This is a genomic window from Pseudomonas sp. AC242 (assembly GCF_979258655.1).
This window is the reverse complement of the sequence record NZ_OZ409873.1, coordinates 1,497,207-1,548,508: the sequence shown is the minus strand read 5'-3', so window position 1 is coordinate 1,548,508 and position 51,302 is coordinate 1,497,207. Positions and strand designations below refer to the sequence as shown.

Here is a 51,302-nt window from a genome sequence, read left to right as displayed (position 1 = left end):
TGATACAGAACGCCATAAGATCACTCAGGTGAGCATTGATAGCCGAGCGGCGAATGCCAGGCTGAACGCCGATCACGGAAAACGTGAGCTTGGTGGCCGGTGTAGTTTTCAACAGCTGAGTAACGTCGGCTCTGTTGCCGCGAACAAAGTAGGAGGGTGATGTGTGCCTTGGAAGCATCCTATCTTCCATGTGCTGAACAATCGTCGGCACGTTGCAGTAATAGACCGACTTGACCAACTGTCCTGCCACCTCGTAGACATCACCCACACGGCCTCCACTTGGTGGCCCACCCGCACCTTTGCAGTGGTAGAAGCTGACGTTGACCTCATCCTCAGCATTCTTGGTGACGCAGATATAATCCGCGGCCTCCCCCGCCCTGTGGTCGTAGAAGAGTCCTTGAACATCCGGCAGGTTGACCAAGTGTCGCTCCAGGTGCTCCTGCACGGTCAGGTTTCCCGCGAGCAGGGCTCGCTTTCGCAACGTCTCGGGGGATTGATCCTGAGGTAGAAATTCGATGTGTATGCCACAGCCCCTCCAATCGATGATCTCTGCATCGCCAGGAGCCAAACGTTCGGTTTGCAGCAACGGTGCAGCCATCAAATTCATCCCCTCAAAGGATGATTTGTCGGCGGCATAGAACACTGGACTGTGCTCGCAGAGCCAGTCCGCCATTGCAACCCAGGAATCGTGGGCAGATTCGATTTCGATGGAGACGTCAGGATCCAGACACGTCACCATCCGTGCGTTTGCCAAGTGAAATCGCATTGGCACCACGCCGAAGGCGCTAACCAGCGAAAAGGCTAATTGCCCCGCCTGTAGGTCGCACTGAAAGTTCTGGATGTCCCACTCAACCAATCTCGAATATTGAACGCGCTGCTGGGTGGCAGCCCGAAAGCGGACTTTCGGGTTGTTTTTGAATCCGCTTTTAGGCCAGTTCGCCGCTATGACCACATCTGGTAACCGACTCAAAGGCTTGCTAGAGCGCACGATGTCTAACTGGGTTGCGCTAAAAGGCGCATTACCGGAGAGGCGTCCGTTCAGGGTTTGCACCCACTCAACGAAATCAAGGATCGAGAGGCGCTGATTGCTCCATATCCGGGAACTGCTGCTTGCGCCAATCGTTTCCTTGACCTGTCCATTCATACCGCTGCCGAAGAAGTGTCCTTGAGAGAAGACTCGACTGTCGCCAGCTGTCACCGCCCTCTCTGCCTGGGGGCCAGTGAGGGTTCGATAAGTCTCTCCCTGCGAGTTGAACGTCGTGTTCTTCAGCCCAACGTTGTAAAACTTGACCTCCTCCAAGCCCGCGCGCGCCCTGCTGGTCTGTTGGTAGCTAAGCGGTCTGCAGCCACCGGGAGAAATCGTGTCCATGATGCTGAGGTAAAGCTTTTCTGTTCGACGAGTCGACCCTATGTAGCAGAGTTTTGCCGCCTCGAAAAACATCAAGAGAAACACGTCGTGACGCACATCGATCAGAGCATCAGAGATGGCCCAATTAGGAGACGTCTCGTCTGCCGTCAAAACCAACGAGATTGTCCCGTCTTGCGTTCCCCACTGCTTCACAATCCGCAAATGCCGCCCAATCGTGGAGTCAAGGAGCCCAAAATTCGGTGGCTCGTCACACTCGAAAACACGTACATGGGCATATAAATTAAAAGACAGCGGCGAGACAGATTCGTAGTCAGATTCGGCAATCTTCCTCACGGGGAGCCTTTCCATAAACTCCTGCTCCTCCAGAGACCCCGCGAGTTGAGCGATCGCAGCCTCATCAATCATCTGCGCAAGATTTACGCCTTCCTTAAGAAGAGACGCTGTTGCCTCCTTGATACGGAAAGTTGGTGCAATCAGCGTTGGCGGGCCTGTGGTTTCGTCCACACGGGCGAAGCGTCCAATGAATTGAATTGTGGGCACCAGAGACTGGTGGGGAGCATGGAGCGCCGCCACCTTGAGTTTCGGAAAGTCATAACCCTCCCCGAACATATCCACGCAAACGATCGCGTCCAGCGCACCGGTGATTAGCCTTTCCTCAATCGCCTCCTGCTGACGTTTCGTAAGTTTGCTGCTAATGGCCTCGACCGCTATGCCCTGGCCTTGATAGAGCGGCACTAGATCCTGTGCGGCCTTGATAGTCCCTGCGCGCACAAACAGCCTATGATCGAACCCGTTTGCCCTGTCCTCGTTAAGCTGCTGAACAGCCGCCCGAGCTATGGCTTGATCAACGTGTTCATCATCGAGTTCGTCCTCGATCGGTGCCGCACAGAAGTTAATTGGCTCAAAGGCCCCCTCATCGACAGCCCGCATTACGGGATATCGATAAACGAGCTTCCCTGGAATCACGCGCCCATCTCGTCGAAAGGGCGTTGCCGTGAGAAACAAGAACCGAGCTTTTGTGAAGTGTTCTACGTAGGCCATCCAGGAATCGGCCAGGGCATGATGGGCTTCATCGAAGATCACAAGATCGAAGAGATCCGACGGCACACCAGGGGCTAGGTCGGGTGATGAGCTTGAAGGTGTAGAAACGACGACGTCGTAGGTTTGAAGCAATTGCCATTCTTCAAGGGATTGAGGACGGCCGATATGCAGGTGCACGTCGGGAAGCGGACAATCATCAGCCAGCGCACCAATCCGGCGGAGCGTGGACATGACCGAAATATGTGAATGCACCTGTTTTCTCAAGGCGCTTGAAGGCTCCACTATCAATACACGCGCCGGCCCCAGCAGCATGGGAAGTGCCATCATCAAGGAGGTCTTTCCATAGCCAGTGGGCAAACAGACGATGGCTGGGTCGTCCTGCACAGAAAAATGCGCCAAAACAGCGTGCAACGCACCCAACTGTCCAGGTCTGAATCCATGATTGGGAGTACGCTGCTGTTGAAACAGATTCAGCGTCCCCGCTTGCTCAACAAAAAAATTCGGCACCGCAATCCCTCCTTTGGATCCGATTGAAGCGTACTCCGGTGCCGTTTTTGTGCAAGTGGTAAGGGTGTGGTTTGGTTGCGGGGGCATATGAATTCAGCACCGACGACGGATAACCACCGGCCTGCAGAGATCATTTGTAGTGATCTAATAAACATGCGTCAGTTTATTCAGTGATCAAAAATAAAACGGCATTGAATGTCCCCCCTCCAACAAGCGCAAGAGAGTGAGTTAGATGGAATTAATGACAAAAAATCTTCCTATGAGAACGAAGTCCCATATAGTTGACGATCAAGCAACCGCTTTAGTAAAAAAGGCCGTTGCAAAAAAAGGCTGGATTTATAGAGACTTACCAAAAGACTACGGCCTGGATGCGGAAATCGAGATCGTCAAGAAACGAGGTTCAGTTACCGGCGCGCTTATACGATTGCAGATCAAAGGAACCGGGACGGATAGAAATAAAATCCGCCTGAAGTCTACGACCGCGCGTTATTTGTCTGTTTCGTTAATTCCCGTGCTACTGATCGACGTAAATGTCACTACCAGGGTCATTCGGGCGCTACCTGTCGAACAGGATCATTTGACCCCGAGTAAACCCACCGCAAAAACAATCTCTGTAAGTATGAAAGGATCCTTCCAGCTCAGTGAGGGATGGAAGGACATCAAGAAGATCGCCGTCGAACATCAAACGTCCACCTTAGACATCAACAGATATACACTTTATAACACTTCGGCCCAGCTGATTCGCTACATCGACCTGCTGATAAATTTCGGAGGGGACGCAGATATCATGCTGAAGTGGATGCGGGCATTTGCGCCCGACGATGCCTTAACATCCAACTACGGTTACGCAGTCCACTTACGAGGCCAGCTTAAAAATGATCCTAAACTTCTAGATCGGTTACGGCTCCTCGTAATGGATTTTTATCCGGAACTTGAGAAAAAAATCGACAAATCAATTGCATTGCAACGCTCTGGAGGCCTTTCAGAGCGAGCGAGGCAAGTAGTCGCCTTCAGCTACCCCCACAGCAAAAACTGAAGACTGCCTGACGAGCCGTCAACTAGGTCCATCCCTGCCCTCCATCGCCGAAATTACTGCGGGGGGACATTGGCACCCAGAAATCTTGCGCCCATATCCTCCGCAAGAGGTGAGGATTCCACCCAAAGCCAGTAGTTTTGTAGGGGTAAAAATGATCAGAAATAAAAAAGGGTCGCGAGATAAAATCTCGCAACCCCTTGATTTATATGGTCGGGACGGAGTGATTCGAACACTCGACCCCTAGCACCCCATGCAAGCGGACTGCTCTACAGCCCGCCAAACCAGAGGCTTCGCGCCGGGCGCTCGCTGCAACGATGCCCAACCGTGCGCAACCGTGTTTTACAAAGTCACTCGGAAAGTCACTGAGCCTTTTTGGCACCATCCCCGGCGCTCTGCCGATCTAACAATTCCCCTGCTACTCTGGTTTCTTCCACGGAGGAAACCAAAATGCCGAACTCAGATCTACTCCCTTCCCTGCTCGTCAAGATCAACGAAAATCAACTCGCGCTCGAAGCCGCCATTATGGAACTCACCCTTTGGGTCGAGCAGCGGGGATCCGCCGATGTCGCCGAAAATGTCCGAAGCTCTCTGGCCGCGCTCGATCGGAATGAAGAATTCATCAGAATGACCTTGGCTGTTTTGATGACGCCCGACTGACAGCTCGTCGCCTCAATCTCGCCCGCTGGCACGGCCTCGATTACTGTATATGCAAACAGTATTCAGTAAGGCGTGCCCGTGGAACCCCTCTATATAGAAGATACAGACGATTGGCTCGGCAACCCGACCCCGCTCGAAACCTGCCGACACCAGCTCAGGATGTACGAGAACGAATTCGAAGCGCTCACTCTCAAGCTTGATCGAGCGTTGGTGAATATCGAAGGCCTGGTCAGAGACAATGACGCGCTCACCCAGGAGAGAAATTCTCTCAGGGCAAAGCTTCAGTACGCCGAGGGGGATTTACTGAGCGAAAAGCGCAGATTTGCGGACGTCGAGCACAACAGGAACCATCTGTTCAATGAAAACCAGCGCCTGCTCAGGGAGATTCGCGACCGCGACGAGGAGGAATGAGCCATATCCTGGCTACGGCACGTCCTTGAAGAAGACGTGGTGACCGAGCTTTAGTGTCTGCTTGGCCTTCGCCGCCCAGGCCGGGGCCTTGATGCTGGTGGCGTAGTAGTGCGTGGCACCGCCGGTAGGATCGGGCACTTTCCCATCGATCACTTGGTCAGCCGCGATCCGGCACTGCGCCAGCTCGCGGAACGGAATCTGCTTCACGCCAATCAGGAACTGGTAGTTCGGGTCAGTCTTGTTCCAACAGCTGAACTGGTACTTCGCTTGGCACACGCCGGCGTAACCCTCACCCCACCACGATTTTTCCCTCCCATCAAACACGCGGTTGCGAATCGTCCAGGCCACGGCGATCTGGCCGGCAGTTCCTTCGCCGCGAGCCTCCCCCCACAGCGTGCGCGCCAGGATGTCTCGATCTTTTTCGGTTGCAGTCATCACTATCTCCAGGCACAAAAAAACCGCCTCATGGGCGGCCGGGTGCTCGTCATTGATCAGTTTGAAGTCGGTAACGGGTATCGCGCTTTGATCGCCGCAACCGATGTCACCCAAGGCGTAAAGTCAGGCTCAAGGCCTTGGCTCAATGCGTCGTAAGCGATCTCCAGACGCACCGGATCAGACTCCGCTTGATAGGCGGCGCGGCGCAGCGCGTAGACCGCGTCAAGTTCGGCCTTGAGCTGATCCGCTTTGCGCTGCTCGGCGGTGATGACTTTGCTGAAATCGATATTCATCGAGGCAGACTCACTTCGCCGTCAGGCGGGTTGGCAATATCAGCGGGGAAACATGCGGCTTCACTGGCGTCCGTGGTGATCGGTAGCGACAGGGTGATGATCAGTTGGCCGCCGACGCGCTCAACCGGCTGAGCGACGCGCGGGCAGCCGACCGCATCCGCAGGCAATGTTGCCCCGTCTGGCAAAGCCGTGAAATCGAACGTTTCGCCATCAATGGTGAGGGCATCCCCGAATTTGGACACCGTCATAACTCCATCCATGCGAATGGGTGAAAGTTTGATGATCATTTATTACTCCCGATTAAAACCATCGACCAACAGCCTGGAGGCGAGAAGCGCGTGCCGTCGCATCGCTGTAAAAGGCCACGCGCACCCAAGAAACATTTGTGGGGGTCGGAGGAGAGTTGAGACCGATTACACCGTTACCAGTGTTGGGCGTTCCCGTCACAACCGGCTCAGACCCGGCAACGAAAGCCGCCGGAAACGTCCACGTCGCAGGAACGCTGGTCCAACTGTTGCCTACAACCGTGCCAGCACCGATAGAACCGGTCGTGAACGTGCACAGCTGAGTTCCATCTGCAAATCGAACCCAGTTGCCGTTGGCATTGGAGCCGCTCTCGACGACATTACGACCGGCAAGCTGAAGTCCGACAGGAACGTTCAGTACGCCTGCATATGAGTAAGTCATGAACGGGCCGCCGGCGGTGTTGCCGGCATTCACTGAGCGCCAGCTGAAACCACCCGTCCCGCCACCCTGATTGCAGGTGAAGGACACAGCGCCCGACATGCCACTGCCATTTCCAATCTCGTTCCATCCAAGGAAGCCGCCGCCTGCTGAAGGCACCGCGCCGGCGGTAACGCGCAGCGAGTTGAAAGCGGGCGCGTACGAGCCGCCCGCAGAGGGCATTGCGCCGATACCGGCCAACAGCTCGGAATTGTTGTTCGCGGCGATCCCGGTTCCGCCCTTGCTCAACGGCAGAATGTCGTAGTTTCCGGTTGTGCCGAGGGCGGCCATTTTCGGGCCATAAGCGTTGACCCAGCTTCGCACCTCGTCACTCAAGGCTTTTTGGTAGCCTTGCACCGGAGCGACTGCATAGGTCGCATTCGACGCGGTTGGCCCAAGGTAAGGCGGGCTGATTGAAATCACCGTATCGCTCGCGACATTCGCAAGCTCATACAGACGCCCATCAGGGCCAATGAAGGCATCCCCAATCCGAGTATTTGCCGCGAAGGCAGTGTTTACGCCGGTCACGGTGCTTGAATTTTGGGTGACAGAAACCGTACCCAATCTGTGCCAGGGCATGGAAGCATCCTTTAAATTGATTAAGCGGCTTGTTTTGCGAAAACTGCCGGAAGGAAAAAAGCGAACGGATTTGATGCAGCAACAGTGATCGCGTAGAGCTTGTTGTTGGGAAAGTCCCACCAGCAGTAGAGGTTTCGGGGAATCCCACTGCCCGAAGTCATCGGCATGCCGAACGTGTTCAGGAGCATGAATTCGTTTTGTGGGAAGTCGAACGGAACCGAGTAATAGATGCGGGTGAGCCCTTGCGCATCGAGGTCATAGGTGACGTAGTTCCAGTTTTGGAAAGCCCGGGTGAACGTGGCATTTGGTGTTCCTGAATCGAACAGCAGTTTCCCAGCACCGTCCCACAAGCGCATTCCGTATTGAGCAACGGCCTGCGCAGCGAAGGCAGACACAAAATATCTTCCGTTGGGCTGAGCTGTGAGCGCGTTGTAGGCCCGAACATAGAACCCGGTCCAGTTGCCAGCCGATCCGATCAGCCTCATCTGACACAAGCCCGCAACCGCATTGACAGTATCAGGACGCACAAATACCAGCGGAGGCTCCTGCGAAGTCACTGGCTGTGCGAAATACGTCGTTGAGCCGAGCCCTCCCTCCTCCGTTGGTGCAAACCTCCCCGAAGAGATCACCATCAACCGAGAAAACTCGGAATCGAGCGTGACCACATTGTTGTTATTGCTGAACTCGAGACCATAACCCATCAGCCCCACCTCATTACAATAAGGCGCATTGTTCCAGACGAAACGTTGCTGGCCGCATAGGTGCGCGTGTGGTTGTAAACCCGAGCTACACCGTCGAGCATTTCAGTCTCAAACTGCATTTGGTTGACGTTGTACGTACCGTTCGGAATCACGATGGCTGTTCCGTTGCCGGGCCCAACACCAGGGACAGAGAAGTCCTGACTGCTTTTTGGCCCGACCGGAAAAGTTACCAGTGTCGACAGCACAACTCGAATCGTGAAAGAGTTTTCGTCTAGCTGGAGCGCCCCGTCGGCGCCCCAGATTCTCACGCCATAAGCACTCATGCGTTCAAATTCCCCCACTGATAACGCTTGACGCCGTTCTCATCAAACACCTTGCCGCCGTTGTTGTTGATGGTTTGACGAGCGCCGCCGCCAAGAGGGCTGTTCAACTCGAAGTTGCCAGCCTTGTCGATGCGCCATCCCTGTACGCCGGCGATGTAATTATCCGACTGAATGAAGAAGCCAATCTTGGCGTTTCCAATCGAAGCGTCTTGGATGAAAGCAGCATTCATGAACACCTGTCCGCCCTGCACCGCAAACGGAACCGAGATGGCGCCGCCGGCAATGGTGTTGACGATGGCGAATCGATCCGCAGCAACCAGAAACTGGCTTTGCAAGCCTGCGCCAGTGTTCTCGATCCCAAGGCCAATGCCAGCGGCGACGTACTGGCCGTTTGCCGTGACCTGCATCTTCACCGACCACATAGTCGTCAGCTTGCCGGCCGTATCCGCGTAGGCGGTGGACGTCTGCTGAATGGCCGCTGAGTTCTGATCAACCGAAACATTCAGCTGGTCAATTTTCGTCGCCGTTGCCGAAGCGTTGGTGGCCACCACCTGTTCAAGCTGGGTGATGTTGGCTTCGTTCGCGGCGATCTTTGCATCGAACGTGGTGATGCGCTGGGCGGTGGCTTCGTTTTCAGACGCCCTGACCTTGCTTTCAGTCGCTATCGACGCCGTGCTCGTCCAGCCCTTCATTGCGTCGGTAAGATCGCCAACCCCGTCATCCTCTCGATACGCCGCACGCAGAGTCTGCGTAGCCGCTGCCTGCGCGGTGACAACCCCATCGAGCTCGATAATCTCGGCGGTGTTGATCGCCACCTGCTGAGCCAAGCCATTGGCTGTCTCTACCGACTGCCCGACGTCGATCCAATATGTCGGATTCGGTGGCGGAGTCTGCACCGGTACCGCCTTCGCAGCCTGATAGACCCTGCCGTCAACGACGATCATCTGCCCCTTGAGATAGGTCTGCTCTGGCTCATAGCCCTTCAGCCCGTCGAGCGCATCGATTTGATCCTGTAGTCCCGGGATTTTGTCGATTTCGTCAGCGAGATCCTGCCCGAGCTCTGTCTTCGTGATTTTCCCGGCGAGTGCAGCCAGGTACGCCGAGACATCGTTCGATGTCTGCGCAGGCACGTAGAGGAACGAGCTTTTCCCATAGGCGTTCGATGAGCGGACGAAGTAGTAGTAGTTCGTCCAAAAACCCAGCCCCGTATGAGTAAAGGACAGCCCCTGCCCCAGATATTCGGCATCAGCAGAGGTGGCAGTCGGCGACGTGCTGAAGAAGTACTCGTAGGTGCCTCCGTTCAGTCCGTTTTGCGAGTTGCTCGGAATCAGCACGATGCTGTCGATAGAGGACTGCACCACGCAGCTTTCCGGGATTGGTGGGCCATTGATGCTGACGGTGATCGTCACCTCTCCCGATCGCGCCATCGGACCTACAGCGGCGACACTCATGGTGTAATTACCAGACGGCAAGCCGTTGATGGCGCACTCAGTCGAAGTCGACGGGACGTTGTGCGACTGAACCGCTGTCGTGCCTTGTCGCACGATCACGATATATTCCTTCACGATGCCGCTCGGCGGCAGCCAGGACAGTACGCCCTGAATTACTTCCGCAGTGGTGTCCTGAGTCCACGTCAGATTGGTCGGAGTTCCAAGCCCGCCAGAAGGCAGGTTGATGAATCCGATCGGGTTGTACGGCTGCCCCACCGCATCATCGAAGATTGCCGGCTCGTACTGTTTGACCTGAACAGTGCAGCCTTCGCGGTCGCCCATTGACCAATCAGAGACGATGAACTCGCCGAGAATATTCAAAGAAGGCAGGTTCACGCGCACAACTCGGCCAGGCCGGCAGTTGTACCCTGCAAAGTTCATCGGAATGCTGATGGCACCACCAGCGCGGCGCCGGCGCAGCTCCATGTTCGCCAGGCGCTGCGCTTGATAGGGGTCGTTTACATAGGAATAGGTCAACGTTTCCGCCGCCTCTCCGCCGTCTTCAACAATCCATTCGGCAACACTAACTTCCGGGTAGTCCGTCTCTGTCCACGACTGTGACGGGTCGATGAACGTACCGCGAACGGTGTTGATTGCTGAGTCGTTGGTTGGCTCAGTGCTACCAGTCACGGTGCCGATCACCATGTCTTCAGTTATTTCGAAGTCATACGGACCGTAGTAGGCGCCGGCCTGGAACATCCAGCGACCGCCCACGCGGATCAGGTGGCCACCAGCAGCAGCTTCGAGTTTCTGCAAAACGCCAGTGCGCTGCTCGTCCGCACCAATGACGCAGCCACTGCGGTAGCGCTGGCTGGTCGAGCCGTCCGCATTGGTGACGGCCTCGTCGCACACGTTAGCGGCGCTTGCGAAGGTCTCAAAAACGATTTCGTCGTCAGGTACACCGCACCGGGCGCGGAGGTACCACAGCAGATGCAGCGCAGTGTTTGCGCTGTAGCCCGCCGTGTTGCTCCGGGGATCGTAAATGTCCTTGCGGCCGCGCACGACAAAGCGAGTGTCCGGAATGCCGGACGGGAATTTTTCGGCGCTGTAAAAAAGAGAGATGCGTACAAAGGACAAACCACGACCGATCTGTGAGTCTTTCCAGTCCGGGCAGTTGGCCTTGAGGAATGCATTCACCTGCGTCGGCTCGACGACGAGCTCGTAGGTGGCGAACGGACCGAACGAACCAATTTCCTCTTCGCCAAGGTAGATGTTTTCGAGGGCATCGATCGCCCCTTCGCAAAGCACGTACACCAGGTGCAGCCATTCGCCCTCCCCTTGATCGCCAGCCTGCTCCTGCGCCCACACCAGCACGCCACCGGTGGAAACGCGTCCAAGGATGTAGCGCACCGGCGCCTTCGAGGAGCGTACGGTCTGGGCGGACGGCTCGTTGTCGCGCAGCGGCGACTTGGTGTTGAGCTTTTCCTGCTGCTCTGCTGCGTAAAAGGCAAGCGCCGCGCCAGCCACAGCACCCCATGGGCCGCCCTGAGCAAAGCCAACCACCGCGCCGATGACGACTGAAGCGAGTTTCTTAACGCCGCCGCTCATTCAATTCTCCACGCGGCCAATGGCTCGCACTCAACCCGGGCCGCGCCGTCGTCGGTCGCCGCCCAGTAATCTCCCGCCCAGAACACGGCCATGCTTCGGCCGCCGGGCGCGTCGTACAGCACGACGTCACCGCGCTGGATGAATGGCAGTGGCACCCGGGCAAAGTGGGTATCCCACGCCGCCTCAAGGCTGCCGTGCTGCTTCTTCAGCTGCCGCTTGGCCCCGGTTTCCGTCGTGTACTTGCCCCGGTAGTTCTCCGCCGGGTCCACGCCACACACCGAGGCGGCGCAGTCGGCGGCGAACAGGCAGCAGTCAAATTCACCCCATGAAAAAGGCCGCTCTTGGGCGGCCTTGATCGTTTCGTTCAGACGGGTTGTCCAGTCTCGGTAGCGCATGGCTAGCTTCCATAGGTGAATGTCGGCGCGTCCTTCTTCGAGCCCCAGTAAATGGGCCACTCGGACATCTGGGCGATGGCGTAGAAGAACCGGTCGCCCTGATGGCGCGCGCGGTGGTTCTCATCGGTGAATCGTTCGGTACCGGTGCGGCTCCACTCGGCCATGCGGTCGATAACCGGGACAGTGATGCTGTTGCCGTCCTCGCCATTGCCGGCAAAGGAGAACTTCGCCGCGTCCATGCGACCAGAGAACAGAATGTCCGCCGCGTAGTTGCCGGCCTCGTCGAACACCACGAACATGACTTTTGCCATTCGCCCGCGACAGCCCCGGACGTTGGTTTCGGAAAGGATGTAGGCATCCAGGCCGCTCAGGGTCAGTTCCACCGACATGGGCGAACCTGAGTTGTCGCTCTCCTGCGACTGGCTTACCTGGCCGAAATTGCCCACGCCAAGGTAGGTGATGCCGTCGATCACCAGATCACCGGTACCGGTATGCGCGAAGACTATGCCATCGACGAAGTGGAGCTGCACGGCGTACACCGGCATGAAGCGGCCGGTCGCAATGATGTTCACCACGCTCTGGCTGAATGGGAATGCTGATGGCATCAGAACGCCTCCCTGAATTGGTAGCTGCCGTTTGCGATCACCGGCTTTACGGACATCGCCCAGGTGTCGGTGGTCATGCGCATTTCGGAATATGGGTTGAGGTACTCGACGGCGGTACCGGCCGTGAGCGTCCTGCGGATCCGCTTGTTGAGCGACACCGTCACCCTGCCCTGCGCGTTCGCCGACGCTGCATCGGTTATCTCGAACATCTCGCCCGCGATGGTGATGTAGTCGCCGGCAGCAAACACAGCAGCGTTCGCCGGCGCGCCGCCGATGACCATCGACCGCGCTTGCGCGTTGCCGGTGACCACTGAGAGCGCGCCGACGCTGTTGGTGCGCCGGCGCGTGAAGGCCGGCAGATTGAATGTGCCGAACATCCCATCCAGTCGCCCGAGAAACGCCGACAGCTCGCGCTCTTGGGCTCTGGTCAGTAGTCCGAAGGTCAAGGTGCACTGCCAGTAAGCGCCCGGGTAGCCGACAATCTGCTGGGCATTCGAGAGCGTCGAGGTGAACGCCCTGCTGTTGTTGACGATGCCCCACGTCATTTCTGACGGGCGCAGCGAAGCCGGCCACGTGAGAGCCATGCAGTACTCCTTAGATTGCTTAGCGCCGTGCGATGAGCTGGCGGATGGTTCCGTTCATTTTCAGGTCGCGCACGACCAGCTCGTAGCCGCCCTTCGCACCCTGCATTGCCGCCTCGCGCACCATGTTGACGGTGGCGTCATCTGGCGTGCCTTGAAAGCTGAAACTCTGCTGAATGACCGGAGCAGTAGACGAGCCCGACGAGATCGGGACGACATTGGAGGTCGATGCCGCAGCGGTAGCGCCAACGTAGCCGCCATCTGCATACCCTTTAGCGTTCGCGTTCATGCGCTCGAGGAATTCCCGTGCACCTGGCTGGCTCACCGCTTCCTTGCGGACAACGAACTCACCGCCGTGCACCACGCCTTTCGGCTCGAACTTGCCGCCGTCGCCCGTGTAGCCGCCGTCTGAGAAACCGAACTTCGAGCCGTATCCGGCGGCAGATGCGCCCAGAGTGGAGGAAGTTGCGCCGGCGGATCCGGCTGCGAGGCCGTTGCCGGCAGCAGCGCCACCAGCGGTCAGCCCGCTGAAGATCGTGCCGAAGATGCCCACCGCCGCCTGGCGTACCTGAATGCGGATCAGGTCGGCAATGATGCCGTCAGCCAGATCCTTGAACGACAGCTTCCCTGTCTTCACGAACTGGATGATGCCGTCTTCCATGTTGCTGAAGGCGTTGGTGAACAGGTTGCGGGTCTGGCCGGCGACGTCGCGCGCCTGCTCCGAATAGGTCTGAAATGCCGACGAAGCACCGAGCGCCCAGTCCGACTGGGCCTTGTCCACATCCGTGTAGTACTGCTGCTGCATGGCGAGACGGGTTTGCAGGGCCGAACGCAATGCTTCGGTCTGCTGGTTGTACAGCTCGGCGCTGCCTGAGGACTTATCGCCTTTGTTGTAGTCATAGGTCAGCCGATCCATCTGTGACTGGTACGACTGCTGGATGCTCAGCTGTTCCTTCAATCGCTGACGCTGCTGATCGCCCATGCCGAGGCCTGCCAAATCGTTGTCCAATCCGGTCTGGGCGGTCTTCAGCTGCGATTGCAGGTTTTCCTGAAACGCTGCGAGCTTTTGTCGCTGCTCGGCAGCAGTGGACAACAGCTCAGTCTGCTTTTCCAGTGAAGCGTTTTGCTTCTGCTGCGCCAGATTTAGGTCCGCCATGGCGAGGATCTGCTTCTGTGCAGCAGTCAGCGTTTTCTTATCTTTGAGGTCGGCGATTTGCTGTTCCAGTTCGAGCAGCTTTTTGGCTTCGGTGCCGAGTGATTTTGTGCCGTCGGCTTGGCTGCCGATGAGCGCGTTTTGCTGCTGGAGAACTGCGTAGCGCTGCCTTGCCTCGTCGAGCATCCGCTGACCAGCATCCTCATTCACTGCCTTCGGCTTCGGCTGGCTTTTGTCGAAACGTGCTTGAATGGCAGCGACCTCCTTGTCGATTTCAGCCTGAGATTTTCCCGCCTCTAGGCCAACCTTTCTCGCCTCGGCAATGTCCAGAGCGAGCTTTTTCTGCTCAGACATGTTCTTGTTGGTGATGGAGAACCATTTCTCATCGGCCGAAATTGTTGTCCTTCGCTCCTGAAGCTCATGAGATGCCGCTTCCGTGCGCTGAACCTGCGCATCAACCGCTTTTTGGGCGAGCTCTACCTGCTTCTCCAGGCCGGTGATCAAGGCCTTGTCGCCAATTTCCCGCGCGCTTTCCAACTGACCCTGAAGATGCTGCAACTTGAACAGCTCTGGGCTAGCGGAAAGGCCGGTTTTCAGTTCGTTCCATGCAGAGGAAACGCTGGTCTTTACGTCATCCCAGGCTTTTGCCAGCCCCCTCGTTGACTCAACCATTTCCCTGTTTCGGGCGCCCATCTCGTCAGCCACCGCGCCTGCCAACACCTTGATGGCCTCCATGCGGTTGCCCTGCTGTTCCAGCGATCGAATCTGTTCGTAAACTGCTTGAGTGATTACGCCATATTTGTCGCTGTACTCCGCAGCGAGATCTGTGACACTTCCTTTCGTTCGCGACAGCTGATCAGCAATTTCACCGGCGTTTTTGCCGGTGGCTACGGAAAGCTCCGTCGAAGCTCTGGCGACCTCCGTAAACGCATCACCCACCAGTCGGCCGCTGCCGGCCAGCGCCAACACAGCCTGAGTAGCCTCAGTGAAATTACGACCCTTTGCGAGGCTGTTAGAGAGAGCGATCAGATCATCCGCTGTTCGCCCGGCCGCGTCCCCGGTGATGACAAGAGCCTTTCGGTACTGCTCGGCCTGTTCGTAGCCTTTGTAGGCAGCGAGAGCAAATGCTGCGATAGCCGCGCCCGCAATCGTAAATGGATTGACCAAGCCAGCGACATAACCACCCAAAGCCTTTGCGGCAGGGCCGATGCCACCAAACATATCCTTGAGTTGACCTCCTTGTTGCAGCAAGACGGTGAGCGGAGCCTGACCTGCTTGCAATGAGACCGCGATGTCGGTGAATTGCGCCGGTACACCGCGCAATGCTGCGGCAGTCGCTTTTGCTGTCATCCCAGTCTTGCCAAGATCGCCATTGAGGCTGCCGAGCGCGGCACGCTGAGCCGCAATTGCAGTCGACTGATCTCGAATAATGCTGGAAAACTCTTTGTACCCGGCGTCCCCGATATCGCCTCGCTTGAAGGCTGCAGCGAGCTCCGCCTGGCTCTTGGCAAGCTCTTGCTGTTTCTTCCGCAGAGGATCAAGTCGACCTAAGAGCTGTTCAACTTCTTCCCGGTAGTAGCCATAAGACTTTCGCGCACCATCAGCGCTTTTGCCAGACTCACTGAGCCCTGCTCCAACTTTAGCCATCGATCGCTGAGTGGGAATCCCCAAAGACTCCAGCTCTTCAAGCGCCTTGCGTGTGTCCGCAGCCTTTTGCTCAGCGTCTCTGCTATCGATTTCCAAGACCAGTCGTGAGGTCTGAGCCATAAGTTTCTCCGGGCGAAAAAAAGCCCGCTCGATGGCGGGCTCAAATAATCTGAAGGGTAATCAGCTGTAGTCTCCGCTGATCTTGTCGCGGAACATTACGGTGGTCGAATATCCCAGCCGTTGCTCAATAACGTCCGCAGCTTTTTCGGCGTCAGACTTGCTTTCGAAAGCGCCGGCGCCGACGCCGCCAACCTTGATCATTTCGACAACCGGCAATCCAGCCTCGGCAATGGCGTCAGAGACCTTTATCCGGTCTTCCTCGCTGGCGCAGATCACCCTCGCAACCCAGCCGAATCGCAGCGCTGGCACTGCTTGAGAGGCAGATCTGCCGACATCGCCGCCACAGTGCTTGCATTTCACTGCTGCGTTTTTGATGATCTCTGCGCACAGCGGGCAAGGCCTTGTATCGAGCGTTAACGCAGCAGGTGCCTGGGGTTTCCTGCCGAAAATAACCATCAGCAAACCAGCTATCAGAACAACCCCGCCGATCAGGGTGTAATTCTGTCGGTCAGCCATCAACCCAAGGTTGTTAACCCGCCCGAGCCCAGACGGGACAGATACGTCCATCGTTGTCGCGGCAATCAACACGATTATTCCAACGGCGACGATCAGAAAGCCAAGGCCTCTCATATGGCACCCTTGCTATCTTGAGAGCCAATGTTGCCTGACTCCCTGATTACCCATACAAAGAATTCAGCGTTGCCTTTTAGTAGATGTGCGGCCCAATTTGGGCTGTAGGAAACCTCGCGACCATTTACGCCGGTGACACCTTCATCCCAGTCGAGCACAACAAACTTACCCAGCATCAGGCATTGCAACTGATGCTCTTCCTCATCGCTAATGCTGCGCTCGGTTAGCTCCATCAACATACGAGCGCCGTACAAAGCAGCTTGATAATTCTCATTCTGATGAGAAGCCAGTTTAAACCTGCCCCCACCTTCGAACTCTTTCCACTGAGCGATATCTGCCACGCGAAAATCTCCCTGTAATAATGGCAGCAATCTACCACCATCCGCAGGAAGCACCAAAACCCCGCAGGTGCGGGGTCGTGGCTCAATTGAGATCAAGCAACAATTGCATAACCACCGGGTGAGCAGCCATTTGCACGGTAGATGCTATAAATTTCCGACCTCCGAGCATCGAGCGCAGCGAACGAGCTTCGCCCCTCGTTGATCTGGTCGAACACCCTCATCAGCACTCGCGAATCGAGAGTGCGCGCCGAAGCCAGAATCGCCTCGCGATCATCCATGAGACAGAAGTGGCGACTCATCAGCAGGTAGATGTGCGCGACTTCCTGATTGTTGAAGAACAGGCCGTCGATGTCGGGCCGACCGATCCACTCGCCTTCCAGCGCGTAGGCTGCGACGAAGTTACACGCGTCGGCCAAGCACTCAGCCGGGATGAGCGCGGTGCGGTGCACATTGAAGCGCGAGCGCAAACGGCTTTTCATAGTCTGTTTGAAGCTGCGCTGGAGTGAATGAGGGACTGGCGAGGCCTTCTGATCAATCACGCGATCAAGTACGTTCTCGCCGCTGGTGCCGATGACGGCTCCGACGAGATCACCCATGGTTCCGTGGTGATCGACGTAATGTCCGTGCTTGCGGATTGCAGGAAGAACCTCTGACGTGATCCATTTTTTAAAGCGGCGTGCATCATCTTTCCGGCTGGTCAGGATCAGAGAATAGAGTCCCGACTCATTGACGACGTTGAGTTCCTGCATGTTGCGGGAGCCCTTCATACTGTGAAGGGCTTTCTCGTCGTCATCCAGACGGCTCAATGCACGCGTCGTATTCACAATACTCAGCGAATTGCAGACATCGGCTGCGACAAACCATGGCTGGTCATCAATCAGCAAAGTGCGCACCTCTTTCTTGTCAAACCTGAACGGGATGACATTAGATACCGCTGTGCTATGATTCGACATGACGATTTCTTCTCCGAAGTTGATCTCGTTTTCCGAAGCCCTGACGACTCTCACCTCGTCGGGGCTTCTTCGTTTTAGGCTAGCGCCTGCTTGCTCTGCAATTCTCGCCACTTCAAACCCTCCTCTATGAGAAGGCCAAGCTCAGCGTTCAGGCTTCGCCGGTTTTTCTTTGCCTCATCTTCTGCTTGACCCTTTACTGATAATTCCAGGCTAAGCGGATATCGCGATTTCCCAGTCTGCTTCATAAAAACCTCCTTACTCATCACTTGCCATCATTAGGCATCATTTGCGATGTACCGTCAACATCATTTGCCATCATTCTCTTGCGCGAAATATATTTCCCGAACATCATGCTTCCTATACGAATCCATGGAATTACCATGCACCACCCAAAAGGTTTCCCTTCTAGGCTCGTACGCCTGCGAGCAGATGCAGGAATGACGCAACGAGACCTGGCCCAAGCGAGCGGCCTGAGCGTCCCACAGATTGGCCGGTATGAAATGGGCACCTCAAAACCTCGCATGACCGCGCTGGTTAAGCTGGCTAAAGCACTCAATCGAGATGTGTCAGAGCTTGCGGATGCTGACGACCAACCTGAAATTACTGAGGTGAGCTTGGTTTCGGAAGATGATTCATCTATTCCGATTGCCTTGCCAAAGGAATCGTACGAGCGGCTACAAGAGCAGGCGGACGAATACGGCGTCTCTCTCGAAGTAATGCTCAGCGCCGTGGTGATTTGGCACCATTGGCTCCGCAGTGATCCTACAGCCACTTTCGAGGACGCTATAAAACAGTCAATTGAGGGTTTCGAAAATTGGCCGCACTAAGACTCGCCTGTACGAATCCTCAGTAACGCCATTCCGCTCACAGATAGTAGCCTCTCGCCTCACGCACCGGATAACCCCAGTCCTTTGCCTGCAAGCCCAAGGACTGGGATAGCGCCAATCTCGGCGTGCTTGACCTGGAGGGATGTCGAGTTTCGCTACAGCCTTTTAGAGCGCCCCTAACGATCGCTCTATGTTGAGCATAGGGCGTGCAAACGTCTTGCACCCCCAGTTATCACCATCATGGCGACAACTGAATCGAATGACCAAGCCCTGCCCGCCGGACCTAAATATGGAATTAATGCGATGAGCGAACCTATGACTGCCGATGATCTCAATCTCCTCCTAGACAATATTCGAATAGAGATCGGCTACCAAGGCGACGTTACGACCGTCACCTTGAAATCGCACGAAGCAGAGGAATTTGACGCTATCAAGAACGGACTCGACGTTGAAGGGCGCACCGTTCATTTGGATCCGAAGACCAACGAGCTCACGATTGACTCCTCGAATTGCCCAACCTACGAATAATCGGAATCAAGCCTAGCTAAGCGCCAAGCCTCTTCAACTCAAGGTGGTAACCACCTACCTCAACAATAGGGGAAGCAGATGTCAGCTGTTGAAATGGACAACGAAGAGACCATCACCCGAGCTCATGCAAAAATTCACGACTCCGCGATGATGGTCAGCAGGTTAGCCGGTAATGAGCAGCGGCAGCATGGCTACGACTCATACGTTCTTGGTTACCTTGAGGCGCTCAAGGCCGAAAACTTATTAAGCCAAGACTCGTACATGCAATTGGTCGCGGAGCACAAACGAGCATTCAAGGTAGCAAGCCAGCTACACCCAGATGCAGGCAAGCCAGGCGCTTTGCTGCAATAACGCCACCCATGCAGTAACCAGTGTCGGATACCCATTAAGACCCGAAGCAACAAACGGAGCGGCGCAGCATGAGAGATATGACTGATTTACAGCCCAACCCTGACAAACCAGGCTGGTATCGTGGATTTGTCGTAGTCAACACGACGACTAACGAGGTTCACGACATCTATCCTGGGCATCTTGAAGCAATCCAAGAGTCAAAGCGCCTCGGGCCGGATTTCCAGGCACTTGGAGGAGGTTACAGCCCTGAGCATGATCTGTATGAGTATTTCCAGGCAGTAGTTCAGCGATAGTCACAACCGCATAGCGATGTATTGCTAGCATGACTGAGGCTCTCCCCTTCATGATCGCAGATACATAAAGCCCGGCGTGCCCGGGCTTTTTTCCGCCTATACGAATGCCCAGTAGCTCGAAAGCGAACTGCGTAGTAGCGTTCTGCCGGCGATCAACATACGAACTTTTCAAGGAGATAAAATTGAGCGCTTATGCCATACCGGATGGAGCCAAATTCGCGACGATCAAATTTGCGAGGAGAGACGGGAATGTTTACACACTCCCTCCAGGCAGCCCGGTCATCGTGGCGGCGCTTAGGCACGACCCAGAACATGGCGCCGGGGCGCGAGAACTTACCGGACTCAAGCCGGTTTACGCGCTCTTAGATACCGGGGCTGATTTCAATTTTGCGACTCCGGAGTTGATCGCCGAATCCGGGTGCCCTCAGATAGGTTCAGCCAGGGTACGTAGCGCAACGGGCTGGATAGATTCGACTAAACATCTGGCCCACATCTTCCTTCCCGAAACCGGAACTCAGTACGAGACTGATGTATTTTCATCTCCCCTCATTGACGAGGGAGGGACAGGCCAGAGTTTCATTATCGGAATTCTTGTCATTAAATCAGGAAGGCTCGTCATGGATTACAAGAGCAACATCTTCCGTTTCTATGTCAACTGAATCCGCTCTGGCGTAGCACTCCTGAAAAATATACCCCTGTCGATAATCGGGGATATCCAGCGCGACCTCTCCAAGGGCACTGCTCTCCTCAGCAGGGGTCGCGACTCTGATACAACGAGCGCGAGCCAAGCTTTCACTTTCCATAGCGCCCTCCTCAAGCGTTCACTCGTCATTAGCGGCTATGCACACCGCGTCCAGCGCAAACATCACATCGTCAATCTCATCACGCGGCAGTGGCGACGGGTGCGACTCCAGCCAGTCGGAGATCTCCCGCGCCGATAGAGGAAGCGGGAATGCCCCGGCCATGCCGGTGATGTACCGGCGCCCACGGCAGATATTGCGGTACAGGTTCAGCAGATACGCGGTGATCGGGTCTCGTTCTGGTTCATCCGGTACCGCCATCTTCAGGCGCGAGTAGACCGCCCGGCGCTTTTCGCTTTCGCCGCCCCACTCTTGCTCCCACTCGAAGCGGGCAAGGGCTTTCCCACCGACTCGGCTCGCTCCTCGGCGGCATCGTTGGCAGCCAGCGCGCCTTCGCGCAGCACGAAGATAAAGAACTCGATGTTGTTTTCCAGCAGCTCAGCAGCCACTGACGGGCTGTACTTGATCGGGTTGCCCTCGGCATCCAACACGCCTTCCCAGTCCTTCACAATGAAGTGGCTGAGCAGCATCGAGTGATTCTGGTGCTCAGTCTTCTCGCCGGCGACCACGCCTACCTGCCCCTCTTCAAACCGCGCATCGTTGCGCTGAATACGACGGCGCATGCGCTCCAGCGCAACTTGGTACTCAGGGTTGTCGATGCTGGCCAGCAGCACCTTGGTGTCCTTGTCGAAGCTCGCCCAGCGTTCGCCGGTGATTGCCGGCTTCTTTTTGCCAAGTTGAAGTGCCATGGTAATTCCTCAACGCCGCGCCAATAAAAGGGCCACCCCGGCCGGCGTGAATGCCGGGGCAGCCAAAGGTCGAGCAGGTTTATGCAGTGATGGTGATCGACGCCGTGCTGGTTTTGGTGACGTCCGAAGCGCTGGTAGCGGTGATCGTCGCGGAGCCAGCGGAAACGCCGGTTACCAGACCGGAAGAGCTAACGGTGGCAACGCTCGGCGCCGAACTGGACCAGGTGACGTTTTGCGCGGCTTCGGCCGGCAACGCCGACGCAGTGAGCTGACGAGTCGCGGCTACCGCAATGGATGCGGTCGTAGGCGCCACCGAGACGCTGGTCACCGGCACGAACGGAACGCGGGTGATGGTCGGGCTGACCTTGGCAACGGTGTAGTTCAGCGTCACCTCGATCAGGTCGCGCTTGCCGCCATTCGGCAGTTCGCCATCCACTTCCACTGATGGAAAGTTGAAGGTGTACTTGTTGCCCAGGCTGTCGGTGATCGGGAACACGACGCCGATTGGCGCGCGGGTGAAGGTGTTCTTCCAGATCTCCCAGGCCCGCTTCGACCAGGCCAGCGTGATGCTGCCGGTGATGGCCGCCTCGGTCGCAATGTGTGCACCCGGGCCGAGACTGTCAGAGCCGAGGCAGCGCTGCGTTTGCAGGCTGTTGTCGAGGTTGACGGTCATGGCCGACACACAGGCCACACCTTCCAGCGACTGGCCATTCACCAGGATCGTGCCGACGTTGTTGTTCGACAGGAACGGCGTGGTGGTCGGCGCATTCGGCGAGACGACAATCGGCGTGTCGCCATCGGTGTAGTCCAGGCACGCCATGTTGAACGTGGCGGTCACCTTGCCTTCCGACGGGATGTCGAGTGCGAAGGTCGAGACGTGCGCACCCTTGAACACGCCATAGACGCCGACGTCGTTGTAGCCCTTGGCGATGCTGAAGGTGTGGCGGGTATCGCCTACGCGCAGCACGTCAGCCGTCCATACGCCGTAGAAGGCGGCTTCGAGCAACTGATCGAAGGAGCCGAACGAGAACTCCGCCGTCAAATCGCCGCCGATATCGATGCTGGTGGCCACCGAGCCTTGGCTCAGGCGGGTGTCGGTGATTTCGTCGCTGACTTCGGTATTGACGGTCGGGGTCAGCGCGTTGCCGGTGAGGCGCAGCGTGTCCCAGGTGCCGACGGGAGTAACGCCTGGCGTCACCTCCGCAATGATGTGGCTTACAACTTTTGCGCCAGAGCTCATTGGAGCCTCCTATTCGCGGGCATAAAAAAACCCGCTCATGGCGGGGCTGGCTGTAGAACAGATGAACTTTCATCGCTTAGGATCGAGCCCTTACTTACGGAATAAGGGATAGCGCTGATGGATGCCGATACCTGGAAGCTTGTTGTCGATATCTCACAAGCCTCTGCAGCAATCGCTGGCGGACTGTCAGCAGTCTTCGCAGGATGGGCAATTCGGAAGGCTTCGAAAGATCGCAAGAACACCCATCTTTTGAATCATGCGAAGTCAAGCTTGGAGCGAGCATTTTCGGCCTTATGCGAGGGAACACCCGCTGGAAGGCCGCCGGCTCCTGATCGACTTGCTTGGCTGACATGCGCTCGACTGATTGAGGAGTACAAATCAACAAAATGCTTAATTAAAGAAAAGCTGACTCTGAGAGAGTGTGAAAGTCATGAGGAGCATTGGAGGCACCAGTTTTTCCTCCGGCTCGAACCACTTGGGCAAATGACTCAGGAGTATTACAGCAACGGTTTGAACGGTGTCGAACTCCACAAGGCATCAGCAATAATCGTTCATGCCTTCTCTGAGTGGCCAGAAGGAAAAGCGGACACACTGGATAAATATCGCGGTGGCGCAGACGCTGCAAAGAAACTGGGAGTATCACCTCGCTGGTTTGCGCTTCGCCAATATTGCGGACTGCCTTAGCCGGCGCGAAACCGGATGTTGACGTTGATTTGGTAGAAGCCCTCGAACTCGCCGGCGACCACTTGGCTGGCCTCCATGCATTCAAGGTCGCCGGACATCCAGTAGGCGAAGTGCGCTTCGAGCGCGTCGGCGAGTTCGTTGATGGCCTTGGTACCGGTGCGCTCGCGGGCAAAGCATTGAATGCTGATCTGCCCGGGCTTGCGGGTGTGTGGTCGGTCGGCCATGCCGGCCATGAATGCCGAGGCGTACTGGATATTCAGCCGGCACCAGAGGCCGGCCGCCGGTGGCGTGAACACTGCCGGCTGGTTCGGGTAATCGATCCGCGCCTGGTCAATGCCAGTGAAGGCGACCATGCGTCCGGTGATGAGCGCCCTGATCTGCTCGAAGGTCATTTGTAGGCCTCGGATACGCCGATGAACGCGAGGTCATAAACCCCGCCGGGCGCCTGCGTGGAATGCCCCAGTTCCAGCATCTCGCCGTAGGGGCTGTTCGTTTGGATGTAGATGACAGGAAACTGGCCTGATGCCTTGATGAGCATGCTGCCCTTGCTGATCGTTTCGCGGCCGGACGGGTCGATATTGTCGGTCACGGTCATATCGGGCGCGCCGATCGATACCAGATGACTGCCTCGGAACGTGCCGCCGATGTAGCCCTTCCCCGCTGCCTGCGCTTTGACGAAGTAGTTTTCTTCGCGCTCGCGCTTGGTCAGCTTCTTGAAGGCTCGGCCACCGGTGCGCGCAGCGTTGCGGGCGTCGACGTTCGCGTCATACGCATCCGCCAACGCCACGTTCTTCGTGCGCAACGCCACGTTGGCCTGCCACAGGTCAGGGTTGCCCACAGGTGAGCGATTCACCACCTCCGTGAGCATGGCGGTCGCGATGACGCGCGCCATCTGGGTGATGTCCTCGCCAGCCTGATCGGCGAAGTCCGTGAGGCTATGGCTCCAGCCCGCCTTGTTCGTCATCAGACTTTCCTCAGCTGGATCTCGTAATGGGCGCCGGCCGGGTCAGTCTGGACGTTGACCACATCGAAATCGTTGATCTTGTGGCCGATGTCCGGAACCCCGCCGATGGTTTCGTTGGTAAGCGCGATCAGCAGTTGGTCGGTGGCGCGGATGTTCACGCCATCGACCTGAGCAATCTTGAACGCGTCGAACACGCCCCGACCGGTGTAGGCGATCACAACAGGGTCGCCCGCCGCCTCAGTGACCGGATCCCACGTTCCCGGCAGCGTCACGCCACCGCTGAATAGCTTCACGGCGTCCGCCAGATCAGTGTCGAAGGCCTCGGCCAGATCCGCCTGGATCTCTTCACGTAGGCCCATGGGTCACCTGTATACGTTGAAGCTGAAGCCGCTGGCACGCCATGGTGCGAGCAGCCCCAGTGCGAACTGGACGCCATCGGGCAGCGCGGTAGATTTGGTGGTGTCGATCGAGGCGAACGTCTTGCTGGTGGTCACCGATCCGGCCTTCACCGTCTTGGCCTCCAGCGATCCCTCGGTCTGCTGTTGGTACAGCTTCCCCTCGGAGGCGACAACCGCCAGCTCGGCGCCGGCCTGCTTCACCTCTTCCGGAATGGCATCCATGTCGATGCCGACCAGGTTGAGCGAGGTCAGATAGGCATTCGCCTGCAACACCGCCCGGGCCTTTTTGTCATCTTGAGCCCATGAAGGCCCAAGGATGGCGTCAACGTCCGCCACGGTGATGTAGGTAGCCATCAGGCCTCCGCTTGAATGAGTGGGGCCGAAGCCCCGAGTGTTACTGGTTGGCCTTCAGCAGCGCGAGCAGCTCAGGCTTCGAGTCGTTGACCTTGTAGCCAAAACCCTTGGCGTCGAGCTGTTCCTTGATCTGCGCGACGGTCAGTTCATCGAGAGCTGAGCCGTTGCTCTGCGATGCAGGAGTCAACCGCGCGACGTCTGCACGGAGCAATTCAACTTCACCCAACAGTTCATCACGCTTGCTCTTCAGCGAGGCGATGCCGTCGTGAATGGAGGTCAAGGCATCGAACAGACGAATCGGCAATTCGCCGGCGCCAGGATGTTCCAGCGGAGCGAGACCTTCGGCTGCTTCGATCAAAAGCACGATGCCGTCGCGCTCTGCATTCAACTTGTCGATCAGCTCCTGCAGCGCTGCGACATCAACACCGCCTTGGCCGTCGATCACCAGTACCGGCACCGGAGCAGCCTGTCGCAGTGTCACTTTAGGAACATCGACAGCTTCACCCTCGCGGTCTTCAGTGACGTTGGCATCAACAATTCGCAAGCCTCGTTCTTTAGCCAGCGCCTTTACGTTTTCCCGGTACTGGTGGAACGGGCCGGGCAGATACCAGATTTTGTTGCTCATGATCATGTCCTCGCGGAGCCGGGCACAAAGCCCGGCTCCGCAGTCAGGGTTACTTGGAGGCGTCACCGATTAGAGCCACACCGGCGGTGTGCTTGATGCTGGTGGCGGTCTTGTCCCAGTTGGTGCCGGTCGCCAGCTCGGCATCAGTCGGAGACTTGCCGCCGGCGGTGGTATCCCAGGTGTAACCCTTCAGGCCCAGGCCGAAGGTGTAGTCGGTCTGCAGCGTGGTCTCGATGCGCTCCTTTCCGTTGGTGGTCTGGACGTTGCTGATGATGTCCCGACCGTCGTGCACCATCGCCGCGCCCTGCACCAGCGACAGGACGATTTCCTTGTTCGGCGTACCGGTCTGCATCAGCGCCGGGGCGTCGGTCACTACCGAGATCTTGCCGAGGATGTCCACCACACGAACGTTGCCTGCTTGGAACAGTTGCTCGCTGTTAGTGAGCGCTTGGCCGACCAGCTTGTGGTAGGTGGTGCCCTGCATAATCTGGGTGACCAGCGACTGACTCGCATCGCCGAACTTCGCATGGGCGTTATTCAGTGCGGCCTGGCTGATGCCGGCGGTTGCAGACACGTCGTTGACGGCTGCCGCCTGAGCGGTGATCGCGGCCACCAGCGCAGCGATGGCAGTGTTCAACTGATCCTTCAGCAGGATCTCGGCGAACGCACGCGATGCCACTTCGATGCCCTGCGCGGTTGGGCGCTCCAGCCAGGTCATCTGCGATGGCTCGTAGCGGATCGGGCCGAAGCCACCAGCCACCTTCACCGAGGAGTTCTTCAGCTCGGTCAGGTCGGTGATCGGTGCGGCGCCGTTGGCGGCATAGCGATCGACGCGGCGCTGGGCGGCAGCCAGGGTCTGGAAGAACGACTCCTGGAGGAAGTCGCCAGTGAAACCGTCAGGCGACAGCAGGATGGCGCCACGGCTGGCTGCGTTGAACGCGACCAGCATCTGATCCAGCGTCTCGATGGTCGCCGGCATTACGTATTCGTTGAAGACCTGCATTTGCGACAGGGACATGAGTGATTTTCCTTATTTCTGAGGGAGGTCTGGGAACCGGCTCGCGATTGCGGCCTGTCGTTCCTCTTTGGTGCCGCCGATGTTTCCTTTTGCGGCCCCGCCGCCTTTGCCAGCACCGCCGGCCCCGCCGCCCGATGCCTTGCTGCCAGCGATCAGCGGACCAAAGGCCGGATCGTTGGTGAATTCTGCTTTCAGCTCGTCCAGCGTTGCCGCCGAGAGCTTGCCGGCAGCGTCCAGCACGACGACGGTTGGTTTGCCGTCGCGCTGCTCAACGCTGAGCCGGCGTTCGATGTGGGGAAGCAATGCCTTGGAGCTGCCAGGAATGGCCAGAGTGGTCGCGATCTCGGTAGCAGTACGGCCCACAGTCAGATCCCGGATCTGGCCTTGCAATGTGCTATTCGTGCTTTCGAGTTGGCCGGTCAGCTCAGCTTCGCGGCGTGCGTACTTCTCAGACCAGGATTTTTCGAGCTCTTCGACGTTGCCGGACTTGCGCAGCGCCTCTTCACGATCCAGGCGTGCCTGGTCCTCGGCGGCTTTACGTTTTTCGGCCTCTGCCTTCTTTTCGTCCAGCAGCTCTTGGACTTTGGATTTCAGGCCGGAAACATCTTCCGGCTGTGGCAGCCCTTCGATGCCAAGGACGAACTTGCCGTCTTTCTCGACGTACAGGGCCTGGATGGATTCGTCGACGCCTTCGAGGCTGTCCAGTTGGAATTTCAAGGTCATTGCTGTCTCCCAGAGACGTAGTGCAGGCCCTGCCTGCGGGCATAAAAAAACCCAGCACGAGCTGGGTTCACAAAAACAAAAGCCGCCTAAAAAGGCGGCTCACTGATACTTAGTTACGGTCAATCTTGGAGAAGCACAACCACGGAGACAGGCGCGCCATCAGGAGACAAATCATGACCCACCGGCAAAAAATTACATTGTTGATTGCCTTCGGCGTCCTTGTAGCCATGCGTAACTTCTCGCCTAACAGTTCCCGATACCCGCTCGTATCCATCGCGCGTCGCGCTCTGAGAAACAACAAGTGCATTCGGATCATACGTCTGAAGCTTAGAAATCAACTGTCCAACTGTGAGCGACATTTCCTATTTCTCCCTGATAAATGGATGCAGCGGCAGATAGCCACCATCTATCGAACGCTAACTCATTTGTTCAGCAACTCAAAGGCCATAGGCTCACGGTCGCGAAGTTCTTTCAGGGTCAATGTTTTGCCGTTATCGTCGATGAACTTGTCGAGGGTCAGTTCACCTTTGCTGAACAGCGCATACCGGTTCGGCCCGAGAATGTCGCGCTGAAACGATGCAGGTTGCCGACCCAGCCATTCCTGATAGCTGGTCTTGCTGGACACCAGCGTCACCCCGTCAGGGCCGATTGAGGGCCGCGTCGAACCTTTGATCTCGCGGGCAAACTCGTCTTTCAACACAGGAATGAGCGTTGTGCGGCAGCCCCAGTGATACGGCGGCTTCGGCCCATCCAGCGGGATCACCGTCTGGTCTACGCTCATGCAGAACAGCGTGGTCTTCGAGTCCAGAGTCGCCACCCTGCGCATTCCCGCGAGGATGTCGTCGTTCGCCTTCAGCGTCTCCACTCGCGCCGTGCTGGCGATGTGGTTGGTCATGGTGCGAACCAGTGCGCCGGCCTGATCTTGCTGCAGCTGGTGAACGCTGGTCAGGCGCCGACTGATCTGCTGGCTAGTCTCGCCCAAGCTCGAACCGATCTGAATCTCGCCGATGATCTCGGCGGCCTTCTTGGTTCCGAACTGGTCGAGTGCGCCGCTGATGCTGATGCGCTGAATGCCCTTGCGCGCTTCGAGTTGCAGCGGATCAGCCAGTGCCGCGGCAGAGATCATCTCGGCCGATGGCGCATTGAGTTGAACCACCGCCCGCACCACCTTGCCCAGCATCGTCGCGTTGAACTGGGCCTCGTAGGTGGCGAACTCGCCGAGATCCAGCTGAGCGCGCCCTTTGAGGTCGTCGTAGATGCCCCGCAAGTCGCCCTGAAGCGTTTCGATCTGAGAGTTGTACCGGCGCGTACCGTAAGCGCTTAGGCCGTCCGAAACGCGCTGCTTGGCGGTCTTGATTGCTTTGCTGATGAACGACGCCACGCGCTTCAGGTTTCCGCCTGCATACCGCTGAACGTAAATCTGGTGACGCGTGGCGGCGTCCTCAAGAAAGCCTTCATTACTCATCGTTTCCGCCTACCGGTGGCGCCCTGGCCAGCTCTTCGTCAATCTTCTCGTCGGTGCGATCTGCCTCAAGCACGCCGCCCTGACGCAGGTTCACCCGGACGTCAGACTTCGCAATGAAGCCCTGCTGCCACAGTTGCACCTGGGCCAGGATGTCTTGCGCGGTCATGGTTTCGTCGAAGAACGACTGGTTGAGCCAGAACACCGTGCCCTTCTCGTCCTGCGCGTCCATCATGAAGCGCTCGGCGTCGAGGATGGCTCGCTTCAGGGCCTCGGATACGTTGCCGGCGATTGTGCCCAGCACGCTGTTGTCCGAGCTGTACCGGATTCGAACAGCCTCTGCCGTCTCGGCGCCGCTGCCCTTCTGGACGACACGGGCGCCGATCATCAGCATCTGCTCTTCCTTGTCCTTCATCAGGGTTCGGGCGAGCTGGGTTTCGGTGGCCTGCAGCATGACTGCGGATCCGGACTTCCCGAGGTTGTGGCCCCGGCGCGAGCCAATGTGCAGACCGTTCGGGTTCAGCTTCGCGAACTCGTCGGCTTCGATGCTGGTGGTGATGAACAGCGTCGGCTGGCTACTGATGAAGCCACTCTCCTCCACCGTGGCGCTGTTGCCGTAGTGCAGGATGTTGACGTCGGCCAGGTCTTCGAGAGGCGACTTGTCGATACTGGCGTCGTTGTTCTGGGCGCCGTAGAAGCTGAACGGGATGTGATCGAAGGGCTGGCCAGCCTTGTCAGTAGGCTGCGCCTCCTCGACGCTTGCTTCGCCTTCCTTGTAGACCCGCTGTATGTATTTCCCATCGACCAGCAGCAGGACTCGGTTCTGTGTGTATGTGTCGCGGGACAGATCGGTAGCGTTGAACTCGGAAACGCATTCCCGCAGGTTCACATACACCAGGCGCTTTACGCCGTTGATCACCTGCTCATCCCAGTCGATGATCGACAGAGCGTCGTAGTGATGGATCAAGGCGCGCTTGGTGGCGAGATCAGCCATCGAGCTGACACCGCTTTCAGTGGCAACTGTCGGGAAGTCGACCAGAAAGCCACCTCGCCCGCTGTCCAGGCACTCGCCAACCGATTCCTTCGACAACTGCTCAAGGCTGGTGCCGTCGCCGCTGGCGTTCTCCTTCAGATACTCAACCGCGGTCGGCAGGGATAGTTCGGCAGTCTTGCGAAACACCGCACCCATCAAGCCGGTGCGAGTGCGACCGGTGATGTTGAGGAACATCGCCCGCTTCTTGTACTGCTTGTAACGAGCCAGATTCTCCGGTGATTTGTTTTCCGGATCTGGCATCGGCAAGTATTCGTCGTGCTTGCGCACCTCTCGCGCACCGGCTACGCAGCGTTTCACCAACTGCCAGCCAGGCAGGGCTTGTGCGTACTCTGCCCGGGGAGTACTGAAATTCGCCATGGATGGCCTCAGAAGCTGAATGTGACAGGTATGTGAGTCATGGTGACGCGCTTGGTCTTGGCCACAGCGAAGTAGCGGAAAGCGTCAGCAGGGTGAGACGCCCAGTCATGCAGCGGCCGGTCTTTCCAGCAGCCCTTCTTGTCGTCCCACTCTTTGCGGTAGTTCTCCAGCGCCGTGATGCCCTCCTCGCACTTCGCCTCGTCAAAGGCGCAGTGGGCGAGGATTTCCCGTGCTTGATCGATGCCATCGTCCACGCCGATCTTCGGCACGACCTGGAACGTCATGCGGTAGTGCTGGCCGTCGATCTCGTAGCCTTCGCGCGCCATTTCCCGGCGGGTCTTGGCATCGCTGCCGAACTCGCGGTTGTCGATGTCGTGCGGCCCCCAGTGCTCGGAGTAGGTGTACCCCTTGTCTTTCAGCACCTTCATGTAGTGCCGCAGGCCTTCCCCGCTGTTCTGGTAGAAGTCGATGACGTGGTACTCGTTGCCGACCTGACGCACGAACCAGATGGCCGTGGAGTCTCCGACGCCGATGTCCCAAAAGGTCATCACCGGCAGGTGGCTGTTGTTTGGCAGCGTGCCGATGCGCTGAGCGGCATACAGCTTGGTGAACTGCTGGGCGTAGTAGGCGCCCTCGATCGACTGCTGAAAGGCTTCGGCCGGGATCGACGGGTATTCCCGCTTCATGTCGTCGCCGAGGGTCTTCTCCTTGGCGGCGTACCAGGCGCGCTGGCCGGGGTTGGTGTCGATGCCGTGCTTGGCGAAAAGCTCGTTGAAGTAGTCGGTCAGGCGCTGCGGGATGACCGCTTCGGCTGGATCGAGCCAGTAGGCCTTGTTTTTCCACCAGCTGAAGAAGAAGAACTTCCAGTCCAGCTTGCCGAGAGGCGTACCGGACAGCAGTTGCTTCTCTGCGCTCTGCGAGTAGTCGAAGAAGTAGCCCGCCCGCCCCTCCGCCGTCGATTCAATCGTGACAAAGCAGTCAGTGGCCACCGCCTCGAAGGCACCGGTTACGATCTCTCTGGCCTTGTGGGGAAACTTGGCGCATATCTTCCCGAACTCGGACACGTGCAGGTAACGCAGCGTGCCGCCCCGGAACGAGGTGCTGACGTAGAGCGAGCCGCCCTTGCTGAATACCAGCTCACCGGCGGCGTCGTTGCTCGCAGGGTTCGCAGCGCGGATCTCTTTCGGCAGGTTGTCGTAGGCGTACTTCACCTTCTCCCGGAACAGGCGCTTGGCGTCGTTCAGGGTGTGGGCGATCAGCGCGCATTTGGCCGACTCAAACAGAGCGGCGTCCAGCTGGATGATGCAGCACTCGGTGGTAAAGCCGAGCTGCCGAGCCTTCAGGATGATGTTGCGGGTATGCATCCCGTCGAAGTATTCAATCTGCTCGTCCGTCATCCGGAAGCGGACTTTCTTGCCCTGTTTGTCGGTAATGAAGTAGAGATTGTTCAACCGCCAACGCTTATCCCGGAGCAGCTTCATGTGCTCGGGCTTCATGTCAGGCGTCCTTCGATAGTTCGTCCATCATCTTCGAGAGTTCGTCGGCTTCGTCCGTCTTCTCCTTCTCGTCCAGGCTGTATGCCTGACGCTCCAGAACCTGCAGGTTCTTCATTGCAGAGGAAAGCTGGAACAGTGTTTTGGAATTGCTGGGCAGCGAGACCGCGGCGAGCATTGAGGCGCGGCGCATACCGTTGTTGTCTTCGGATGTCTCGGCCTCGATGTCTTCTTCGATCTCTTCGCGGCGCTGGATGGTCGACAGCAGATCGTCCATCAACAGGTTCGCAAGATTCGTCGCCTTGCGAATGTCACGCCGGTGGCTGCGAACCACCCGGGCGCCTTCCTCGGCGGCCTCTTCGATGATCTCAGCATCGAGTTCGCAGTTCGCGCCTTGGTCGTTGCGAACCTCGCCGCGAACCAACTTGCTGCGAACCTCTTTACGTACCTGGTCAGAAAGGTCTCTTGCCCATCCGAGGGCTTTGGCTTTCTTCCTGATAGCGGTGTCGCTCACGCCCTGGCGCTCAGCGATGGTTCTGATGGAAAGCGACCCGGCCCGGTAGGCTCGTTCGATCGCCTCCCAGTCGGGTTGCTTGGTTGTCATGTCGCCTCTCTGGTGCTTGAAATAGTGGCGCGTAGCCGGTATTGGTGAGGCTCAACTCATCAGCAAGGACAGCAATATGTCAGTAACACTGAACGCTTCGACCCTTAATGCAGCGAATGCCAGTCTCGACGCAAAGGTCAACCGGGCCCATGCCGTCGCCGCAGCTTTGGAGGTGATCGCGGCAAAAGCTGGTGGCGCAGATGCCACTGGGCTTTCTCGCGAATTCCATAACCTTTCAGCCTATGCCGATCAGATTCAGGAAGCTTTGAAGGTTAAGTGATCCATCCGTGCCGCACTCACCTGCGGCACACCTACCTCGCGTCACCACTCATCAGCAGAAGGAATGGCAGACGATGCCTATCGAAGAGTTTGGCGGCAAGAACAACTACAAAATTGCTCCGCCGCTACCACAGCACCTTGAGCACCAACCGATTTACGCAATGCCATACCAACCATTCGATGGCATCTATCGCAAAAACACTGACGCACGATATCTATCAGTTGGATTGTCGCAATGGGGGCACGAGGATCTATCCCTGAAAATCATGCGCTACAGGGACCAATGGTCACGTCAGTCTGAGGAGATCCCCCTCCATAGAGTTATCGATTCGACTGTTTTTCTTGCGAAGGTTTTGCTGGATAGAGACCAGCAAAGCGTAGAGATAGAACGAAATCTTTTTGTAGATCAGCCAGAAGGGTTTCGAGTACAAGAGGAATCCGTAACGGCTACTGACATCCAGAAGTTTGAGGCTTTTTTAGAGACTCACAATGACGAACTGAAAGAACGCTTCAACAAGCTTTTTCAGCTGCTCAGTAGCCTCAAAACACAGGGTAAGCTCTAACTATCAAGTCTCAGATCGCGACACAATTTTCTCGTTTGCGAAACGTGTCGCGACCTACTTGCTCTGACTGCGCTTGATCTGTGCGTCCACTTGATCTGCACAGGTGTCGAGCAGGTTGATGGCTTGGTTCTTCAATTCCCACAGCTGGCCGTTGTCGGCGAGGTCCTCATCAGCTACACGCTCACACGGCACCAGCTCAGGGGGTTCGACTCTTACTGCCGCTGTCTTTGTTACCACCGCCGGCTTTCCCGCGCAGGCCGTCAGGCAGAGGCTGAGCAGCCCAATCACGAACAGGCTTGCTGTTGCGCTTGAGTTCTTCAAAGTTCTTCTCCGCCTTTTTGGCTTTGGCCTGGCTTGCCTGTAACCGCTTGTTCAGGTCTTTCTGGTAATCGGCGTTGCGTTGGGCTTCGGCGCGTAGCGTGGTGATCGCGGCCTGGCTTTCGAGGTTGGCGTCGACCGCCTTCTTCTTCTCGCTGGCTTCGAATGCCACCTCCCCGCGAAGAGCGACGACGCGCGACTGCTGAATCCCAATGAGGAGCAGGCCGACCAGGGCGATGATGATTGCAGCAGCGAACGTCTTCATGCGACATCCGCCTTGCGACCGAGGAAGCGGGTCACCAGCTCGCGAATGGCTGTCACGCCGAGGAAGCCGATCGTGCCACCGGCAGCGACCGACAAACTGGAAGGCCAGGCCATCCACTCGATAATGCTGGATGCGACCAAGCTCAGCGATCCACAGATCAGCGCCTCGAACACAATCCGGCGCTTACTGGTTTCCTTCGCGTCGTACATGACTCGAAGCAACGATACGGTGATGGACATGATCACGCCCTGCCAGAGCGGATTGCTCAACGCCAGCCAGATCTTGGCCCATGTGTCTGGCTTGTCAGGCATGTTTGGCATCCGGGTTGCCTCCCCCTTGGGGAGATTGATAAATCCGGCGTCCGCTGCACTCCCAGCTCGGGGCTATGGGTGTGGGGAGCCGAAAACGAAAAAGCCCCGCACAGTGGCGAGGCTTTGGAAGAGAAAATTTGTTAAGTTTTAGCTAACTGGAAATACGCGACCAGCACCGCGCCCACAACCGCGACTATCGTTGTGAGGGTCGAAGCAATTAAATGTTCTAGGAACCAATCACGAACCTTCCGCAGTAAAGGGGGATTTTCTTCAGTTTTCGTCTGAGGTGGTTTAACTCCTGCATGACAGTTTTCAGCGGTTATGTCTTTCACTTTATCACCTGAAAAAAACTCCTCAGCGGACGTAGAACTATCTCTGATTTTGATATTTTCAGAGTCTTTAAACTCAAACATAGCCATGGGCAGCCATCCTCACCATGTAGGCGATTGAGTTGCGCTGAGACACGTCAAGCGTAGGCAGAGGCTTGGGAGCACTAGTGCTCGCAACGAAAGGAGTTACCCCAAGGTTGTGGCTGACGCGCTCCGCCAGCAGCCCTCGCACATTGGAACCGCGAACAGCAGTTTCAACATGATCGAACTGGACGTCCGACATATGGATATCTGATGATCCACTAATGTCCATGCCGCACTCATAGCCGACCACAACTACGTTAGAAAGGATCGCCCCCTCCCCTTCAAGCCGAATAGCAGTTCTCATAAGCCCAGCCCCTAGCAGGATGAGACTCAAAGCTACCACGGAATCGAGGTGGCATTTGCCATGCTAAGTAGCGCGATCAAGACCCAAACGAAAAATACTTCGCAAACGCAGAGGCCCTGAATAGGTGCGCTCGTCTTTCCGAGCTGTCGGCCAAAAACCATCACAGCGTCGACGCCCCTTTGCATCGATCTCGCTGTTCCTGTCTCGCGCCACCCTGAAAGCATTGTGAGGTCAGAGTGCGGGGCTGCCGGTGTTGATTCCGTACGTCGCACTATCCGGCTATCGACGTCCAGGCCTTCCCGAGGGCTGCCCTGGCTGCAGGTAAATTTCAGGCAATAAAAAACCCAGCCGGGGCTGGGTTTCATATGAGGGTAAATACATCCGGGAAAGCATCCACTTGGGTAGCTACTTTCCCCGGAGGGACTCGAACCCACGACCATCTCCTTAGTAGGGAGCTGCTCTATCCAACTGAGCTACGGGGTAACAAAGTATCGGCGAACCGACGAACCCTTTATATCCAAGAACAGTTTAGAGATCAACATCAAAGTGACATCACACTTACAAAAAACCCGGCGCGATGGCCGGGTTTCGAAGTTGTCGTGCGCTGGATGTAAGTTGCGCAGTGTGGGAAAAGTACATCAAATTCCCCACCATGGCAACACCTTTATGCCGCATCCTCTGATTTTTCTGCGTGAATAACCTGCCACACTGGCTCTTGAGCTTTAATATCCACTTCCTCAATGGCCTTTCGCAGGAAATTCCAGATGTCGATCCAATCGCGATCCCAGTGCTTGGGCTGGATGGCGACCCCGTACAGCTTCATCATGGCGTCAGACACTCGCGCAGGGCCCCACGCATCACCGCCGTTCGCCTCGGCCTTGTAGGACTGCAGCGCGCAGGTGATCAGACAATGCACCTTCGCCGCCTTGGCATCAGTGAGCGCACTGAAGTCGGTATCCGACCAGATCAGCTTCTCGGCGTTGAGCATGTGAACAACGGTCATGCACGGGTGGTAGAGGTAGTGCCCCAACTGCTGCACCTGGAACGGCAACGACCCGATCGCCTTCTGGATCTTCCCCATGGTCACCAGGTGGGCGGCTCGATGTGTCGACCGACCTATTGGCGTGCGGCGCGTCTCCGCAATGTGGATCTTCTGGCGCACAGCCATGATGCGTTCTTCTTTGTCCTCGCCCTGGGCTGCAAAGATGACCTCCCGAAGCGCGGCCTTTTCCTTCCGGACGACAGTCGCGGATTTTGCCCGGTCAGCCGCTGCAGCACTGATTGAGGCGTTCGACTCATGCTGTGCATCTGTCCACGCTTGACGTGCGTTGATCAATTTCATGCTGCCTGCCCCTTTTTCAGTTCTCGGGTCTTGGCCCGGTATTCAGCCTTGATGGTTTTGATTTCTTCGACGGTGTGCTTGCGGGGCTCATGAGGCCCTTCGAGCTAAGCCACGGTTTCGGCGCCGATGCGCAGCACCAACCGGATGCGGTACTCCACCGCATTACCAGACAGGTTGCGGTTGCACTTCACGCACTGGCGGTGAATGTTCAGCGGCTCGAAGCGAAGCTCCGGGCAGGCGCCGACAGATCGGTAGTGGCCAGCGTCCCAGCGACTGCCCGTCATCAGGTCGTTGTCGTTCGGCATTGAGTCGCAGCTGATGCAAGGCAAGTGCGCGTCACGCAGGCGGACGTACTCGTTCACCGCGGCCTGAGCTTCGCGGAGGTGATCCGCCCTGCTCTTCAGCTTTTCCTTGCGGACCTTGATCTCGGCGCGTCCAATTTGGGCTAGCGCCTTACCGGCCTTCGCCTGATTGACATCCTTGATGGCCAGACCGCACTTGTATCCGCACACCGCCTGCCCGAGGCGCTGCGGGACGAATGAGTCCCCGCACGCTGGGTTCTTGCACTTCTTCGGCTTGGGCGCCTTCGATTCCTTGATGGCTACGCGCATCAGTAGCGCCCTCCCCACTTGTCCTGCTCAGTCCAGCGCACGTCATGCTCTGCGCCGAAGGCGTGCATCAGCTCGAACAGATCGCTGAACCACTTCTGCGACTGCTTGCGGGTCGATACGGCCATCACGACGAAGCCACCGTCGAGGCCTGGCTCCGCACGCTGCTTCTCCAGCGAGGCACTGAAAAGGCACTTCCAGTCCTCACTGGTCAGCTTCTTGCCGTGCCAGATCACTTGCTCGGATACGTCCTTGAGCATTGCCCACATCTTGCGATTGCAGACGTCCGGGCGTTTCTCGTCCTTGATGACTACGATCTTGGGCTTGGTGAAGTCGGTTGCGTGCAGGACGCCCATCAGGCGGCTGATATCGCGTTGGCTGCGGATTGCGAACTCGTTCATGGCTCCTCCCGCTCGATCATGGATCGCAGGTCGCGATCGAGGTCATGCACGGGGACCCAGTCGTGGCCAATGTTCATTTGCACAGCCACAAAATCATTGCTCGGCTGATCGCACTTCTTGCGCAGCCAGGTGTAGAGAACGTGCGTCTCGGTCATGGCTTGAACGTTTTGCTCGAGCATCCCGTTTCGGCGTGTGAGCTTGTCGTTCTGTTCGCGCAGCTCCTCGCAATCCTGCCGCAGTGACTGAATCGCCCTGAAGTTTGCGCCGTCACGAAGTGCCTCGTTCTCCTCCAGCAGCTCCAGCGCCACCTCCTCCACGGTCTTCTCCCCGAGGAATTCCTGCAGCGCCTCGGTGTTGCGCTTCCAGTCTGCGCAGTCGGCACGGTAGGACGCGGCTTCGGCCCACAGCAGCTTCTGGAGTTTTTGTTTGTCGATGGTCATGTCCGTTGCTCCGCTTCGGCTTCCATTTCATCCAGCTTCTGCCAGGCCTTGGCCTTGAGCTCTTCGAACTCTTTGGCGTCTGCCACGGGCATTGGCACGAACAGCACGCCATGCTTGGCGAATGTCTCCGCCAGGATCAGAACGGCGCGAAGGTCTTTCACATTGGCTCGCATCAGAAACCCTCCTTGCCGCGCTGAGATTCCCAGTCGAACGGCACCACGATCATTCCGCCCTCGCGCAGGCGGTCGACGCAGCGGTCACCCATGGCGGCCGGCAACTGGCTGGCTTCGAGGTTGGAGATCACCACCGTGGGGCGCTCCTGCTCGTACCGGCCATTGATTATTGCGAACAGGGTCGTCAGCTCGAAGTCGCTCGGCTGTTCCTTGCTCACGCCCACCTCGTCCAGAACCAGCAGATCGGGGTCGATCAGGCTCGACAGAATCTCGGCCTCGCTGCGTTCGCTGTGCTTGTCGTACGTGGAGCGGATCGCCTGAAGGATTGCGCCGACAGTGCGGTACACGGCCGTGCGCGACGTGTTGTGCAGTAACTCATTGGCCATGCCGGCGCCGAGGTGCGTTTTCCCGGTACCGGGCTTCCCGATCAGCACCATGCAGCGACCGGTTTTCAGTATCTCGTCGAAGATCTGCACGTAGTGCTGGCAGAACCGCAAGGCTTTGCGCTGGCCGTCGTTCTCGGCCTGGTAGTTACCCAGGGTGCGAGTGGTAAAGCGTTTCGGGATCAGCGCATCGCCCAGCTTGCGAGCAAGAGACATGCGCAGCTCCATCGCCTTATTGGCTTGCTCGGCGGCTTCGGACTTCTCGCGGGATATACGAGTGCACTCCGGGCAGTTGCTTTTCAGCTCCCGACCCAGCACAGGAAAGACCCGCTGCTCGTAGGCGCCGTGGGTTTCGCACTCGGCAGGCTGGATGCGGGTGCCCGGCGGCAGTTCTGGAGTGGCTTGAACTTGTTCAGAGCGCATAGCTGCCGTCTCCTCTTGGGATCAGGCCGGCGGTGTAATCGCGCTCAGCGAAGCCGGTGTGACGGGATTGCGGGAACGGGTGCACGTTGCTGGCGACCTTGCTCGGGAAGATGCCGGTCCAGCCGTTGGAGATCGAAGTGGCAAGTACCTGATCCGGCGCGGCGTGGCCGAGCAATGCCTTGGCCTGCTGTTCACAGCTCTTGGCGGTCAGCGGCTTGCGGATTTCCTTGCGGTGCTGGCACCAGTCGGCCCACGCCTTTTCGGACACGTTCTCGGGCTTGGCAGTCATCGGATCGAATTTGCCAGCCTTCGCGGGTGCGCCAGCACCATGCTTTTGATCTTGCTCTTTATTCTCTTCTCTTCTCTTCTCTTCTCTGGTCCGTGTTTTGTCCGCATCGCTTGCGGACACATTGCGGACAGAGTTGTTTTTACGGTCGTTACGCTTGCGCTCGCTATCGTTGGCCCGCCGCTTTGCACTGGCACCGTTGTGCTCGTCAAAGCGCGGCATTACAAGGCTTCCATCGTCCTGAACGGACGCCCATTCCACCTCGATCATGGCTTGGGTAAAGCCGGTCCAGCCCACCACCGCGTCCATCGCATCGACGCTGTAACCGTGCAGCACGCCGTCATCGGAGTGGGTGTCGAAGATGCTCCACGCAATGTGCAGTCCGCCAATGATCCGAAGTCTGTCCGCTTTCAATGCGGACACCATGCGGAAAACTTTCGGATGTGTCTGAAGGTCGATTCGCATTTTGATCCAGTCCCCGGCCATTACGCGGCCCTCAGTGCTTTGTCATGGGTGAACAGCCCGTCCCAGGTCTTTTTCATTGGCAGCTCGCCGGCCAGGTACAGGTCGTACAGGCGCGCGGCGCCCTTCTTTAGCAGAACTGGCGTGAAGGAAACGAACGGCTCTTTGCCGTGGGGAGTGACTTCGTGCTGATACTCGGTCATGTACTTGTCGCGGGCGTAGGACGCCACACGGAAGCGCAGCCCGGATTTGCTCTCGTTGTAGAGCCAGTTGCGACCTTCGAGGAACTTGCCCACCTGCATAACGTTGACCCCATTGAGGCCCTTGCAGAATTGGGTGTGCGTCATCCCTTCCTTGAACAGGTTCTCCATGGAATGGATCTTCGAGGCCTGGGCTTCGACCTGAATGGACAACTGCAGGCGCTGCTGCTCAGCCTCGAAAGCGAGCTGAATGAGGTCCATGCGGGAGAGTTCGCGGGGTTGGACGATCTGCCCTTCCAGCTCCTGCCAGCGATCCACCAACGCAGCGGTAAATTCAGGACTGAGCTGAGCAACTACTACGAAGCTGTCGCGCTTGCACACCTGATACACATTGACGCTCTGCCCGAGGTGGTTTCTAACTTCCCCCAATGGGGGAAGTTGGATGGTGCCGCGCTCGGCCAGTCGCTCGATGGATTGCTTGACCTTGTCGTGACGCGAACCGACCAGTTCCGCAATCTCTTGCGACGACATAGAAGTACGCGACACGTTTTCAGAATTAGAAAAACGTGTCGCGACATTGTTGGGGGTATTGATAAGTGGCGTGGTTTGCATATAATCCTTCCCACAGCGTGTTTAAGAGAGCCGGGTCACTACCCCGGCTTTTTTTCGTCCCGAATTTGGCAGAGGCCCTCTGGATTACCCCGAAGAGTCCCTGCCTGAGGCCCTCATTGGGGTCACCAGATGAAGGACTGTTGCCTTCTTCCTCCCAACCTCAGAAAGCGCCCCGCTCGCGATGGCGGTTTCCATTACTTCGTTGATCGCACGGCTGAAGCTCCAGCCGTTTACGCGCATCAATTCCTCCACTCGCTTTCGAGTCGGTGGAGGAAGCCTTTCAAGCTCTACGGTCATTTGGCCCTCCAAAGGGGCTTCAGCCCGCGATATCTTCTTGTTTGTCCTGCATGAGTTCCTCGATCACGCCATTGGCCACTGCCCACTCGATGATTTCGTAGAGGTAGGTGGCGTGCTGCATACGGGTTTTGGTCGCGGCCTTACGCAGAATCCGATCAAGCACTGGTTCAAATCGAACCTTCACCGGGATGGCGCGCTTTTGATTGGGGTCCATGTACATGCTTCGATGCTCCTGGCTGTTGAAATTGGTTATGCGGCGGATTTCTGGGACGGGAACGGACGCTGCTCTTGCGCCGACAAGCTGCCGTCGTCTTCGAGGGTCACGTACACATCACGGCCTACGCGGATCGCCTTGCTGAGGGCGCCCTGCGTACAGCCGAGCAGCTGCGCGGCCTTTGTATGGCCGTGTTCTTTGGCAAATTCGGTGAGTGGGATTCGGCGCATTGCGGCGTCCTCTGCGTAGATTTCGCCACAAGTATGACCGCCGGTATTGTTAACAGTCAATACCGGCGATATTGGTTAAGTAAATACCGTGGGTAATAACATCACTCCATGAAAAAAGACTCCCGACGGCTTCCGTTATCTGACTGGCAGCTGCAAGACAGCGCTCGTCTGAAATCCCTCTTCCAGGCAAAGCGCGGGGAGCTGAAGCTCACCCAAGAAAAACTCGCCGCAGAACTGGGCGATGGCGTGACGCAAGGCGCTGTGAGCCACTTTATGAATGGGCGCACAGCCTTGAGCGTTAATGCTGCTGTGGTTTTTGCGAAAGCGCTGCAGGTCCCTGTGTCGGATATAAGTCCAACACTTGCCGCTCAGATCGAGAAGATGGCGGCTTCGCTCCCAGATATGCGCCCTTCTCATAGAGAGACAGACGACATTCGCGTACCGGCGAGGAGCTTCGATCTCCGAAATGAGCCGGCCTACACAGGCGTATTGCAGCTCACCGCGCGCGGTTCGACCGGTGAAGGTGACGACAATCCACACGTAGAGATTCGTGGGGTCATGGCGTTCAAGTCGTCTTGGCTGCGGGCGAACAACCTGAACCAGCGACACCTGGACGTCATCTACGCGAACGGACACAGCATGGAGCCCACCATCAACGATGGCGACGTGCTGCTGGTGGATGAGTCAAAGATCGAACCGAAAGACGGTCAGATCTTCGCCATGCAAAGTGCCACCAAGGGCACGATCGTGAAGCGCCTGGTGAAATCAGACATCGACGGCTGGATCATCCGTAGCGACAACTCGGACAAGGCGCGCTATGGCGATGAGATTCTGCGGGACGGTGAAATAAACGAAGTCCGTATCATAGGGCGCGTGGTGTGGCGCGGAGGAATGCTTTAGGCCTATGCGGAAGAGGTGAAGCCGGGAAGGATTGTGCGGGGTAAGGCTGAGTAAATGGTCTCTATTCAGGCTCGCATGCTTCTGGCTTGGAATGCGAATCTCATGTAGTAAGCGGCGCTGTTTTGAGACCTTCAGCGAAGGTATCAAGGCTAAAGGAATCGTTGGTGCGGAAAGGATGAAGACATGACCGAAGATATAGTAAAAGACGACCCCGATCAGCTGACGCGAATCGAGAATACAACTTTTGATGAGCTTGACGCGTTTTATGCTGAAATGGGTACTGAGCACGCTTGTGAGAACTGCAAGACCGAAAGATGGTCTCATCTGTGTGATGACGCTGGCCCAGTATCCCTGCGGCTTCCCTCATTTAATAGAACTACAGTTTTCTCCATTGCGTTCGTGATCACCTGCGATCGCTGCGGAAATATGAGATTCACGAATGGCGGCGCGGTACTAAGCTGGCTTGATAGCAAGGAAGGCCAATGAGCGGAACAGGTCGTAAGCCAGCCTTATTCGGTATCCCGGGAGGGAGGAGTGACAACGGAGATGGCGGGGCACATACTGGAGGCGGAGATCCACCTGGAGGAGATTCCATGGAAGCGCGCGTAGCAGCACTAGAGAAGGCGATACCCGATATTCGGGAAAGGCTTGCTCGCGTCGAAACCAAGCTTGATAACGTCGAGAAGAACATGGCAACCAAATCTGATTTGGAAGCTGTGCGAGGATCAATCTCAACTGACGTCCAGAAAGCCATTGGCGATTCGACCTGGCGCTTCGTACAGATTTCACTGGTTCTTGCTGGCCTTGCTTTCACCGCGGCGAAATTCATTCACCCGTAAATTTAGAATTCCTTTAAGCCCGGCCTAGCGCCGGGCTTTTTGTTCCCCCCTCCCCGATCTGATCCGTAGCCCGCCACTGAGCGGGCTTTTTCATGTCTTTTAAAAAATACATGACCGGCGGTATTGACCATATACAATACCGGCGGTATTGTTTACCCATCGCAGCGACACACAGCCACTGCGAAGGGCCTCAAAAGACCCGCCGCTCTTTCACAATTTGGAATCTTCGCGGATCGATCCCCGGAAACGGGCAGCCCTTGAGGCATCGCTGGAAACGGCGAACAACGCGAACCATAAATTTCGATCCCCATGTCAGCTCTGGAACTGAACCACGCCCGGCTCTGGTTACCGGACCAGGTCGACCTGCTGATGCATCTGGATTCAGCAGTCACCGACCTGCGCTGTGAGCACTCCCTGCCGGAGCCAAGATGAGGCGCTTTACCGGCACAGTGCGAAGCAGGACTTAAATGCGCCTCCCGGGATGGCGAGTAATCCTGTACCGACAGCCAGATGATTCAAGCCTATGACTGCCGCCAGTAGTGGGTCACGACGGAAAGCATCACTGAAGCCCGTTCACTGAGCGGGCTTTGGGATGACAACCGGGGATTGGAGAGATAAACGATGAATGAGGCTCAGATAAAGCAGGTGCGGGAAATTGTTCGGGAAATCGCGAAGGAGCGCAGCACCTCATTCGGTGCTGCTTTAAAGGTGGCAATTGGCGTGTTGAGGCTGCATACCCTAAACACGCCAAAGGGGGAAGGTCAGGCTGGCAGCCCCATCAAGCCGTGTACAAAAAGGCCGCCCACTGCGCATCTTGAATAACACACACGAAAACCGCTGCATCTTTCGTGGGAGAAAGTGGTTTTGAAACAGACCTAACTTTATCCCTCAACGAAACCACATCCAGGTTGCTTGTTCCGAAGTAAGTGCCTATCGGCATCGAATATGTTTTTCCATCATCAAGTTTAACTGATCTCGAAAAACCATTCCTTTTCATGCCTTCGTGTAGGTCCTCATAACCTTCACCATCAGCCCCAAAAAGCTCAACCCTGACCAAGTACTGCGCCATAACTCGTTCCTTGTTTCGACTGTGGAGTCCGCAGCATATGGTTTTCCCTCGACTGTGGAAAGCGAGGAAACAGGGAGCCTGCCCCTGTAAAAACAGGCGCCACGACAGCCTGTCGTTAACTGCCCGATCCTCTCTACGAGAGCGCATCGGGGTGTGATCTGAGGCCAAGCCTTGGGCGGCGGATGTGCCAACAGGTAGTCTTCAGGACTGCCCCATTCGCTTAATGCCGGTTGAGCCCCGGCCAGATCCTACCCCGATGCGGACGAAACTGCGGCCTATAACCGCCCACCTGCATCAAATCCCAGAAGCGGTTGTTATCGAGCGCTGGCGAACTGAACACGGCCGTGGAACTCGGCGCCGGAGACGTGACCGGCAAGCAGATGCGGCGTTGAAAGCTGGGTTGAACGCTTCGGCGGCCCTAGAGAAACGCAGGTTAATAGGCGCCAGATAATGCTGGTTGCTCCTCCGAGCGGTCGTCCCGAAAGGGTCCGCTCTCGCCGGAATCGCGCCCGGCCATCTGCATCCACCCTCCCCCGACACCACCCGAATGCACTCCCCTCCGCGCCCAACGGCAAACAGCGGAACGGATGAGTGCATCCGAGTTTTGTTGGATCAACACCCCGCCACTCTGGAGACGACCATGTCAGCTCTACGCAAGCCCATCCCGGAAGACGACTTTCTCGACACGGAGGCAGGTCAGGAATGGTTGACCGAGTCGATCGACGATCTGCTTTATCGGCGCCACGTGGAGGCGCCAAATCCGGTAGGTCGAAGCAAGGTTCTGGTCAACGCCGACCACCTACCGGAGGCGCTGGCGGATCAGATGGCCGCGAACCCAGACCCTGATCGGTACATCGAGAAGATTTTGATCGAGCTAATCCGGCGCGGCGATAGCGGGATTCTGCATACCTGGGCCATCGCAGCCGTCGGCGGTGATCCGCTGATTGTTCGAAGGCTGGCCGGCGACCTGGTCGCAGAGCACGCCAACGAATACCGCGATGCCAAGCGAGAAAGCGATCGCGTCGAGCGGGAGTGCGGGTTTTGAGTCCTCATATCCTGATCGACCAAGCCCTTGATGGTGTGTCGGTGCCCGCCGGCGAAGAAGACATCAGCCTGCTGGTACAGGGGCTGATCACCCGCCTCTTCACCGATGGCGCGATCACCACCGACGAGTTCAACCACTACTGCAAACGCCTGCGTGACACCTGTCAGCGGCGCAGGGAGGACGCATGAGTACGCCACCGGTTAAATCACTGATCGACGAGCAGCTAGAGGACATCGAACACAAGATCGCCCTGCTCGGCTTCGGCCTTCCCTTTAATGAGGTGATTGGCCGCAAGCGCGAGGATCTAGTCGCAAATCTCCCTCAACGCCTAGCTCCCTCCATGAAGGGCAAGAGGATCGCAGTGAGAGTTCGGCCGTGACCGGTCGCCAGCTCACCCGCCGCATTCTGATCCGACGCGGATCGTTCTCAGCCCTCGGCGTTTTCATTTTCCTGATGCTGCTCAGCGCCCTCGCCGACCGCATCACTCAATAAACAATGCATTCAATCGCTGCGCATAGCGCGGCAAGGATTCCTCATGTCCACGAATACGCGGATCTGGGATCAGGTCGACACGACCGATCCGAGCGCTACAAAGAACTTCACCGGAATGGGCGGCTTCAAGGGTACGGCCATCAAGCCGACCTACCTGATGCGCAAAGCCACGGAGGTATTCGGCCCATGCGGTGAAGGTTGGGGCTGGACCATCCTTGAAGAGCGATTCGACGAAGGAGGCCCGTTGCAAGCGCCGACCAAGGAATGGCCGACCGCGCCACTGATCAACGCGAAAGTCCACACCATGAGAATTGAGCTTTGGTACCAGGGCGAAGGCGGACAGAAATGCACCGTGACGCATTACGGGCACACTCCGTTCGTTCTCCTGCAGCAAGGCAAGATCATCACCGACTGGGAGGCGGCAAAGAAGTCGCTCACAGATGCCATCGGTAAATGCCTCCAGCCGCTCGGATTCGCCGCAGACATCCACATGGGGTTGTTCGATGACGCCGCATATGTCGAGACGGTTCGGGATGAGGTGGCGTTGAACAAAGCTGAAGATCGAGTAGCAGAGGAAGATCGCCAGAAGCAGGAACGGTTGGACTACATCAAGTCGGTCATCGACACAATGGGCGGCGCCCAGTCGGCTCAGGAGCTGAAGAAAATCCACGACGTTGCCGTGCGCAAACTGACCATTCGCAAGGACACCAAGGGCGTTGAGCGAGTCTCGTTGGAGTGGAAACGAATCAAAGAAGCATCTGAAAGGGAGAATGCAGCATGACCCAGCTCTATGCACTAACCGGCAAGCTCGCCGAACTTCAGGGAATGGCAGACACCGACGACGAAGGCCTGAAAGAGGCCCTGCAGCACGCAATGGACGAAATCCAAGGCGAGTTTGAGGTGAAGGCCGACAGCATCGTCATGCTGCGCCGCAACATTGAAAGCGACGTAACGGCCATCGACACGGAGATTGAGCGACTGACCGAGCTCAAGCGCATCAAGTCCAACAGCGTTGCGCAGATCAGCGATTACCTACGCCGGAACATGGAAGCCGCGAACCTTAAGTCGATCAAGCGCCCGCTGTTCACCATCACCTTGGCCTTGGGCAAGGAGAAAGTCATCGTCGACAACGAGGACGCGGTGCCCGACGAACTGACATCCGTGAAAACCAGCATTGCACCGGACAAGAACGCGATCGCTGCCAGACTCAAGGAAATTCGCGAGCACAACGAAACCGTGCGCAAGCGCATGGCTGCCGGCGAAGACGCAGAACACGAACTCATTGAAGAACCGGCCTATGCGCACTTGGAGCGCGGCGACAGTTCGATTCGGATCAAGTGAGGCCAGCATGATCAGCAACCACCTCAACCTCGTCGAGCAGCACCGCTCGGATGCCGAATCGATCTCTGAACAAATCGCGCAGTACCTGGCCGCCGGCGGGCGGATCGACCAACTGAAGAGCCCGCCGCGCGATCCGCTGCCACCGCCCCGCTCGAAGAAAATAGACCCTGAAACGGTCCTCAAGCGGCGGCCGAAGCCGATATCGGCCGCCGAACGCAAGGCGCTGCGCAAAATGGCGGACGCGATATGAAGTCGAAACGCAAACCCAACAACGGTTTCGTCCGGGCCGAACGCAGTTGCCGGGCGCAGCTGCGCACCAACCACGTCGCGGTGGTGAACATCGATCCCAGCGGCAACCAAATCATGGCGAACTGGAAGAACTGCAAGCAGATCCGCAGTCTGGCGATCGCCAACGCGATATTCGATTTCTCGTATCGCTGGACGATCTACATCGGCGCCATGTGTCGCGACGAGCGCGGCGCTGAGTACATCAAGTCGGTCGAGATCTCGCCAGAGGGCATCTGCAAGGTCGAGCGCCTGACCGATGCGATCGAGCATTACTATCTGGAGCTGCGCAACAGCTGTAACCCGACCCATATGGTGGCGTCAGGCTGGATCGCCATTCCCGACGAGATATCGATGGATGAAGCACAAGCCGCGAAGCTGTTCTACGCCGCCGGCGCCTGGCATCAGGTGAAGGTTGCAGCGTGAGACGTTCCAGACCCCAACAACGCAAACGACAGACCTGGCTGGACTTGCCGGCCAGCGGAATTGAAGAGGTAGGCCATGGCCAAGAGCAATGCGCAATTGCAGAAGGACAAGCGAGCCAAGGAAAAGGCGCTGCTCGATCGGATCGGCGCCGAGAAGCGATCGCTGATTGTTTCGAAGGCGCTTGATGATGCTCTGCTGATCCTCGGCGAGCGCCACAGCTTCGAGGAATGGCAGGAGACGGTGTCGACGCTCATCATCAATCTGGCTGCGGCTCCAGCGGCTGAGTCGGAACGCTTCGCCAGTATGTCGCGACCGGAATTGGTTATTAAGGAAAAGTGGTCGCGGCAGCTTGAAGCGTTCGCCGCGACCGGCGTTGAGCAGTGAGGTACGGCTAGTCCGAAAAGGGATCGTCGTTTGCAGGATAGCCATTAATCGCCCAACGCTTTTCCATTTCGCGCCGTTCTTTTTCGTAAGGTGCAAGATGCTTGAGGTGAGAATGGAGCTCGACGTGCGATACGCCTTTTTTTGATTCGCTGACACGTAGCAAATTTTTAATCTCGTAATCCTCGGGGTTGAACCGGTTCGCATCTACCAAGGTTCTGACAGCAGCCCTGATCTCATCGACATCAGGCGTATTCTTGGCGCTTGTGTCGAGGAAATCACGAACAAACCGCACCAGAACGTCGATCGCGTCGTCTACTTCTTGATCCGTAACTTGTTCCATTGCCACCCCCTTCGACTCAATCAGTAAGTCGTAATACCCCAACCCAAACCTAATTGCCACCACCGGTCACGGAGGGCGGCGCCTGACTGGAGATAATCCATGGACCAAAACTGCGCATACGTTCGGCAGCACTATCAGGTGCCCGCCGAAATCGGTCGCCGCGTCATCGCCTATGGCAAACCCGGTGTGATCCTGGCCGATCGCGGCCATTACATCGGCATAGTGCTGGACGACGACCCGAAGAAGCGCATCGCCAAATACCACCCCACCCACGAAATGCAGTACGGCGAAATGGCAGAGACGCTGCCTCTGAAAGAATGGCTGGTCCTGCCGTTCAAGCATGACTGGGACGATCTCGACTGGAACCGAGAAGCCCGCGAAGATCTGGTCAGGGTGTGGGCAGCCACTCGAAGTCAGGCCAAATACAAAGCCTATGAGCGGCTTCAGGATTACTGCCACAGCATCAAGGCAATGCTGCACTTCAAAGTCCGCCGAGCCTGATCTTCCTCCAGTTATTGCGCTGGTGAAGTGCCGATGGGCAGTAAGTCTCCAAAACCCCAAACCAACGAACCTACCAAGACTATAAAAACAGCTACGCGGCCGCAGAGAACGATCTGCCCAAAGTACTTCGCCTTGGTTGGCTGGAAAGACTTGTCGACGAAACCGCCGGGCTTGAGAACTCCCATCATTTCGTCGGATTTGAGGTGAGCAAGGAAGGCGATGGCGGCCATGACGGCGCCAGAGCGAGAGATCCACATGCTGGGTTTATCAAGCGCCCAAACAATCAAGATGACCACCACAGGAACTGCAACTGCGAGAGCGGTCCAAAACAGAAACCATTTTCTGGCCCGCAAAATTGGTTGTTCGTAGTAACTGCCTTCTGTTTCTGACATGTCATATCCCCACCGGCTCCATGCCGGGCCGAACACAAATACCGCAACGGCGGGAAATGCACCAGCTCAGACGAAACCCGGCGCTTCAACCAGCCGATGCGCCGACTCCATGTAGCTGGCCAGGTCGATCACCTCCCGAAGGAACACGACCACCTCCAGCTTCACAGCGTCATCCGGCAGCCCTATCCGTTTCAGCATCGCTTTAGCGTCTACATCGCTCTGCAACCTCATGTCGGCCTCCTGCCAGTGTGAGATTGCAGATAAATACCCCACTTCTACGAATCACGCCAGCCGGCGAGGCAATCGGCTGTCTGGAGCAGTTATGAATCCCTACCTGATCACCGGCCCGGCACAGATCGGCATCAGCGGTGGTCGCACCAGCGGTCACATGGTTTACAAGATCCTCGAAGCACACGGCGGCACCCTCCCGCCTGATGTGCACCTGTTCTTCCAGAACACTGGCAAAGAGCGCGAGGAAACGCTGATCTTCATCGACAAGATTGCGAAGCGCTGGAACGTGAACATCGTCTGGATGGAATGGTGCCGGGTTTATGGCCAGCCGGACGACGCGCCCTGGTACAAGCTGGTGGACTTCGAAACGGCCAGCCGCAACGGCGAACCATTCACCATGATGCTCGAGTATTACGCCGGATACCGGAAGGCAGAGAAAAACCTGCCTCCGGTGCTGCCGAACTTCTCGAACAACATGTGCACCGCGTATCTGAAGGTGAAGATCGGCGAGAAACACATGCGCGCTTTGGGCTACACCGAGTGGGATTGCGTCGTCGGCATACGGTACGACGAACCGAAGCGCTACCACCGCATGATGGCAGCCAACGATCGAGGCGGCACCCGATGGGACAACGTCTGCCCCTCCTACACCGCCGGCATCACCAAGGAGGATGTCGGTTCGTTCTGGTCGAAGCAGCCCTTCGATCTGGGAATGGATTCCGACTTCGGTAATTGCGACCTGTGCTGGAAGAAGAACGAGGGCAAGCTGATCAAGACCATCATGAACGACCCATCGCGGGTCATATGGTGGTCAGGCACAGAGGAACGATTCGGCCAAGTCTTTAGGCAGGATCGCGCGGACTACAAAACGATGGGCTGGTCTGCCGAGCAGCGCTCCCGGCAGACAGATTTCGATTTCGAGTATCTCGCTGAGGACATTGATTGTTTCTGCGGAGATTAACTCGAAGCTTCAGCTCGAAAAGCCGCTTGTTGCTCAAGGCTGAATCGGCTCAGAAGAATAGACGCCACGTCAAAGCCACGGGCAGTCCTTTTAACAATCCTCACGTACTCAACTTCAACGCCCTCGGCGCACTGAATTTTTTTCACTTCGGTTTTCATGACGGCAGCCTCTTATCGGTGTTCGCCATATTAGTCACGACGCTTTTCTTTCCGCAACGCTGGCAACTAAGCCACCACCCTCCACCGCCCGGGCATGCCCCGGCAAGGATTCTCTATGTCCGCACAACAGAAATTACCTCAGTTCATCCATGGCCAGCCGAGCATGGGCCTGCCGTTCGAAAAAGAACTGGTGGTTGACCTGTTCGCCGGCGGTGGCGGCGCCAGCACTGGCATCGCCCGGGCATACCGGGAGCCGGATGTGGCGGTGAACCACAATCCAATCGCCCTGGCTGTGCACCGCGCCAACCATCCCACAACGGCGCATTACGTCGCCGACGTGTTCGAAGTTGATCCGCGAGAAGCCACGGGCGGCCAGCCAGTCGCGATCATCTGGGCATCGCCAGACTGCCGGCATCACAGCAAGGCCAAGGGCGGCGCGCCGCGCGACCGTGGCGTTCGAGGTTTGGCATGGGTCGTGATCCGTTGGCTATTCGTGACGAAGTCGCGTCTGCTCTTCCTCGAAAACGTCGAAGAGTTCTGTGACTGGGGCCCGATCGACGATGACGGCCAGCCGATCAAGTCTGAGCGCGGCCGCACCTTCAAAGCGTTCATTGCCGCGATCAGCACCGGCCTGCCCGCTGATCATCCGGACATGCCGGAGATCATCGAGGCGATCGGAGAGTTTGTGCCGATGGACGCGCTGGTCCGAGGACTGGGATACAACGCCGAATGGAGGGAGCGCATCGCGGCGAACGCCGGCACCCCGACCATCCGCAAGCGCTTGTACCTGGTGGCGCGCAGCGACGGGAAGCCGATCGTCTGGCCCGCGCCGAAACGTCACAAGCGGCCCGCGGCAAAACAATTGCCGTGGCGCTCGGCGGCAGAGTGCATCGACTGGAGCAACCTCGGTCGCACGATCTTCCGCGACAAACCGATGGCTGAGAACACGATGCGCCGCGTGGCCAAGGGCTGCTGGCGTCATGTTCTGACCAGTGCGAAGCCTTTCATTGTTCCAATGCGCGGCACCTCATCGGCGCATACCAGCACGCACGGTACTGACGAAGCGCTTTCCACAATCAGCGCGGGCGGCACGCATCACGCGCTAGTGCAGCCGGTTGCAGCGCCCTTCCTAACCGAGTGCGCCAACGGATCAGCACAGCGCAACTTCGACGTTCAGGAGCCGCTGCGCACTCAGGTCGCCCAGGTCAAAGGCGGCCACTTCGCTATGGCAGCAGCGCACATGACCGCGTTCGGGCAGAACGCCGCGGGCAGCTCACCTGACGACCCAACGCAGACAGTGCTGGCGGGCGCCGCGCGTCACGGCATCGTCACAGCGTTCTTCGAGCAGGCGA

At 57.4% G+C, this 51,302-nt stretch carries 72 protein-coding genes, 2 tRNA genes and 1 pseudogene (2 of these 75 cut by a window edge); 24 read left to right on the top strand and 51 right to left on the bottom strand.

Going from position 1 to position 51,302, the window contains the following annotated elements:
- Positions 1-2,917, bottom strand: the 5' portion of a protein-coding gene (locus ACZZ0A_RS07120) for a DEAD/DEAH box helicase (RefSeq protein ID WP_463542740.1). The gene continues 62 nt to the left of window position 1, outside the view; 2,917 of the gene's 2,979 nt are visible here — the first part of the coding sequence; its start codon is at positions 2,915-2,917; its stop codon lies beyond the left edge, outside the window.
- A 232-nt stretch (positions 2,918-3,149) separates the two neighbouring features.
- On the opposite strand from ACZZ0A_RS07120, the gene ACZZ0A_RS07115 reads away from it, so the two are divergent.
- The gene (locus ACZZ0A_RS07115; RefSeq protein WP_463542739.1) at positions 3,150-3,953 is read left to right on the top strand and encodes a DUF4365 domain-containing protein; all 804 of its coding nucleotides are present in this window, start codon (positions 3,150-3,152) and stop codon (positions 3,951-3,953) included.
- A 207-nt stretch (positions 3,954-4,160) separates the two neighbouring features.
- Here ACZZ0A_RS07115 and ACZZ0A_RS07110 read toward each other — a convergent pair.
- Positions 4,161-4,229 (bottom strand) — tRNA-Pro (locus ACZZ0A_RS07110).
- 171 nt (positions 4,230-4,400) lie between these two features.
- Between ACZZ0A_RS07110 and ACZZ0A_RS07105 the strand changes: the two genes are divergently transcribed.
- The gene (locus ACZZ0A_RS07105) at positions 4,401-4,610 is read left to right on the top strand and encodes a hypothetical protein (protein WP_217850448.1); all 210 of its coding nucleotides are present in this window, start codon (positions 4,401-4,403) and stop codon (positions 4,608-4,610) included.
- Positions 4,611-4,688: 78 nt separating this feature from the next.
- Positions 4,689-5,021 carry a hypothetical protein gene (locus ACZZ0A_RS07100; RefSeq protein WP_463542738.1) on the top strand — a complete coding sequence of 111 codons (333 nt, stop codon included), beginning with the start codon at positions 4,689-4,691 and terminating at the stop codon, positions 5,019-5,021.
- 12 nt (positions 5,022-5,033) lie between these two features.
- Here the strand turns inward: ACZZ0A_RS07100 and ACZZ0A_RS07095 are convergent, their stop codons facing one another.
- The 14 genes from ACZZ0A_RS07095 to ACZZ0A_RS07030 form a co-directional block, all read right to left on the bottom strand.
- Positions 5,034-5,456: a cell wall hydrolase gene (locus tag ACZZ0A_RS07095; RefSeq protein ID WP_463542737.1), complete on the bottom strand. Its 423-nt coding sequence runs from the start codon at positions 5,454-5,456 to the stop codon at positions 5,034-5,036.
- 56 nt (positions 5,457-5,512) lie between these two features.
- Complete coding sequence (locus ACZZ0A_RS07090; protein WP_463542736.1) at positions 5,513-5,749, bottom strand: hypothetical protein; 237 nt, start codon at positions 5,747-5,749, stop codon at positions 5,513-5,515.
- Positions 5,746-6,036, bottom strand: coding sequence for a hypothetical protein (locus tag ACZZ0A_RS07085; protein ID WP_034152671.1), 291 nt, complete (start codon positions 6,034-6,036; stop codon positions 5,746-5,748). The genes ACZZ0A_RS07090 and ACZZ0A_RS07085 overlap by 4 nt, the downstream gene beginning before the upstream one ends.
- Before the next feature lie 13 nt (positions 6,037-6,049).
- On the bottom strand, positions 6,050-7,051 hold the full coding sequence (locus ACZZ0A_RS07080; protein ID WP_463542735.1) for a phage tail protein: 1,002 nt from the start codon (positions 7,049-7,051) through the stop codon (positions 6,050-6,052).
- Positions 7,052-7,071: 20 nt separating this feature from the next.
- A complete protein-coding gene (locus ACZZ0A_RS07075; protein ID WP_463542734.1) occupies positions 7,072-7,752 on the bottom strand; it encodes a hypothetical protein in 681 nt (226 codons plus the stop codon).
- Positions 7,752-8,060, bottom strand: coding sequence for a hypothetical protein (locus ACZZ0A_RS07070; RefSeq protein WP_463544079.1), 309 nt, complete (start codon positions 8,058-8,060; stop codon positions 7,752-7,754). The genes ACZZ0A_RS07075 and ACZZ0A_RS07070 overlap by 1 nt, the downstream gene beginning before the upstream one ends.
- A gap of 11 nt (positions 8,061-8,071) precedes the next feature.
- Positions 8,072-11,113, bottom strand: coding sequence for a phage tail tip fiber protein (locus ACZZ0A_RS07065; RefSeq protein WP_463542733.1), 3,042 nt, complete (start codon positions 11,111-11,113; stop codon positions 8,072-8,074).
- A complete protein-coding gene (locus ACZZ0A_RS07060; protein ID WP_336352963.1) occupies positions 11,110-11,508 on the bottom strand; it encodes a DUF6950 family protein in 399 nt (132 codons plus the stop codon). Before ACZZ0A_RS07060 ends, ACZZ0A_RS07065 begins: the two co-directional genes overlap by 4 nt.
- Before the next feature lie 2 nt (positions 11,509-11,510).
- The gene (locus ACZZ0A_RS07055; RefSeq protein ID WP_463542732.1) at positions 11,511-12,113 is read right to left on the bottom strand and encodes a hypothetical protein; all 603 of its coding nucleotides are present in this window, start codon (positions 12,111-12,113) and stop codon (positions 11,511-11,513) included.
- Positions 12,113-12,697, bottom strand: coding sequence for a hypothetical protein (locus ACZZ0A_RS07050; RefSeq protein WP_463542731.1), 585 nt, complete (start codon positions 12,695-12,697; stop codon positions 12,113-12,115). The genes ACZZ0A_RS07055 and ACZZ0A_RS07050 overlap by 1 nt, the downstream gene beginning before the upstream one ends.
- A 19-nt stretch (positions 12,698-12,716) precedes the next feature.
- Complete coding sequence (locus ACZZ0A_RS07045; RefSeq protein WP_463542730.1) at positions 12,717-15,614, bottom strand: phage tail tape measure protein; 2,898 nt, start codon at positions 15,612-15,614, stop codon at positions 12,717-12,719.
- Positions 15,615-15,674: 60 nt separating this feature from the next.
- The gene (locus tag ACZZ0A_RS07040; RefSeq protein WP_463542729.1) at positions 15,675-16,244 is read right to left on the bottom strand and encodes a hypothetical protein; all 570 of its coding nucleotides are present in this window, start codon (positions 16,242-16,244) and stop codon (positions 15,675-15,677) included.
- On the bottom strand, positions 16,241-16,585 hold the full coding sequence (locus ACZZ0A_RS07035) for a hypothetical protein (RefSeq protein WP_463542728.1): 345 nt from the start codon (positions 16,583-16,585) through the stop codon (positions 16,241-16,243). Before ACZZ0A_RS07035 ends, ACZZ0A_RS07040 begins: the two co-directional genes overlap by 4 nt.
- Before the next feature lie 92 nt (positions 16,586-16,677).
- On the bottom strand, positions 16,678-17,649 hold the full coding sequence (locus ACZZ0A_RS07030; RefSeq protein ID WP_463542727.1) for a BRO-N domain-containing protein: 972 nt from the start codon (positions 17,647-17,649) through the stop codon (positions 16,678-16,680).
- 269 nt (positions 17,650-17,918) lie between these two features.
- On the opposite strand from ACZZ0A_RS07030, the gene ACZZ0A_RS07025 reads away from it, so the two are divergent.
- The 4 genes from ACZZ0A_RS07025 to ACZZ0A_RS07010 all read left to right on the top strand — a co-directional run bounded on the left by ACZZ0A_RS07025 (position 17,919) and on the right by ACZZ0A_RS07010 (position 20,196).
- Positions 17,919-18,365, top strand: a complete 447-nt coding sequence (locus ACZZ0A_RS07025; RefSeq protein ID WP_463542726.1) for a helix-turn-helix domain-containing protein — start codon at positions 17,919-17,921, stop codon at positions 18,363-18,365.
- A 303-nt stretch (positions 18,366-18,668) separates the two neighbouring features.
- The gene (locus tag ACZZ0A_RS07020; protein WP_463542725.1) at positions 18,669-18,893 is read left to right on the top strand and encodes a hypothetical protein; all 225 of its coding nucleotides are present in this window, start codon (positions 18,669-18,671) and stop codon (positions 18,891-18,893) included.
- A gap of 78 nt (positions 18,894-18,971) precedes the next feature.
- Entirely contained in the window at positions 18,972-19,244 is a 273-nt protein-coding gene (locus ACZZ0A_RS07015) for a hypothetical protein (protein ID WP_463542724.1), read from the top strand.
- 475 nt (positions 19,245-19,719) lie between these two features.
- Positions 19,720-20,196: a hypothetical protein gene (locus tag ACZZ0A_RS07010; RefSeq protein WP_463542723.1), complete on the top strand. Its 477-nt coding sequence runs from the start codon at positions 19,720-19,722 to the stop codon at positions 20,194-20,196.
- Positions 20,197-20,358: 162 nt separating this feature from the next.
- On the opposite strand, the gene ACZZ0A_RS07005 is transcribed toward ACZZ0A_RS07010, so the two are convergent.
- The 3 genes from ACZZ0A_RS07005 to ACZZ0A_RS06995 form a co-directional block, all read right to left on the bottom strand.
- Positions 20,359-20,598: a hypothetical protein gene (locus ACZZ0A_RS07005; RefSeq protein WP_463542722.1), complete on the bottom strand. Its 240-nt coding sequence runs from the start codon at positions 20,596-20,598 to the stop codon at positions 20,359-20,361.
- A gap of 2 nt (positions 20,599-20,600) precedes the next feature.
- Entirely contained in the window at positions 20,601-21,086 is a 486-nt protein-coding gene (locus ACZZ0A_RS07000) for a hypothetical protein (protein WP_463542721.1), read from the bottom strand.
- A 79-nt stretch (positions 21,087-21,165) separates the two neighbouring features.
- Positions 21,166-22,326 (bottom strand): phage tail tube protein, encoded by a 1,161-nt coding sequence (locus ACZZ0A_RS06995; RefSeq protein WP_463542720.1) that lies wholly within the window; start codon positions 22,324-22,326, stop codon positions 21,166-21,168.
- Between the two features lie 117 nt (positions 22,327-22,443).
- Between ACZZ0A_RS06995 and ACZZ0A_RS06990 the strand changes: the two genes are divergently transcribed.
- The gene (locus tag ACZZ0A_RS06990) at positions 22,444-23,010 is read left to right on the top strand and encodes a hypothetical protein (RefSeq protein WP_236169782.1); all 567 of its coding nucleotides are present in this window, start codon (positions 22,444-22,446) and stop codon (positions 23,008-23,010) included.
- Here ACZZ0A_RS06990 and ACZZ0A_RS06985 read toward each other — a convergent pair.
- From ACZZ0A_RS06985 to ACZZ0A_RS06930, 12 genes are all read right to left on the bottom strand, one after another.
- Complete coding sequence (locus ACZZ0A_RS06985) at positions 23,007-23,402, bottom strand: phage tail terminator-like protein (RefSeq protein ID WP_236169781.1); 396 nt, start codon at positions 23,400-23,402, stop codon at positions 23,007-23,009. The two genes, ACZZ0A_RS06990 and ACZZ0A_RS06985, sit on opposite strands and share 4 nt — an antisense overlap.
- Positions 23,399-23,974 (bottom strand): HK97 gp10 family phage protein, encoded by a 576-nt coding sequence (locus tag ACZZ0A_RS06980; protein WP_401186931.1) that lies wholly within the window; start codon positions 23,972-23,974, stop codon positions 23,399-23,401. The genes ACZZ0A_RS06985 and ACZZ0A_RS06980 overlap by 4 nt, the downstream gene beginning before the upstream one ends.
- Positions 23,974-24,333, bottom strand: coding sequence for a hypothetical protein (locus ACZZ0A_RS06975; RefSeq protein ID WP_463542719.1), 360 nt, complete (start codon positions 24,331-24,333; stop codon positions 23,974-23,976). Before ACZZ0A_RS06975 ends, ACZZ0A_RS06980 begins: the two co-directional genes overlap by 1 nt.
- A 3-nt stretch (positions 24,334-24,336) precedes the next feature.
- Positions 24,337-24,726, bottom strand: a complete 390-nt coding sequence (locus tag ACZZ0A_RS06970; RefSeq protein ID WP_463542718.1) for a DnaT-like ssDNA-binding protein — start codon at positions 24,724-24,726, stop codon at positions 24,337-24,339.
- Between the two features lie 40 nt (positions 24,727-24,766).
- A complete protein-coding gene (locus tag ACZZ0A_RS06965) occupies positions 24,767-25,351 on the bottom strand; it encodes a hypothetical protein (RefSeq protein WP_463542717.1) in 585 nt (194 codons plus the stop codon).
- Between the two features lie 49 nt (positions 25,352-25,400).
- Positions 25,401-26,369 (bottom strand): major capsid protein, encoded by a 969-nt coding sequence (locus tag ACZZ0A_RS06960; RefSeq protein ID WP_047297589.1) that lies wholly within the window; start codon positions 26,367-26,369, stop codon positions 25,401-25,403.
- Positions 26,370-26,381: 12 nt separating this feature from the next.
- Positions 26,382-27,092 (bottom strand): hypothetical protein, encoded by a 711-nt coding sequence (locus tag ACZZ0A_RS06955; protein WP_150602398.1) that lies wholly within the window; start codon positions 27,090-27,092, stop codon positions 26,382-26,384.
- Positions 27,093-27,211: 119 nt separating this feature from the next.
- Positions 27,212-27,451: a hypothetical protein gene (locus ACZZ0A_RS06950; protein ID WP_463542716.1), complete on the bottom strand. Its 240-nt coding sequence runs from the start codon at positions 27,449-27,451 to the stop codon at positions 27,212-27,214.
- Positions 27,452-27,513: 62 nt separating this feature from the next.
- Positions 27,514-28,557, bottom strand: coding sequence for a phage head morphogenesis protein (locus ACZZ0A_RS06945; protein ID WP_463542715.1), 1,044 nt, complete (start codon positions 28,555-28,557; stop codon positions 27,514-27,516).
- Positions 28,550-29,965, bottom strand: coding sequence for a DUF4055 domain-containing protein (locus ACZZ0A_RS06940; protein WP_463542714.1), 1,416 nt, complete (start codon positions 29,963-29,965; stop codon positions 28,550-28,552). The genes ACZZ0A_RS06945 and ACZZ0A_RS06940 overlap by 8 nt, the downstream gene beginning before the upstream one ends.
- Before the next feature lie 8 nt (positions 29,966-29,973).
- On the bottom strand, positions 29,974-31,461 hold the full coding sequence (locus ACZZ0A_RS06935; RefSeq protein ID WP_463542713.1) for a terminase: 1,488 nt from the start codon (positions 31,459-31,461) through the stop codon (positions 29,974-29,976).
- Between the two features lies 1 nt (position 31,462).
- Positions 31,463-32,062 carry a hypothetical protein gene (locus ACZZ0A_RS06930; protein WP_131671980.1) on the bottom strand — a complete coding sequence of 200 codons (600 nt, stop codon included), beginning with the start codon at positions 32,060-32,062 and terminating at the stop codon, positions 31,463-31,465.
- A gap of 76 nt (positions 32,063-32,138) precedes the next feature.
- On the opposite strand from ACZZ0A_RS06930, the gene ACZZ0A_RS06925 reads away from it, so the two are divergent.
- On the top strand, positions 32,139-32,342 hold the full coding sequence (locus ACZZ0A_RS06925; protein WP_463542712.1) for a hypothetical protein: 204 nt from the start codon (positions 32,139-32,141) through the stop codon (positions 32,340-32,342).
- A gap of 73 nt (positions 32,343-32,415) precedes the next feature.
- On the top strand, positions 32,416-32,904 hold the full coding sequence (locus ACZZ0A_RS06920) for a DUF6530 family protein (RefSeq protein WP_463542711.1): 489 nt from the start codon (positions 32,416-32,418) through the stop codon (positions 32,902-32,904).
- Between the two features lie 54 nt (positions 32,905-32,958).
- On the opposite strand, the gene ACZZ0A_RS06915 is transcribed toward ACZZ0A_RS06920, so the two are convergent.
- The 15 genes and pseudogenes from ACZZ0A_RS06915 to ACZZ0A_RS06845 all read right to left on the bottom strand — a co-directional run bounded on the left by ACZZ0A_RS06915 (position 32,959) and on the right by ACZZ0A_RS06845 (position 40,586).
- Positions 32,959-33,141, bottom strand: a complete 183-nt coding sequence (locus ACZZ0A_RS06915; RefSeq protein WP_047297581.1) for a hypothetical protein — start codon at positions 33,139-33,141, stop codon at positions 32,959-32,961.
- Entirely contained in the window at positions 33,101-33,487 is a 387-nt protein-coding gene (locus tag ACZZ0A_RS06910; protein WP_463542710.1) for a hypothetical protein, read from the bottom strand. The genes ACZZ0A_RS06915 and ACZZ0A_RS06910 overlap by 41 nt, the downstream gene beginning before the upstream one ends.
- Complete coding sequence (locus ACZZ0A_RS06905) at positions 33,484-33,807, bottom strand: phage holin, lambda family (protein WP_463542709.1); 324 nt, start codon at positions 33,805-33,807, stop codon at positions 33,484-33,486. The genes ACZZ0A_RS06910 and ACZZ0A_RS06905 overlap by 4 nt, the downstream gene beginning before the upstream one ends.
- A gap of 131 nt (positions 33,808-33,938) precedes the next feature.
- Positions 33,939-34,217 carry a hypothetical protein gene (locus tag ACZZ0A_RS06900; protein WP_463542708.1) on the bottom strand — a complete coding sequence of 93 codons (279 nt, stop codon included), beginning with the start codon at positions 34,215-34,217 and terminating at the stop codon, positions 33,939-33,941.
- A gap of 707 nt (positions 34,218-34,924) precedes the next feature.
- Positions 34,925-34,999 (bottom strand) — tRNA-Ser (locus tag ACZZ0A_RS06895).
- A gap of 180 nt (positions 35,000-35,179) precedes the next feature.
- Positions 35,180-35,857: a hypothetical protein gene (locus tag ACZZ0A_RS06890; protein WP_463542707.1), complete on the bottom strand. Its 678-nt coding sequence runs from the start codon at positions 35,855-35,857 to the stop codon at positions 35,180-35,182.
- Positions 35,854-36,468, bottom strand: a pseudogene (locus tag ACZZ0A_RS06885) (recombination protein NinG). The gene ACZZ0A_RS06890 and the pseudogene ACZZ0A_RS06885 overlap by 4 nt, the downstream one beginning before the upstream one ends.
- Positions 36,468-36,866: a recombination protein NinB gene (locus tag ACZZ0A_RS06880; RefSeq protein ID WP_221729473.1), complete on the bottom strand. Its 399-nt coding sequence runs from the start codon at positions 36,864-36,866 to the stop codon at positions 36,468-36,470. The pseudogene ACZZ0A_RS06885 and the gene ACZZ0A_RS06880 overlap by 1 nt, the downstream one beginning before the upstream one ends.
- Positions 36,863-37,306: a hypothetical protein gene (locus tag ACZZ0A_RS06875; RefSeq protein ID WP_185776652.1), complete on the bottom strand. Its 444-nt coding sequence runs from the start codon at positions 37,304-37,306 to the stop codon at positions 36,863-36,865. The genes ACZZ0A_RS06880 and ACZZ0A_RS06875 overlap by 4 nt, the downstream gene beginning before the upstream one ends.
- The gene (locus ACZZ0A_RS06870; RefSeq protein ID WP_242209157.1) at positions 37,303-37,479 is read right to left on the bottom strand and encodes a DUF1382 family protein; all 177 of its coding nucleotides are present in this window, start codon (positions 37,477-37,479) and stop codon (positions 37,303-37,305) included. The genes ACZZ0A_RS06875 and ACZZ0A_RS06870 overlap by 4 nt, the downstream gene beginning before the upstream one ends.
- Positions 37,479-38,285: an ATP-binding protein gene (locus tag ACZZ0A_RS06865; protein ID WP_463542706.1), complete on the bottom strand. Its 807-nt coding sequence runs from the start codon at positions 38,283-38,285 to the stop codon at positions 37,479-37,481. The genes ACZZ0A_RS06870 and ACZZ0A_RS06865 overlap by 1 nt, the downstream gene beginning before the upstream one ends.
- Entirely contained in the window at positions 38,275-39,057 is a 783-nt protein-coding gene (locus tag ACZZ0A_RS06860) for a Pyocin large subunit-like protein (RefSeq protein WP_463542705.1), read from the bottom strand. The genes ACZZ0A_RS06865 and ACZZ0A_RS06860 overlap by 11 nt, the downstream gene beginning before the upstream one ends.
- The gene (locus ACZZ0A_RS06855) at positions 39,057-39,845 is read right to left on the bottom strand and encodes a Rha family transcriptional regulator (RefSeq protein ID WP_463542704.1); all 789 of its coding nucleotides are present in this window, start codon (positions 39,843-39,845) and stop codon (positions 39,057-39,059) included. The genes ACZZ0A_RS06860 and ACZZ0A_RS06855 overlap by 1 nt, the downstream gene beginning before the upstream one ends.
- Positions 39,846-40,161: 316 nt before the next feature.
- Positions 40,162-40,356, bottom strand: coding sequence for a hypothetical protein (locus ACZZ0A_RS06850; RefSeq protein WP_237143817.1), 195 nt, complete (start codon positions 40,354-40,356; stop codon positions 40,162-40,164).
- 35 nt (positions 40,357-40,391) lie between these two features.
- Positions 40,392-40,586: a Cro/CI family transcriptional regulator gene (locus ACZZ0A_RS06845; RefSeq protein ID WP_028236757.1), complete on the bottom strand. Its 195-nt coding sequence runs from the start codon at positions 40,584-40,586 to the stop codon at positions 40,392-40,394.
- Positions 40,587-40,694: 108 nt separating this feature from the next.
- Between ACZZ0A_RS06845 and ACZZ0A_RS06840 the strand changes: the two genes are divergently transcribed.
- The 3 genes from ACZZ0A_RS06840 to ACZZ0A_RS06830 all read left to right on the top strand — a co-directional run bounded on the left by ACZZ0A_RS06840 (position 40,695) and on the right by ACZZ0A_RS06830 (position 42,325).
- Positions 40,695-41,486 carry a LexA family transcriptional regulator gene (locus ACZZ0A_RS06840; protein WP_463542703.1) on the top strand — a complete coding sequence of 264 codons (792 nt, stop codon included), beginning with the start codon at positions 40,695-40,697 and terminating at the stop codon, positions 41,484-41,486.
- Between the two features lie 183 nt (positions 41,487-41,669).
- Positions 41,670-41,972: a hypothetical protein gene (locus ACZZ0A_RS06835; protein WP_463542702.1), complete on the top strand. Its 303-nt coding sequence runs from the start codon at positions 41,670-41,672 to the stop codon at positions 41,970-41,972.
- Positions 41,973-42,079: 107 nt separating this feature from the next.
- Positions 42,080-42,325, top strand: coding sequence for a hypothetical protein (locus tag ACZZ0A_RS06830; protein WP_455806699.1), 246 nt, complete (start codon positions 42,080-42,082; stop codon positions 42,323-42,325).
- Positions 42,326-43,103: 778 nt separating this feature from the next.
- On the opposite strand, the gene ACZZ0A_RS06825 is transcribed toward ACZZ0A_RS06830, so the two are convergent.
- On the bottom strand, positions 43,104-43,394 hold the full coding sequence (locus ACZZ0A_RS06825; RefSeq protein ID WP_463542701.1) for a hypothetical protein: 291 nt from the start codon (positions 43,392-43,394) through the stop codon (positions 43,104-43,106).
- A gap of 640 nt (positions 43,395-44,034) precedes the next feature.
- Between ACZZ0A_RS06825 and ACZZ0A_RS06820 the strand changes: the two genes are divergently transcribed.
- From ACZZ0A_RS06820 to ACZZ0A_RS06785, 8 genes are all read left to right on the top strand, one after another.
- Positions 44,035-44,439 (top strand): hypothetical protein, encoded by a 405-nt coding sequence (locus tag ACZZ0A_RS06820; protein ID WP_463542700.1) that lies wholly within the window; start codon positions 44,035-44,037, stop codon positions 44,437-44,439.
- Positions 44,436-44,627 carry a hypothetical protein gene (locus ACZZ0A_RS06815; RefSeq protein ID WP_463542699.1) on the top strand — a complete coding sequence of 64 codons (192 nt, stop codon included), beginning with the start codon at positions 44,436-44,438 and terminating at the stop codon, positions 44,625-44,627. The genes ACZZ0A_RS06820 and ACZZ0A_RS06815 overlap by 4 nt, the downstream gene beginning before the upstream one ends.
- Positions 44,624-44,818: a hypothetical protein gene (locus ACZZ0A_RS06810; protein WP_150729378.1), complete on the top strand. Its 195-nt coding sequence runs from the start codon at positions 44,624-44,626 to the stop codon at positions 44,816-44,818. Before ACZZ0A_RS06815 ends, ACZZ0A_RS06810 begins: the two co-directional genes overlap by 4 nt.
- Before the next feature lie 156 nt (positions 44,819-44,974).
- Positions 44,975-45,712, top strand: coding sequence for a hypothetical protein (locus ACZZ0A_RS06805; protein WP_463542698.1), 738 nt, complete (start codon positions 44,975-44,977; stop codon positions 45,710-45,712).
- Entirely contained in the window at positions 45,709-46,272 is a 564-nt protein-coding gene (locus ACZZ0A_RS06800) for a siphovirus Gp157 family protein (RefSeq protein WP_463542697.1), read from the top strand. The genes ACZZ0A_RS06805 and ACZZ0A_RS06800 overlap by 4 nt, the downstream gene beginning before the upstream one ends.
- 7 nt (positions 46,273-46,279) lie before the next feature.
- Complete coding sequence (locus tag ACZZ0A_RS06795) at positions 46,280-46,522, top strand: hypothetical protein (RefSeq protein WP_463542696.1); 243 nt, start codon at positions 46,280-46,282, stop codon at positions 46,520-46,522.
- The gene (locus ACZZ0A_RS06790) at positions 46,519-46,983 is read left to right on the top strand and encodes a hypothetical protein (protein ID WP_463542695.1); all 465 of its coding nucleotides are present in this window, start codon (positions 46,519-46,521) and stop codon (positions 46,981-46,983) included. The genes ACZZ0A_RS06795 and ACZZ0A_RS06790 overlap by 4 nt, the downstream gene beginning before the upstream one ends.
- A gap of 75 nt (positions 46,984-47,058) precedes the next feature.
- A complete protein-coding gene (locus tag ACZZ0A_RS06785; RefSeq protein WP_463542694.1) occupies positions 47,059-47,367 on the top strand; it encodes a hypothetical protein in 309 nt (102 codons plus the stop codon).
- Between the two features lie 7 nt (positions 47,368-47,374).
- Here ACZZ0A_RS06785 and ACZZ0A_RS06780 read toward each other — a convergent pair whose 3' ends face one another.
- Positions 47,375-47,707 carry a hypothetical protein gene (locus ACZZ0A_RS06780; protein WP_463542693.1) on the bottom strand — a complete coding sequence of 111 codons (333 nt, stop codon included), beginning with the start codon at positions 47,705-47,707 and terminating at the stop codon, positions 47,375-47,377.
- A 99-nt stretch (positions 47,708-47,806) separates the two neighbouring features.
- Between ACZZ0A_RS06780 and ACZZ0A_RS06775 the strand changes: the two genes are divergently transcribed.
- Positions 47,807-48,208: a hypothetical protein gene (locus tag ACZZ0A_RS06775; protein WP_463542692.1), complete on the top strand. Its 402-nt coding sequence runs from the start codon at positions 47,807-47,809 to the stop codon at positions 48,206-48,208.
- Positions 48,209-48,219: 11 nt separating this feature from the next.
- Here the strand turns inward: ACZZ0A_RS06775 and ACZZ0A_RS06770 are convergent, their stop codons facing one another.
- Together ACZZ0A_RS06770 and ACZZ0A_RS06765 are read right to left on the bottom strand one after the other, a co-directional pair.
- Positions 48,220-48,600, bottom strand: a complete 381-nt coding sequence (locus ACZZ0A_RS06770; protein ID WP_463542691.1) for a hypothetical protein — start codon at positions 48,598-48,600, stop codon at positions 48,220-48,222.
- Positions 48,601-48,666: 66 nt separating this feature from the next.
- On the bottom strand, positions 48,667-48,831 hold the full coding sequence (locus ACZZ0A_RS06765; protein ID WP_463542690.1) for a hypothetical protein: 165 nt from the start codon (positions 48,829-48,831) through the stop codon (positions 48,667-48,669).
- A 91-nt stretch (positions 48,832-48,922) separates the two neighbouring features.
- Here ACZZ0A_RS06765 and ACZZ0A_RS06760 point away from each other — a divergent pair, with 91 nt between their 5' ends.
- A complete protein-coding gene (locus ACZZ0A_RS06760; protein ID WP_463542689.1) occupies positions 48,923-49,792 on the top strand; it encodes an adenine nucleotide alpha hydrolase family protein in 870 nt (289 codons plus the stop codon).
- Here ACZZ0A_RS06760 and ACZZ0A_RS06755 read toward each other — a convergent pair.
- On the bottom strand, positions 49,789-49,950 hold the full coding sequence (locus tag ACZZ0A_RS06755; RefSeq protein WP_463542688.1) for a hypothetical protein: 162 nt from the start codon (positions 49,948-49,950) through the stop codon (positions 49,789-49,791). The two genes, ACZZ0A_RS06760 and ACZZ0A_RS06755, sit on opposite strands and share 4 nt — an antisense overlap.
- A 115-nt stretch (positions 49,951-50,065) precedes the next feature.
- Here ACZZ0A_RS06755 and ACZZ0A_RS06750 point away from each other — a divergent pair, with 115 nt between their 5' ends.
- On the top strand, positions 50,066-51,302 hold the 5' portion of the coding sequence (locus tag ACZZ0A_RS06750) for a DNA cytosine methyltransferase (RefSeq protein ID WP_463542687.1). Its footprint extends 569 nt past the window's final position; the window shows 1,237 of its 1,806 coding nt (coding positions 1-1,237); its start codon is at positions 50,066-50,068; the stop codon falls past the right edge of the window.

Coding starts and splice junctions, on each gene's coding strand:
- ACZZ0A_RS07115 (WP_463542739.1), top strand. CDS start 3,150: ATGGAATTAATGACAAAAAATCTTCCTATGAGAACGAAGTCCCATATA.
- ACZZ0A_RS07105 (WP_217850448.1), top strand. CDS start 4,401: ATGCCGAACTCAGATCTACTCCCTTCCCTGCTCGTCAAGATCAACGAA.
- ACZZ0A_RS07095 (WP_463542737.1), bottom strand. CDS start 5,456: ATGACTGCAACCGAAAAAGATCGAGACATCCTGGCGCGCACGCTGTGG.
- ACZZ0A_RS07090 (WP_463542736.1), bottom strand. CDS start 5,749: ATGAATATCGATTTCAGCAAAGTCATCACCGCCGAGCAGCGCAAAGCG.
- ACZZ0A_RS07085 (WP_034152671.1), bottom strand. CDS start 6,036: ATGATCATCAAACTTTCACCCATTCGCATGGATGGAGTTATGACGGTG.
- ACZZ0A_RS07080 (WP_463542735.1), bottom strand. CDS start 7,051: ATGCCCTGGCACAGATTGGGTACGGTTTCTGTCACCCAAAATTCAAGC.
- ACZZ0A_RS07075 (WP_463542734.1), bottom strand. CDS start 7,752: ATGGGTTATGGTCTCGAGTTCAGCAATAACAACAATGTGGTCACGCTC.
- ACZZ0A_RS07065 (WP_463542733.1), bottom strand. CDS start 11,113: ATGAGCGGCGGCGTTAAGAAACTCGCTTCAGTCGTCATCGGCGCGGTG.
- ACZZ0A_RS07060 (WP_336352963.1), bottom strand. CDS start 11,508: ATGCGCTACCGAGACTGGACAACCCGTCTGAACGAAACGATCAAGGCC.
- ACZZ0A_RS07055 (WP_463542732.1), bottom strand. CDS start 12,113: ATGCCATCAGCATTCCCATTCAGCCAGAGCGTGGTGAACATCATTGCG.
- ACZZ0A_RS07050 (WP_463542731.1), bottom strand. CDS start 12,697: ATGGCTCTCACGTGGCCGGCTTCGCTGCGCCCGTCAGAAATGACGTGG.
- ACZZ0A_RS07045 (WP_463542730.1), bottom strand. CDS start 15,614: ATGGCTCAGACCTCACGACTGGTCTTGGAAATCGATAGCAGAGACGCT.
- ACZZ0A_RS07040 (WP_463542729.1), bottom strand. CDS start 16,244: ATGAGAGGCCTTGGCTTTCTGATCGTCGCCGTTGGAATAATCGTGTTG.
- ACZZ0A_RS07025 (WP_463542726.1), top strand. CDS start 17,919: ATGCACCACCCAAAAGGTTTCCCTTCTAGGCTCGTACGCCTGCGAGCA.
- ACZZ0A_RS07020 (WP_463542725.1), top strand. CDS start 18,669: ATGAGCGAACCTATGACTGCCGATGATCTCAATCTCCTCCTAGACAAT.
- ACZZ0A_RS07015 (WP_463542724.1), top strand. CDS start 18,972: ATGTCAGCTGTTGAAATGGACAACGAAGAGACCATCACCCGAGCTCAT.
- ACZZ0A_RS07005 (WP_463542722.1), bottom strand. CDS start 20,598: ATGGCGGTACCGGATGAACCAGAACGAGACCCGATCACCGCGTATCTG.
- ACZZ0A_RS07000 (WP_463542721.1), bottom strand. CDS start 21,086: ATGGCACTTCAACTTGGCAAAAAGAAGCCGGCAATCACCGGCGAACGC.
- ACZZ0A_RS06995 (WP_463542720.1), bottom strand. CDS start 22,326: ATGAGCTCTGGCGCAAAAGTTGTAAGCCACATCATTGCGGAGGTGACG.
- ACZZ0A_RS06990 (WP_236169782.1), top strand. CDS start 22,444: ATGGATGCCGATACCTGGAAGCTTGTTGTCGATATCTCACAAGCCTCT.
- ACZZ0A_RS06985 (WP_236169781.1), bottom strand. CDS start 23,402: ATGACCTTCGAGCAGATCAGGGCGCTCATCACCGGACGCATGGTCGCC.
- ACZZ0A_RS06980 (WP_401186931.1), bottom strand. CDS start 23,974: ATGACGAACAAGGCGGGCTGGAGCCATAGCCTCACGGACTTCGCCGAT.
- ACZZ0A_RS06975 (WP_463542719.1), bottom strand. CDS start 24,333: ATGGGCCTACGTGAAGAGATCCAGGCGGATCTGGCCGAGGCCTTCGAC.
- ACZZ0A_RS06970 (WP_463542718.1), bottom strand. CDS start 24,726: ATGGCTACCTACATCACCGTGGCGGACGTTGACGCCATCCTTGGGCCT.
- ACZZ0A_RS06965 (WP_463542717.1), bottom strand. CDS start 25,351: ATGAGCAACAAAATCTGGTATCTGCCCGGCCCGTTCCACCAGTACCGG.
- ACZZ0A_RS06960 (WP_047297589.1), bottom strand. CDS start 26,369: ATGTCCCTGTCGCAAATGCAGGTCTTCAACGAATACGTAATGCCGGCG.
- ACZZ0A_RS06955 (WP_150602398.1), bottom strand. CDS start 27,092: ATGACCTTGAAATTCCAACTGGACAGCCTCGAAGGCGTCGACGAATCC.
- ACZZ0A_RS06950 (WP_463542716.1), bottom strand. CDS start 27,451: ATGTCGCTCACAGTTGGACAGTTGATTTCTAAGCTTCAGACGTATGAT.
- ACZZ0A_RS06945 (WP_463542715.1), bottom strand. CDS start 28,557: ATGAGTAATGAAGGCTTTCTTGAGGACGCCGCCACGCGTCACCAGATT.
- ACZZ0A_RS06940 (WP_463542714.1), bottom strand. CDS start 29,965: ATGGCGAATTTCAGTACTCCCCGGGCAGAGTACGCACAAGCCCTGCCT.
- ACZZ0A_RS06935 (WP_463542713.1), bottom strand. CDS start 31,461: ATGAAGCCCGAGCACATGAAGCTGCTCCGGGATAAGCGTTGGCGGTTG.
- ACZZ0A_RS06930 (WP_131671980.1), bottom strand. CDS start 32,062: ATGACAACCAAGCAACCCGACTGGGAGGCGATCGAACGAGCCTACCGG.
- ACZZ0A_RS06925 (WP_463542712.1), top strand. CDS start 32,139: ATGTCAGTAACACTGAACGCTTCGACCCTTAATGCAGCGAATGCCAGT.
- ACZZ0A_RS06920 (WP_463542711.1), top strand. CDS start 32,416: ATGCCTATCGAAGAGTTTGGCGGCAAGAACAACTACAAAATTGCTCCG.
- ACZZ0A_RS06910 (WP_463542710.1), bottom strand. CDS start 33,487: ATGAAGACGTTCGCTGCTGCAATCATCATCGCCCTGGTCGGCCTGCTC.
- ACZZ0A_RS06905 (WP_463542709.1), bottom strand. CDS start 33,807: ATGCCAAACATGCCTGACAAGCCAGACACATGGGCCAAGATCTGGCTG.
- ACZZ0A_RS06900 (WP_463542708.1), bottom strand. CDS start 34,217: ATGGCTATGTTTGAGTTTAAAGACTCTGAAAATATCAAAATCAGAGAT.
- ACZZ0A_RS06890 (WP_463542707.1), bottom strand. CDS start 35,857: ATGAAATTGATCAACGCACGTCAAGCGTGGACAGATGCACAGCATGAG.
- ACZZ0A_RS06880 (WP_221729473.1), bottom strand. CDS start 36,866: ATGAACGAGTTCGCAATCCGCAGCCAACGCGATATCAGCCGCCTGATG.
- ACZZ0A_RS06875 (WP_185776652.1), bottom strand. CDS start 37,306: ATGACCATCGACAAACAAAAACTCCAGAAGCTGCTGTGGGCCGAAGCC.
- ACZZ0A_RS06870 (WP_242209157.1), bottom strand. CDS start 37,479: ATGCGAGCCAATGTGAAAGACCTTCGCGCCGTTCTGATCCTGGCGGAG.
- ACZZ0A_RS06865 (WP_463542706.1), bottom strand. CDS start 38,285: ATGCGCTCTGAACAAGTTCAAGCCACTCCAGAACTGCCGCCGGGCACC.
- ACZZ0A_RS06860 (WP_463542705.1), bottom strand. CDS start 39,057: ATGGCCGGGGACTGGATCAAAATGCGAATCGACCTTCAGACACATCCG.
- ACZZ0A_RS06855 (WP_463542704.1), bottom strand. CDS start 39,845: ATGCAAACCACGCCACTTATCAATACCCCCAACAATGTCGCGACACGT.
- ACZZ0A_RS06850 (WP_237143817.1), bottom strand. CDS start 40,356: ATGGACCCCAATCAAAAGCGCGCCATCCCGGTGAAGGTTCGATTTGAA.
- ACZZ0A_RS06845 (WP_028236757.1), bottom strand. CDS start 40,586: ATGCGCCGAATCCCACTCACCGAATTTGCCAAAGAACACGGCCATACA.
- ACZZ0A_RS06840 (WP_463542703.1), top strand. CDS start 40,695: ATGAAAAAAGACTCCCGACGGCTTCCGTTATCTGACTGGCAGCTGCAA.
- ACZZ0A_RS06835 (WP_463542702.1), top strand. CDS start 41,670: ATGACCGAAGATATAGTAAAAGACGACCCCGATCAGCTGACGCGAATC.
- ACZZ0A_RS06830 (WP_455806699.1), top strand. CDS start 42,080: ATGGAAGCGCGCGTAGCAGCACTAGAGAAGGCGATACCCGATATTCGG.
- ACZZ0A_RS06825 (WP_463542701.1), bottom strand. CDS start 43,394: ATGGCGCAGTACTTGGTCAGGGTTGAGCTTTTTGGGGCTGATGGTGAA.
- ACZZ0A_RS06820 (WP_463542700.1), top strand. CDS start 44,035: ATGTCAGCTCTACGCAAGCCCATCCCGGAAGACGACTTTCTCGACACG.
- ACZZ0A_RS06810 (WP_150729378.1), top strand. CDS start 44,624: ATGAGTACGCCACCGGTTAAATCACTGATCGACGAGCAGCTAGAGGAC.
- ACZZ0A_RS06805 (WP_463542698.1), top strand. CDS start 44,975: ATGTCCACGAATACGCGGATCTGGGATCAGGTCGACACGACCGATCCG.
- ACZZ0A_RS06800 (WP_463542697.1), top strand. CDS start 45,709: ATGACCCAGCTCTATGCACTAACCGGCAAGCTCGCCGAACTTCAGGGA.
- ACZZ0A_RS06795 (WP_463542696.1), top strand. CDS start 46,280: ATGATCAGCAACCACCTCAACCTCGTCGAGCAGCACCGCTCGGATGCC.
- ACZZ0A_RS06790 (WP_463542695.1), top strand. CDS start 46,519: ATGAAGTCGAAACGCAAACCCAACAACGGTTTCGTCCGGGCCGAACGC.
- ACZZ0A_RS06785 (WP_463542694.1), top strand. CDS start 47,059: ATGGCCAAGAGCAATGCGCAATTGCAGAAGGACAAGCGAGCCAAGGAA.
- ACZZ0A_RS06780 (WP_463542693.1), bottom strand. CDS start 47,707: ATGGAACAAGTTACGGATCAAGAAGTAGACGACGCGATCGACGTTCTG.
- ACZZ0A_RS06775 (WP_463542692.1), top strand. CDS start 47,807: ATGGACCAAAACTGCGCATACGTTCGGCAGCACTATCAGGTGCCCGCC.
- ACZZ0A_RS06770 (WP_463542691.1), bottom strand. CDS start 48,600: ATGTCAGAAACAGAAGGCAGTTACTACGAACAACCAATTTTGCGGGCC.
- ACZZ0A_RS06765 (WP_463542690.1), bottom strand. CDS start 48,831: ATGAGGTTGCAGAGCGATGTAGACGCTAAAGCGATGCTGAAACGGATA.
- ACZZ0A_RS06760 (WP_463542689.1), top strand. CDS start 48,923: ATGAATCCCTACCTGATCACCGGCCCGGCACAGATCGGCATCAGCGGT.
- ACZZ0A_RS06755 (WP_463542688.1), bottom strand. CDS start 49,950: ATGAAAACCGAAGTGAAAAAAATTCAGTGCGCCGAGGGCGTTGAAGTT.